This window comes from Trichocoleus sp. DQ-A2, assembly GCF_039961915.1.
GTDB lineage: Bacteria > Cyanobacteriota > Cyanobacteriia > Cyanobacteriales > FACHB-T130 > FACHB-T130.
This window is the reverse complement of record NZ_JAMPKD010000013.1, coordinates 1-57671: the sequence shown is the minus strand read 5'-3', so window position 1 is coordinate 57671 and position 57671 is coordinate 1. Positions and strand designations below refer to the sequence as shown.

Below are 57671 nucleotides of genomic sequence, written 5' to 3'. Positions count from 1 at the left end.
CTGGGGGCGCTCGGTTTGGGATTCCCACCAGTCTTTTACTGTGAAAATGAGCGCCTTTGTCATGTCAGTTTCGTGCAAGGCTTAACTCCACTCCGCAACTAATTCTGGTTGGGCGTAGGGGTGAATGTATGCGGCTTTTTCTTTTCGGGGTAACTGTCCTGATAGCACCAGATGCGCCATCGTGTCGCAAATCACTCGAGTTGCCATCAAAGATGTCATGTCGCTGATGTCGTAAGGGGGCGACACTTCCACCACCTCAAGTCCACAAACGGGTGCTTTCTGAACAATTTTGCCCAGCATATAAAGAGCCTCGCGGGGCAATAATCCGCCCGGTTCAGGCCAACCCGTTCCTGGGACAAAACCGGCATCAATGCAGTCAATATCAAAGCTGATATAAACGCAGTCGGTTCCGTCTAAAGCCCTTTCTAGAGCGAAGTTTACTGCTGCATCCAAACCCATTTCTGTGATGTCTGTAACCGTCAGAATATTTGTGGCTCGTTCTCGACAGACTTTTACACCTTGACGCGGCACTTGCCAGCCGCCGATTCCTAATTGCACGAGGTTTTTTGGATTGGCATTTTTGATGTTTGTGGCATGGAACCAAGGGCAGGTGTGCATGCGCTCATCAAGGTCTGTTTCCTGGGTATCGACGTGGCGATCGAAGTGAATAATCCCCAGTTTTTTATCCCCTAAATGGCGGCAAACTCCCCGCACTGTGGGATAGCCAATTGAATGATCGCCTCCCAAAATTATTGGGAAAGCACCGGAACTAAAGATGTGAGCAATTCCTTTAGAAATTTGGTCAAATGACTTTTCGTTATTTCCCGGAATTGTGAAAATATCTCCAACATCACACAGAGTTATTTGCTCTCGCAAATCAACCCCTAGTTCAAAGTTATAGGGGGTATACAAAGCTGAAATTCGCCGAATTCCTTGGGGACCGAACCGGGTTCCAGGCCGGTAGGTGGTGCCAGAATCGTGCGGTACGCCTACAATTGCAACATCGTATTCACCGACTTTTCGCACATCTTCTATATAAGGTGCTTTCAGGAAGGTGTTAATGCCTGCGTAGTGGGGAAGTTCGCCGCGAGAGAAGGTAGAAATAGAGCGATCGCGTATACTTTCTGCTGCCTCTAATCCAAACTCTAACCCTTTTGCCACCTCTTGTTGCCAGCCTGTCATTGGCAGATAGGTTTCTTTCTCTAAGGCGCGACTCGCTTCAGTAGACGGCGGCTGAAAATCCGAATTCGAGTTTTGAGAATTCATGTCAGTCATGTTTGGAAAAATGGGATGTTTCGTCAGTCTAAAAGCTCTATTTTTTCTCCCAAGTCAAAGAAGACTTGCAAAAACAATAGCCCGGGTAAGCCATAACAGATAAGCTTCTGCTATGTACCTCCCGGGCTTTTCTCCCGCCGTGTAACCAGTCCGTGTTTCAATTTCTAAAAACACTCCATGACTGATTCGCTTCTCTCGGACCAGCCGTTTAAATCTTTAGACGTAAACCGGAACCCTAGAAGCTATTAATTTTTTTTACCCGATAGCTATCAATATTTGTTGGATGAACTTTGAAAGCTTAAATGTATAGATATCAATAAATTTTAAGGGAGAATGTAATCAAAGTTACAATTTGGCGGATTCCCCCCTGGGGGGAATCCAGAGTCAAGCGATCGCTACCTAGACTCTTGCTTCCCATCCTACAGCCGGGATTGCGCTACTAAGAAGGCTTAAATCGCACTGGACGCCACAGCCAAACCTGGATGAAAACGACTCCAGGTTTGGCGCATCATCAGCGCCCAAGTTTTAGGACAATTTGTAGCTGCGCTTACCCCTGAGAGCGATTTCCCTACACTGGATCGCCCTACACGGGTCAGTCGTCGGAAAGCTTTAGTCTTCGTGATCTTCAAACGGATCGCTCAATTCCTTAGAAGGAGGCCCGAACGCAGTGTAGATGGTGAAACCAGTGATAGCGACGAGAAAGGTAGCGATAGAAATGCTAAGAACTGTTGCGGGTTCCATAGGTGAGATAATTTATGAGAGCAGTTCCTATACAATATTACAAAACGTTAAAAACTTCTGTCGAGATTGATCCTAGGAAAGCTATGGCACAACGGACTTGGTTAGGAGATGTCCTCAAACCCCTTAACTCTGAATATGGGAAAGTATCTCCGGGGTGGGGCACTACGCCATTGATGGGCGTCTTTATGGTGCTATTTTTGGTCTTTTTACTGATTATTCTGCAACTTTACAATTCCTCACTCCTCGTTGAGGGTGTTGATGTCGATTGGAAAAGCCTAGGGCGTTAATCGACTGCGATCGGGCGCGAAGTCCTTGGGCTTTACATAACGCCACGATTAAAAAACACTGATGCTTTCCCGGCTAGACCGGGTTTTTTTGTCGGTTCTATACTAAAGTTAACCTTTTGCACGAAAAATCCTATGAATATCTTTGGCATCGGTCTGCCGGAAATGGCGCTGATTATGGTTGTGGCTCTTTTGATTTTTGGTCCCAAAAAGTTGCCAGAAATTGGTCGCAGTATGGGCAAGGCAATTCGCGGCTTCCAGGAAGCATCCAGAGAATTTGAAACTGAGTTCAAGCAGGAAGCAGAGCAGATAGAACAAGCTGTCAAGACACTACCCCAGGCTGACTCAGAGAAAGTAGCAAACGGAAAGTCAGAGAATCCCGCAACTAGCTCATCGCAACACAGCTAAAACTGGCAATTCTCGTTGCCACGATAGCGATTCTCACTCTTAGTGGAATATACAGGAACCTCACCCCCAACCCCCTTTTATGAACCGAGAGGGGATATCGAACCCCTCCCCGTTCGCTGGGAGAGGGCAGGAGTGGGGTTAAACCGTAGTGCATCCAATAGAGAATTGCTATAGAACAGGAAAGGGGGTAGACGCTAATTGTCAGCGACTGGTAGAAAGCCATATTTCTGCAATATCTGCTGCCCTCTGTTACTAGTAACAAAGTTGATGAATTCTTTTGCCTGCTGGGAATTTTGACTTTGCTTGACAACCGCTATCCAATAGCGGATAGGTCGAGTTGATTCAAGGGAAATTCGGGCGATCGCCTTCACTTTCTTCGATATCGCCGCATCCGTTGCATAGACAAGGGCGGCGTCAACATTTCCCTGCTCCACATAAGTCAAAACTTGACGCACATTGTCACCAAAGACTAACTTTTTTTCTTTTTCCAGTTTGGTATAAAGATTTTCTTTTTCCAGAGCTATTTTTGCGTACTCTCCCGCTGGCACTGTAGCTGGATTACCGATTGCTAAACGTTTCAGACGACTATCCCTTAAGTCAGATAGTTTCTTCAGCCAAGGGGTTTGAGCAGTAGTTGCCACCAGGACTAATTGATTACGAGCAAACGTCTTGCGAGTTTGGGGAAGCAACAAATTCTGCGTTTCTAAAGCATCCATCGGTCGAGCTGCTGCACTCGCGAATACATCAATGGGGGCACCCCGTTCGATTTGCTTTTGCAAGAAACCAGAAGCGGCAAAATTAAAGTGAACGGTAAAGGTAGGAAGCTGAGCTTGAAAGGATGTGGCAATCTCTGTAAAAGCTTCGCTCAACGAAGCAGCAGCAGCAACAGTCAGCGTGGTAGATGTAGATTCAGATGCCTTTGGGGAAATAGCTGGGGCACTGCAAGCCCCCAGCAGAAGACTCATAACCAGACTTAGCAGGATGAGAGGGGGTAGGATAGCGAACCGATTGGCATTCTCCGGACACTTGCGTAGCATCAAAAAAGAACTCAAGCGTTTTTTCCCTAGCAAAAACTATGATTTGAGGCTTTGATGTTCTTGAACCATTCGTTTCAGCGCTCCGCTTTGCCATTGAGTTCGGGTTTACCCGGAACTTCAAATTTGTAACCGACGCCCCGAACCGTTTGAATTAACTCAGGCTGAGTAGAATCGATTTCTATCTTCTTGCGAATCTGCCCGATATGAACGTCAACAACCCGTGGGTCTCCAATGTAGTCAGAAGCCCAAACTTCCTTGATTAACTCGGCTCGACGCCAAACCCGACCGGGATGACTCGCCAAGAAATGCAACAAATTAAATTCTAAGGCGGTCAAGGGGACTGGTTGATCGCTCAGATTCACCTCTCGACGCACTGGATCGATCACCAGTTTGTCAAAGATGAGGCGTTGCTGTTCGGCGACTTTCAGGGGTCGATGGCGCTTTAAAAGCGCCCCGACGCGGACGCCTAACTCTCCTAAGCTAAAAGGCTTGGTAATGTAGTCATCCGCACCCTGGGAGAAGCCGTGGATTTTATCGTTTTCGTCGGCGCGACTCGTTAGCAGCAGTACTAATACGTCGGTGCGGCTTTGCAATTCTTTGCAGAGTTGATAGCCATTCGCGTCAGGCAAATTCACGTCCAGAATCACCAGGTTTGGGTTGAATTGATCAAACACGGCGCGGGCGGTCTTGCCGTCTTCAGCAGACTCCATTTGATAGTTTTGCTGACTTAAGAAGCGATAGATGAGATTCCGGATGGCCGGATCGTCATCCACGACAAGAATCTTGTGAGTTGCGGAAGCCAGGACCATAACTTTCCACTAAGAACTGGATTATGATTAACGGACAGCGGTATTTTAAGCAAACAGGTCGAGTCGGGGAAATAAGCGCTTTGGAAGGCGAAAAATCGCTTCCTTACCTTATTAATATTCCCAAGCTTAATGACGTAATGAGCATTTTAGACAATTATCGTCGCTCTCCCCAGTTAGTGAAAATATCTCGTAATCGTCAAGTCTCCACGATGGGGAGTCTGGCGGTTTGTTTTAAGTATTTTTTGTCTAAAAAAATTAAATTTGCCGAGCGAATCCGGATAAATCATCTGACGGTTAGCTGGTAAACGAATAAAAGTGTCTTTCGAGAGAAGCGCTTGTGTTCAAGGATCAAGCTAAACTAACTTGGAGGATAGGATGAATGTAGGCACTCAAGGCTAAGGGTCAACTGCGATTAGGCAGTGATTTCAAGGGCTTGAACGGCTTTGAACAAAGAACCAGTATGACAAAACTTCACGGGAAATGTATAGATACTTTGCCAAATGTAGTAATTTATGACCATTCCATCCTTCAAGAGCCGTAGCACCTTCTCCAATCAGCGTGAAAGTATTCCAATCGCGCTCTCATGGGGTCGGAGATCCTCTTTTCGCAACGGGAATTAGGGGGTTTTAGGTTACATAGGTTAGAACGGCTGGCTAACGATACTTTCTTCTAGCCTGAGGAACTGGCAGTGTAGATAGGGAGCTAGATTGCCAGAAACGATTGAGTCGATGAAGACTGCTAAAAATAATAGATCTCTGGGAGGTTTTGGATGAGCGAGCAAAATCCCTACGAAAAGCTTGGACTGTCAGAAGACGCAACTTTTGAGGAAATTCAGGAGACCCGCAAGCGCCTTCTTCAAGAGCATCATGGCGAGAAGGAGCTTCTGGAAGCGATGGAGACGGCCTACGATGCGATTTTAATGGAACGTCTGAGGATGCGCCAAGAGGGAAAAATTAAGGTTCCGGAACGGATTCGGTTCCCAGAGCGGGCGATCGCGCCTCCTCCCACTTTTACCCCTGTGCCGGTCAACCGTTCCCCAGCTTGGTTGCAAAATCTGATTGATACGCCTTCCTTACAGGAGGTGGCGTGGCCTAGCGGTTTGTTCTTGGCATTGAGCGCCATTACAGCCTATCCAGGCACCAATGATTCGATGCTGCCATTGAATATGGCGTTAGGGGCTGGATTAACTTTATTTTTGGTCAATCGCAAAGAGCGGAAATTTGGTCGCGCTTTCCTGCTGACGCTGCTGGGGTTGTTCGTTGGAATTGGATTGGGAACGCTGCTTGATAATGTGCTGATGACGCAAATTTCCAATATCGGATTGACGCCAGATAAATTCGTCACGGTGGTGACGTTTATTATTCTCTGGCTGGTTAGTAGCTTTCTGCGCTAAAGCTAAGAATTAAACATGAAAAATTAAGAGTTAATTAGAGAATTTTTAATTTTTCATTTTTTATGTTTAATTCTTCAGGGAGCGGCTGACTCAACACGAAATCCACGGCTTCACCAAGGTTGTTTACGATCAAGTCTGGCTGGTATTGCTCAAGCTGAGCGCGATCGCGTATCCCGCACAAAACCCCGATGACCTTAACGCCGTGGTTTTTTGCGGCAATTATATCAGCCTCGGTATCCCCGATCATCCACACATCAGAGGCGGGAGGCAGTTCCGCGATCGCACGTTCCATCAGCAGCGGTTTGTCGTCGATGTCACGAGTCTTCACGTAGTCGTTCGCCAGGTGGTAGCACCGATTTTCTGGGAAAAATCGCGCTAAGTCGTAGCGACCGAAAGCATAATCTAACTCTCGCTGACGGCGCATGGTTAGTACCACCAAATCGACGCCTGCTTGCTGTACTTTTTCTAAAGCGTCAACGGCTCCGGGTGCCAGGGCGTCATAAACTAGATAGGGCATCGTATGCACGGTTTGACGCCGCAGTGCCGCAAATGCTTGGGCTTGCTCTTCATCGAGACCGGAAAGGATGCCGATTTGTCGTTCTGGGACGCGCGATCGCTTCAAACCCCAAAACTCCTCCTTAGACATCTGACGCACTGACTGGTCTTCCCGCCGCGTCTGTTCCAAACAAAACTGGTAAACTTGGTAATATCGCTCCGAAACGTCCATAATTGGGCCGTCGAAGTCACTGATAATTCTTAACATTTTTAGACGCAGGGGTTAATCTATATGATTAAGATTAATCACAAATTACCCCTTTTTTACCTGCCTGCCGATAGGTTCCTCAATACAGGCTACCTCGCTTCATCTGCTCTCGTTCAATCGCTTCAAAAAGAGCGCGAAAGTTGCCTTCCCCAAAACCCCGTGCCTGTAAGCGGCGCTCAATTAACTCAAAGAAGAAAGTAGGTTGTTCAAAAATCGGTTGAGTGAAGATTTGCAGTAGCAACGCTTCGGGAGAGTTTTCCTCCCAATCCACCAAAATTTGTTGCACCGCAATTTCCTGAATTTCAGCCTCCGATAGCTGAAGTCCTTGCCGGTGAAGCAGTTGCGTGTAGTAGGTGCGGGGGACTTGCAGAAAGGGTAGACCGCGTTGACGGAGATAGGCGATCGCATTCACAATATTGGGCGTTTGCAAAGCAATATGCTGAACTCCTGGCCCCCGATTCACCTCCAAAAATTCCTGAATTTGGGAATTTGCAGATGTGGGTTGATTAATCGGTAACTTAACCCAACCATCCGGATGAAGCATCACCTTACTGTGCAGTCCCGAACGCTCGGTTTGAATCGCAAATGACTGCTGCGGTATAAACGCTAGCGTCTTTTCATACCAGGCAACTGCCCGATCCAAGTCCCCAGCAGCAACATTCAGCACGACATGATCGATACCGCCAAACGCGAAGCCGCTATTGCTACTGCCATCCAACAGCTCGGAATCATCATCAAATAAGACTTTCCCTCCATCCCAGTCAAGCTGGGGAAAAGTCGAAATAAAAGCTCTATTTTGGCGCTCAACAAGCCTAGGTTGCCTTTCTATCAAGGTATGACTCAAAGAACCCCAGGCGGCAATCTTGCCCCACTTCAGCAAGCCTTTTCCCTGTTGCTGTTCTTGGATGGGTTGCAACACCTTAGCGCCCCCATTGACCGCCTTCGTCATCACCGCTTCCACGTCTGGAACGCTAAAAGCGATGTCAGCAACGCCAGGAGGATGTTGGTGCAGAAACTGGGCAACGGGACTCGTCGATGCCAGGGGTGAAGACAGCAAAAAATAGACTGAGCCGCTTTTGATCACTTCCGTGCGAGTGTGGTTGCTTACCCCAACGGCTACTGCTTGAAAGCCCAGCAGTAGCACAAACCAGTCGCGCGACGCTTTGGCATCTTCAACATAGAAGTGAACATGGTCAATTTTCATGGTTTATCCAGTCTGAGCAGCTCTACCTGAGTGTAAATTTTGCCCTCTTCCTGGCATTTGCAGGTCATTCTTGAGAAAGAATCCCTCCTTTGATAAAGTGCTGAGTGCTTTAGGATCTGGGTTTCCCTGGCTTTGTCAACGACTGAGTGGGAGATGGAGAGAGTAGCACAGAGCCAGTAAAAAACAGCAGATTTTATACGTGGTGTACTCAGTTCGCGATGACGATTTAGAAAAACAGGTGGCTTTCTGGCTGAATATTAATTTCCATCGGCACCGCTTGCGGATCGGCGCTGAGCGCGAACAGAATTGCATCAGCAGCAGTTTCAGGGCTGAGCATCTTTTTGCGATCGACTTTTAGGCTGACATTATCCCAAAAAGGAGAATCAACGCCGCCAAAATAGAACAGGGTGAACTTGATGCCGAAGCGCTTCAGTTCATCTGCCATACACTTGCTGAAACCCACGACGCCAAATTTTGAGGCACAGTAAGCCGCTGCCATCGCCATTGAGTGCTTGCCTAGAATCCCTACTACATTGCAGATATGACCGCTTTTATGCTCCTTCATCGCCTCCGCTGCTGCCTGACAGGTGTAGAAGCTGCCTTTTAAGTTCACGTCGAGCATGGCGTCTAAATCTGCGGGTTCTAACTGGTTGTATTGCTTCAGGACGCCAGCGCCCGCCGCATTGACTAAAACATCAATTTGACCAAAGTGGGCGATCGCTTTTTCCATTAGCGTCTCCACTTGCTGCGGTTTAGTAATATCTGTCGGTACGGTTAAGACTTGGGGGAGTCCAGATGCCAAGTTTGCCAACCGACTGCTATCTCTTGCTGCCAGTACCAACCGCGCCCCCATCGGTGCCAGTTTGCGAGTTAAGACGGAACCAATGCCGCCAGTGGCACCAACGATGACAACGACTTTATCTTGCATATTCCTTTACATTTCTTTACATCTTCTCCCATCATACTGACCGCGATTGATTCTGCTCAAACCAGTGATTTCTCGTTTGCAGAGCGAGGAGACGCCTAAGAACGCTCTCAGGACGCTCTTGCTTCCAGCAATCACCGAGAAAGCCTAGGAAGAGGGTGGAACCCCTTAGCAGCACCTAAGCACGGTAGCAAGCCCATCCAGTAGGCATTTCCTGGTAGAGCCTCTCAAAGCAGAAACCGAGAAAATGGGCAGACTATCCAGAAAAAACCTTGACATTTCGTAAAAATCAAGGCTGTGATGGACAAAGTGTGTGAGAGTTCCTGCTTCAGGTTGAATAAATCATGGATTGGATAGTCAAAGCGACAGGGGAAATATTTACTGGCTTGTCCCAGCTATTTACAACTCCGGTTTTTGAAATCGGTAACACCCGTCTTTCCCTCGGTTCGATTGTCCAACTGATTATGTTAGCGATCGCTGTCTTTATTGCTTCTCGCGCTACCAGCGAGTGGATTAAGCGAAAAATTCTGGTGCGAGTGAAATTGGATCGAGGAACGCGAGAAGCGATCGCCGCCGTCATCGGCTACCTTTTAGCCGGTTTCGGATTTATGATTGTCCTGCAAACAGCAGGCATCAACCTGAGTTCTCTAACGGTATTCGCTGGAGTGATTGGGATTGGGTTAGGATTCGGGTTACAAAATTTATCCAGCAACTTTATCAGTGGATTGACGCTACTTTTTGAACAACCGATTAGAGCCGGAGACTTTATTGAAGTTGATGGTCTTTTAGGAACTGTAGAAAATATTTCTATTCGTTCTACAATTGTTCGGACGCTGGATGGCGTTTTTGTCATCGTTCCCAATGTTCGATTTGTAGAAAACCATATTATTAACTGGACTTATAAGGACCCCAAGTGTCGCATCCATATCCCAATTGGAGTTGCCTATGGGAGCGAACCCATCTTAGTCACAGAAGCACTTTTAGCGGCTGCTCGAATGGAACCAGGCGTTTTATCTTCTCCTGCTCCCAAAGTTTGGTTTAAAAATTTTGGGGAAAGTTCTTTAAATTTTGAGCTATTAGTTTGGATCGATCGACCGCAGGGTAGCGATCCCATCAAAAGTTCTTTAAACTTTGCGATTGAGAATGAATTTCGCGACCGGGGAATCTCCATTCCTTTTCCCCAGAGGGATATCCACATTCGCAATTTAGAAGAAATAACGCATCGGTTTCATAAAACCAGCGCGACAGATGTTCCTAATGGCAAAGTCAGTTCGCCCAATAACACCATCACACCCAACCCCAAAGTTCTTCCCAAATCCCCCGATAATTGGACGCTGCGCGATTTGTTGCGAAGAGTTACTTTCTTTGAGTCGTGTACGGATTTAGAACTGCGACAATTGATTGAGTACGGATATCGACAACTGTATCCAAACGGACAGGCTGTTTGTCAAGAAAATGACCCCGGCGATTCATTTTATATTATTCTGACTGGCTCAGTAGAAGTCTTTTCTCAAAAAGCAGAGAAATATATTGCCACGCTTCACAAAGGTGAATTTTTTGGAGAAATTTCTTTGTTACTAGGAACTCCCCGTTCGGCAACAGTTCGCACTTTGGAAGATTCCATTTTGTTTGTCGTAGACCGCAACGACTTACAGAAGCTTTTAGTCACGCATCAGGAGTTAGCCGATCAGATTGCCCAAAAGTTATCAGAACGACAACAGGCGTTACGAGATTTGGGAATACTGACAGAAGAAGTCTCCGAACAGACTCCTTTAATCCGAATCAGACAACGAATTCAAAGCCTTTTTGGCATCTAAGAATTAATTCGCTTGAGATAGGCAATGGATTAAGTTTTGATTTAGGAGTTCTGAGCGATCGCTACTTGATATCCTTTATTGGTTTTCTCTACCTTGAAGCAACTATAAGACTTTATAAATTGAGTAAAGCTACCTTCTGGATTAAATTGTTTGATAATTTCAGAGATTGGTTGATTGTATTGCTTATGAAATTCTCCTCCTAAAGTTTCTAGGGGAATATAGCTTTTTGGAGATTCAGCCGTTAAACTATTCAATATATTTAATAGCACTTGTTCCAGCTCAAGGCAAGAGTTAATTTTAGATAAGTAAGGGTGAGCGATCGCTACCTGATAACCTTGCCCATTTTTCTCAACTTTTAACTTAGAAGATGACTGTAAAAACTGGGTGAAATTAGTACCGGATTTTAGTTTTTTAAGTAATGCAGTCGGAGATTCACCATACACTTTACTGAATTCTCCACCCAGCGGTCCTATTAATATTTTTGCATCTAAAGATTGGGCTTGCATTGCCTGAATAATATTTAAAACTGCATTTTCTAGTTCTGCTAGAGAAGTAATAGTAGATAAAGCTTGAAGTTTATCGTCTGATTGCTGTTCAAGTTTAGAATTTTCTGGCGCTTTTTGGGGTTCAACTAAAGTCTGATTCCCGGCTTGAGTTTTATCAGTTTTTAACTCAGGCTCTTGTTTAGTCGTTTTGGTCACTTGACCGACTTTAAATAGAGTTATATATACCTCAGAAGTTTCGGGGAGTTGATGTACTACAAAATCTGAGGGTTTATCTATGAAAATATCTTTATCAGTCTTCCCGGGGCTATAAGTATCAACAACTTGATTGATAGTAATTTCGTACTTTTCGTAAAATAACTGAGCTAGGGCAGATAACTTTACCCACTGAATTTTAGCCCGTTCTTGTTCTTCTACGAGCAGCAATTTTAAATAACTAATACATTGCATTAACGGTGGAATAACTGGTAAGTCTTTAGGCGTATAAGTTTCAATTTCACCTGTTTTATAGTTAGATACCGTTATATTAGAACCGTGTCGAAAAACCCGATATACCGTTAATCCATATTTCTGAAGATGGTTGCAAAGATTTGTCATCACTGTATCTGATGAACAAACTAAGACTTCCTTAACTTTTGGGTAATGTTCGCGGATTGATAAGCCAACTGCTATCATTTTTCCATCAGCGTTATCTCTACCAGCAGGAACGTGAATTAAATCATAGCCGCGTTCATGCAATTCCGCATCTAATTTACCCATGCGCCGCCAATTTGCAAAGGCAATTTTAACCTGGATAAAGTAGGTGCAGACGGTTGTTAAAAACTTTTCTGTTTCGGTATCGATTTGTAAGTTTTCGGCATCCAAAAGCAAAATCGCGATATGTTGCTCTGGAATCAGCACTCGCGGCGCTTCTGCTGGATGTGAAAAGGCTGAGCCATTTCCAGGATCTATTTCAGATGCTGAATCGATTAAAATACGGAGTTTTTCTATTAATTTACTAGATATCGGCAATTCTAAACATTGAGGAGTTAAGATTAATTTCAGTAATTTTTGTATTGTTTTAATTAGTGCATCTTTATCGGGTGCTTTGTTAAGTTCTGTTTGCAGTTTTAATAGGAAAGAGGATTGATAAGGAGCATCACCCCAGGGAACATTCCGGTACTTTTCAGTTAATAATTTTGGCTGCTGTTGCTGAACAAAAATAATGGTTTGATAGATACAGAAACTAATTTCCTTAATGACAGTAGAATACATTTACCGACGTCACGCGAACGTTATCTGGCATAGTTTTTTTGGGTTATATTCAGGCTGCGTATCCCTGAAGTCTCTAGGGAGCGCTCTTAGGTTTAGGATTCCCCTCATAATAAAAGAAAGTGCTTTATACTTCTTAATCTTTACTATGGCAAGAGACTTGCGGGGATTCATCAAGCTACTGGAAGAACGAGGGCAGTTACGGAGAATCGATGCCCTAGTTGACCCAGATATGGAAATTGCTGAGATTTCCAACCGGATGTTACAACGCGGTGGTCCTGGGCTGCTATTTGAAAATGTAAAAGGATCGGCTTATCCGGTGGCGGTGAACCTGATGGGTACAGTTGAACGGATTTGCTGGGCGATGAATATGCAGCATCCGTTGGAGTTGGAGGAACTGGGCAAAAAGCTGAGTATGTTGCAACAGCCGAAGCCACCGAAGAAGATTTCTCAGGCGGTGGAATTTGGCAAGGTGCTATTTGATGTGCTGAAGGCGAAACCAGGGCGCGATTTTTTCCCAGCCTGTCAGCAAGTGGTTATCCAAGGCGATGATCTGGATCTGAACCAATTGCCGCTCATTCGCCCTTATTCGGGGGATGCTGGCAAGATTATTACGTTGGGTCTGGTAATTACCAAGGATTGTGAGACGGGTACGCCGAATGTGGGCGTTTACCGGCTGCAACTGCAATCTCGCAACACAATGACGGTGCATTGGCTATCGGTGCGGGGTGGTGCGAGACATCTGCGGAAGGCGGCGGAACAGGGGAAAAAGTTGGAGGTTGCGATCGCACTCGGTGTTGACCCTCTGATCATCATGGCTGCGGCAACGCCGATTCCAGTCGATTTATCAGAATGGCTGTTTGCAGGACTCTACGGCGGTTCTGGGGTGCAGTTGGCGAAGTGTAAGACGGTAGATTTAGAAGTGCCCGCCGACTCGGAATTTGTCCTAGAAGGCACGATTACGCCGGGGGAAGTGTTGTCAGATGGCCCTTTTGGCGATCACATGGGCTATTACGGCGGTGTCGAGGATTCGCCGTTGATTCGCTTCCAGTGCATGACGCACCGCAAAGATCCAATGTATATGACAACTTTTAGCGGTCGTCCGCCGAAAGAAGAAGCGATGATGGCGATCGCGCTTAACCGCATCTACACGCCGATTTTGCGGCAACAAGTGTCAGAAATTGTTGATTTCTTCCTCCCAATGGAGGCGTTGAGTTATAAAGCGGCGATTATTTCCATTGATAAGGCATATCCGGGTCAGGCGCGACGTGCAGCCTTAGCTTTTTGGAGTGCGCTACCTCAGTTTACTTACACCAAGTTTGTGATTGTCGTAGATAAAGACATTAACATCCGCGATCCGCGTCAAGTGGTGTGGGCAATTAGTTCTAAAGTTGACCCCGTGCGAGATGTTTTCATTCTGCCGAATACGCCTTTTGATACTTTGGATTTCGCCAGCGAAAAAATTGGTTTAGGCGGACGCATGGGAATTGATGCGACCACGAAAATTCCTCCTGAAACCGAACATGAATGGGGCGAACCTTTGGAATCCGATCCAGATGTGGCGGCGATGGTGGAACGACGCTGGGCAGAGTATGGTTTAGCTGACTTGCAATTAGGAGAAGTTGATCCGAAATTGTTTGGCTACGATATGAAGTAATTGTTTGGCACCAGCACCAATGCTGGTGTTAAATAATCGGGAAAATTATGGCTAAAAAGGCGAACAAGACAGCATCAAAGCTAACCGTAGGATTAGCGCTAGCTAGCATGAGCTGGGTTATCAATACTGGCACGGCTAATCTTAGCGTATTAGCGCAACCAGTTAATGAAAAAAAATGCGATATTTCGGCCGTCGTCATAGACAAAGATCCGCAAGGTTTAAATGTGCGTAGCGGCCCAAATAGTAATAGTCGAATCTTGGGAAAAATCCCCGCATACGAGTCAGTTGAAGTCATCGCTTCCTCTGGAAATTGGGTAAAAATTACGAATGCTTATAGAGAAATTGGCGGCTTTCAGGGAACTGGCTGGGTGTTTTTGCCCATGTTAGGCACGTCAACGAGGGGCTATGAAACGAATGGCGTTAATCTTTATGCTAGTCCCAGTCAGCAAAGCCGAAAAATTGCACGAGTTCCACGTAGAACCGATGTTAAATTAATAGGCTGTCAGGGACAATGGGCGCAGATTGAATATCGAGGTGTTAAGGGTTGGCTGAAAAGTGACGAGCAATGTGGTGTAGGCACAACCTGTTCTTAATTGTTTCGCGGGGTTCAATAGATTAGGTTTATGAGCTAGTGCGATCGCTATCAGACCCAGATGCAGCTTGGGCTGATAAATTGTTGCGATCGCAAGCTTTAGGGTAGTTCATTCGCTCACTTTGAGATTTTTGACGCTTTACTGGGAATACTAAGTTTGGATTCCTGGTAAGGTCAATCAAATTAGTATGAGCATGGACTGGACTACCCTGCTGCGATCGCAACAAGCCGACTTCCTCCCAAGGCTGAAAACTGTCTCTATGGCTAAACTACAGCCACTCCCTAAACTTGCGCTTTCGGTTTTCCTTGCATTAATTATCAGTCTGGTATGGGTTGTCATTCCTGGTGTCAGCATAAATAAAGCTTTAGCTGCTGAGGCTCCCCTAATCAATAAACTTGTCCCACCATCCTTGGAGAAAAATCCGCTCAGTTTTTTTGAAAAATTAGGAAATTTTATTACCTCTGGCAGTAGTTTTTTGTCTGATAACTCTGTTGTCAGGGCTTCTTTTGCACCTAACCTCGCTTTTTCACCTACTCTTGCACCTACATTTACACCTACCCTTGCACCTACTCTTGCACCTACGTTTGCGCCTAGTCTTTCTTTAATGAGGATTGATTCCTTCTTTACAGTTCAAGAGTTAAACTTGATTAACATTAATCTTGGTGACAAGGAAAATACCTCTTCTTCTATTTTGAAATTCTATAAAGACGGATTAAAGAAAGTCAGAGAGAAAGGGGATTATAAGAATGCTATTAAGGATTACAGCAATGCTTTAAGTAAAGGCGACTTTGCGGAAGGTTATGTTAGCAGAGGACGGGCCTATTCAAGATTAGGGGATGAGCAAAAAGCCCTTGAATATCAGCAGAGAGATATTGAAAAGCAGGAATTAGAGTTAAGCAACAAGCAAAAAAAACTTGGATATCAGCAACAAATTATTAAGTATCAGGAAAAATCGAATGAATATCAACAAAAAGCAATAGCAGATTATACTAAAGCATTGGCTGTAAATCCCAAGTTTCCTTTTGAGCCAGATGACGGCAAGTGGCAACCCGATCCAGACCGCTATGTTGAACCACTACTTGGACGAGCCGCTGTCTACATTAAATTGGGTAACTATCAGGCAGCACTTGATGACTTCAACGAAGCTATTAAGCACAATCCTGACTTTTACGATGCTTATTTAGGTCGGTCAACCATCTACCTTGGAATAGGAAATTATCAGAAAGCGATTGAAGATTTGAACGTGGCACTCGATCTCAATCTTGACTATCCATCTGCCTTTTTAAGGCGTGGTTCTATCTGGGGTGAATTGGGAGAACATGAAAAAGCGATTGAAGATTTTAATGAGGCGATTGAAAGCAAAGCGGAAGATGCCAGTACCTATTACGCTGATGCTTACTACAAACGGGGTCTTGCTAACTTAAATTTGGCAGAAAATCAGAATGCGATTGAAAATTTCACTAAGGCGATTAAGCTAGACTCTAAATACCGCGAAGCTTACTACAGCCGAGGAATCGCCTACGATAGGCAGGGAAAATATAACGAAGCAATTAACGATTACAGTCAGGCATTGCTAATTTACAATATCACAGGGCATTCAGGAGTGTTTGCTGCGGTTCGTTCAGTAGCTATTAGCCCTGATGGAACAACATTAGCTAGTGGCAGTGATGATGACAGTATTAAGCTGTGGAACCTAAATACCGGAAGAGAAATCAAAACAATTTCTGGACATTCTCTAAAGGTTCGTGCAGTCGCATTCAGTTCTGATGGGCAGCTTCTAGCCAGTGGGAGTAATGACAAAACCGTTAAATTGTGGAATGGACGTACTGGAAAAGAAATTCGCTCTTTATCTGGGCATTCAGACCGTGTTACTTCCGTTGCTATCAGTCCTGATAGACAGATTATTGCTAGTGGAAGTGATGACAAAACAATTAAATTATGGGACGTGAATACTGGAGAACAAATCCGCACGCTTTCTGGGCATTCAGATTATATTCAGTCCCTCGCTTTCAGTCCTGACGGGCAAATACTTGCCAGTGGAAGTTGCGATAAAACTATCAAACTCTGGGACGGAAAAACAGGAGAAGAAATTAGCTCCTTAGAGGGTCATCAAAGGTGTGTTCGTGCTGTTGCCTTTAGTCCTCAAGGTAATACCTTAGCTAGTGGTAGTGAAGACCATAACATCATGATATGGAACTGGCAAACAGGACAGCTAATTCGTTCTCTTAGCGGTCACACTGATCAGGTGACATCTGTGGCGTTCAGCCCTGATGGTCAAATCCTTGCTAGTGGGAGTGATGACAAAAACATTAAACTATGGGATATACAAACTGGACTAGAAATCGGCACCCTTTCTGGGCATCAATCTTATGTTGAGTCAGTTGGTTTCAGTCCTGATGGAAAAACTCTCGTTAGCGGTGGTGGTAGTTATGATAAAACTGTTAAGGTTTGGCAGGTACAATAGCGGTAAATTGAAGATACTGCTGAGTAAGCGATCTCATCCCCTTCACACTTGCGCGATCGCATTCCCATCACCAGCGCGCTCGCATCCCCACCAGATTCATGCGATCGCTCTCCTCTGCCACAATGAAGAAAACTTTTACACACAATATTCTTATGAGTACCCAAGTCACTCTTACCCTGCCAGATGGGGTTTACCGTAGAGCTGAGCGACTAGCACAACTGAGTAGCCGAGATGTCGCTGATGTCCTGGCAGATACAATTGAGCTTTCACTATCACCACTTGGTCTACAGTCGGAAGCAATTAAACCAATATCAGCTTTATCTGATGATGAAGTGATGGCTTTAGCGCAGCTTCAGATGGAACCGGATCAAGACCAAAGCCTGAGTAGACTGTTGGACAGACAACAAGATGGGACACTTACACAAACACAACGTTCCGAGTTACTAGCGCTGATGCAGGTTTACGAAGAAGGCTTGTTATAGAAAGCCCAAGCAATGAGTGAAGCAGTACGACGCGGCTTGATGGAACCTTGTCGAACGAGAGGGCTTTCGGGATGGTCAACACTTTCATGATTGTCAGTTTTACATCAGCAGTCAATCCCTGTGTGCCAACCAATTTCTAGCCGACACCATTGGACATTGGGGGATTGAAAACCGGCTCCATTGGGTTAGAGATGTTACCTTCGCTGAAGACTTTCCACCCCGACGCGGTGGCAATGCTCCGGTTAATTGGGCGATTTTACACAATTTTTTCATTACCATCGCCAGATTTCTTGGTTTCCGAACTATCCCTCAGGCGCAACGCGCTTTAGCCAATCAACTCTACCAAGTTTTTTCTCTTCTTGTATGAAACCACCCTGAAGGGAGGAGGGGCAGGGGTGGAGTTAAACTCCCTGTCTCCAGACGAGATTGATTGCGTCTGGAGACGATTCTCCGATTCATCCGCATCGTCTGGATAAATGGGCGATCGCTGCCACCAATGCTAATGGTTTCACTGGCTTCGCGACGTGTGTCTGAAAGCCAGCTTTGACAGCCCGCGAGCGATCTTCTTCTCTGGCATACGCTGTCAGAGCCAAAGCTGGAATTCCCTTTTGTTGTGCATCCAGCGCCCTAACTTTGCGGATAAAAGTATAGCCGTCCTCGTTCGGCATATCGATGTCGCTCACCAGGACATCCGGACGCCAATCCGAAGCATCGTCAGTTAAGACTGCCATTGCCTCTTTTGCGGATGCAACTGCCATCACTTCGCCTCCGTAGTGTTGCAAGATAACCGTCAGCAACTCACGGGCATCGGCTTCATCATCTACTACCAGCACTCGCAATCCGTTGAGTCCTGGAGGACACTCTGAGAGTCCTTCGTTGTCCCTGGTCCAGAATCCCTGCTCGATATCCTTTGGCTCGATGAGGACAGCGAGGATCGGCAGCTTCACTGTAAATGTCGCGCCTTTTCCTTCTCCCGGACTTTGGGCAGAGACGGTACCTCCGTGCAGTTCTATCAAGTGGCGGGCGACGGCTAACCCCAGTCCCAGTCCGCCGTATGACCGGGTGATGGAGCTATCAGCTTGACGGAAACGATCGAACACATAGGGGAGAAAGTCGGCAGCGATTCCCTGTCCGGTGTCGCTGACTTGAATCTCAACCCAAGAGTTGCTCCGCTCCAGCCGCACCTCGACTCGCCCCCGTTTGGGTGTAAACTTCACTGCATTCGACAGTAAATTCCATACAACTTGCTGCAAGCGGTCGGGATCGCCGCAGATTAGCCCTGCGGAGGAATCAAGAAAAGACTCCAATCGAATCGACTTGGCACTAGCCGCCGGTTGGATGGTCGCGATCGCAGCTTCAATGACGGAGGATAGCTCCAGCGGACGGACATAAAGGCGAAATTTCCCCTGAATAATCCGCGAAACATCCAGCAGATCCTCAATTAGCTGTGTTTGCAACCGAGCATTACGCTCAATTGTCTCCATTGCCCGCACAATAATCGCTTCGTCAAGCTTCCGAGTCCGAAGCAACTGAGTCCATCCCAGCATTGAGTTGAGGGGGGTGCGAAGCTCATGAGAGAGGGTTGCTAAGAACTCATCCTTCAGGCGGTTGGTTTCTTCAGCTGCCATTCTCGCCTGTTGTTCGTAAACGAGCAGTTTTTCGCGCTCTTGTTCGGCTTGCTTGCGCTCGGTAATGTCTATACAAGAGCCGATATAACCGACAAAGCTCCCGCCTGGAGTCAGCCGGGGAACGCCTCGATCGAAAACCCAGCGATACTCGCCATCAAAGCGCCTCAGGCGGTATTCCATTTCAAAATTTTCGCGGGCATCAAAGGCAGTGCGGTATGTTTCTACACACTGCTGAAGATCGTCAGGATGGAGGCTTTGCGTCCAACCCATGCCGATTGATTCTTCTAAAGTCCTGCCAGTAAAGTCGAGCCAGCCTTTATTAAAATAATTACAAGTTTTGTCGCAATCGCACATCCACAACATCACGGGAGCCATATCTGCCATCAGGCGAAATCGTTGTTCGCTTTCCCGCAGCGACTCCTGCGATCGCTGGCGCTCGGTAATGTCGCGGTAAGCGATCGCGATACCCGCTACACTCTTCACATCTAGTAAATTATTGGCGATCGCTTCAAAATCTCGCCAAGAGCCATCGACTTTCTGGATGCGAAACTGTGCGGTAATTTTGCTGGTTGGAGAGTTGCTAGTTGGAGAATTCAGTGCAGCTGCTAATAGTTTCTCTCCTTGGGGGCGATCGCTCGGATGAACAATTTCAATTGCTTTTTTCGAGAGCCAATTTTCCGGGTCGTAGCCCAAAATCGATTGAATGGAGGCACTGGTGTAGCGAATCGTGCCATCAGCTGCAACAATCACAAGAATGTCAGAGGCATTCTGCGCTAAAGCCCGGAACCGCTCTTCGCTTTCCCGCAGTGCCTCTGCTCTGGCAAGCTCAATTTTTAGCCGTCGATCGAAGACAGAACCCAGCAGCGCTAGCGCCAGCACGATCGTCGTGGCAATTCCAATTTCAACTGCCAGCCAAGAATTGTCCATCATCAGGGACAACTCCATCCCGGAGGGATTGGTTGATTGATAGCTTACCGCTGCCATCCCGGTATAGTGCATCCCTGCGATCGCGCATCCCATGACAATCGCGCTGCCGATCTTTCGCAAGTTCCCGGTTAATGTCGCCGCTGTACGCAGATGAAAAGCTAACCACAAGGCGAGCCAGGAAGCAGTAATAGCGATCGCCATCGAAACTGCTACCAGTCTAAGGTCATAGGTAACGGTCGCTTCTAACCGCATCCCCGCCATGCCCGTATAGTGCATCGCGGCAATGCCACAGCCCATGAAAATGCCACCCGCGAGTAATCTTCGCCAACCCATTTGTTCGCGGCTGACGACATACAAAGCGGCTGCGGAAGCGATCGCTGCGACTCCCATCGAAACCAAGACGGTGGGGAAATCGTAAGCCATTGAGATTGGCAGGCAATAGGCGAGCATTCCGATAAAATGCATCGACCAAATGCCACTTCCCATCGCGATCGCACCTCCTGCTAGCCACAGCTTCCGCCCACGTCCTTGAGCCGCCGTGACTCGTCCCGCTAAATCCAGCGCCGTGTAGGAAGCGGCGATCGCGATCGCCATCGAAAGCACAACCAGACGTAAATCGTAGGTTGCTATCATCTCTTGGGCTGCATCATTGATTCCCTTCATCTCTATACTGAACGCTGAGATTGTGGTGGCAATCGCAATCTCTCACGATCGGATTGCCTAATTCAAGTGTTTAAATTTTATCGGAGCAGCGGTTGAAAACTGTTTAACCTTCAGGAATAGCCTGAGTATATCTTCCTATGAGTTAATCTTATGGAAATCGAGGAGAAGGAACAGAGAACGAGGTAGAATGCCCCTGCACCCCTACCCTTTTTACTTGTCCTTTTTCACCTGCCTTTTTTACTTCTGGCGTTCGCCATTTTTGCCAAACCGAGTTTCTTGTAACGTTGTGCCAATGCCTTGAATGATGCCGCGTCCAATTAAGCCAATGCCTCTGCCGATTACTTGCGTGAGGACGTAAACAACACCGCTACCTAGGAAGGCAACCGTTGAGCGCAGACGTGGCGCGATCGCATCTCTAGTTTCTAGCGCTAGCGTACAAGCGAGTTGGGCACCCCTGAGTTGCTGTAATTCATCAGTGCGGGGGGCATAAATAGAGATTTTTTTGATTCCAATGCCACCCAGCGCTAGCAGAAGATATCGGCTTTCAAAAATTGCGGTTGGCTCACCCACATATCTTTCTAAACGATATTTCCACGATAAATTGTTCCGAAATCGAGCAATTTCCCGCGATGAAATTAACCGTCTATCGTAAAAAATCTGCTTAATTGCTTCCACATCTGCGAAATAGTTCAGCAGGGGTTGGACAACGCTATTGGCAATTTGAATTAATAAATTCTCCAAGATAACTTCTGCTCGATCCCGCGCTTCCGGTGTCCCAAAAGAGTAGGAAACATTATCAATCATCAGCGAAGTTTGAAAAAGCAAATAGTTGATGATTTCGGCAACCAGAGGAATTTTATCTAGAAAAGATTGTTGAATAATTGTTGCATCCTGTAACAATGTATTGACAATATCTACTTCAAGCTTTCCAACTTGAATTGTGCAATATTTGCCAAAAAAATCAGTGGTAGACGCTTGCCACAAATCCCGCAGAATCAGCGAGTGCTTCAGAGCGATCGCTTCCGGCTGTAGCTGGGAAAAGCGCAGTTCCTCTAAGACATCCTCGAATTTACGCAAGATCAGATAAAGCAATTCCCGTTTCTTTTCTTCCAGCAGAATATCAATTTCCAACGGAGAGCCAGTCAGATTTTTTAGCCCAAATTGAAGTTTATTTAAAGTAGCGTCTAGCAGGGGGCTGAGGATCGAGGATTCAGAAAGTGCTGAGGACTGAGTCGCGAGTGTTGAGTCTAACGAGGGATTATTTCTTCTCCTCGGTTCCGGGGTAGGGAGAGGAATCCCACTGCGGCGATCGCGACTTCCCGATCTAGGTGGGTTGAGGAGGTCATTCGGGTTTTCCCCAAGGGGGTCAGTAAAACCCGTCCCTGCCACCTGATTTCTTGCGCCGGTCGTCGCCACAGGTAACAGCTGTTTGACCAGCCAACGGGCTGTCCGCAATTCTCGTCGCCGTCCCGTTAGGATGAACCAGTCTAGTGTCGAAAGATTGGGGTTTTGTACTTGGTTTGTCACCTGGGCGATCGCGGTATCGATTTGCCGTAGTCCCGACTGACGGATTTGCCAGAGCAAGGATGAACGACTTTGTATGACATCTGAGGCTTCTATAGGCGCGTCGTTTTGCGTCTGTACGAGTTCTGACCAGTAAACTTCCCCAACGGCTACCTGACGAAGCGCTGGCACCAGAACCGAGAGATCGGTGCCTTTGGGGCAATAGCCCTCGACGCCTAGGGTTCTGGCTGCTTTCAGTTCCTCTGGCGTGAGTCGTTGGCTGAGAAGGAATATCGGTAATTTCGGGAATTGCGTCTTTAATTCCTGGCACAGCTGCAACCCGATCGATCCCCCCAAAGACAAGTTAGAGCGACCTAAGTTTAGTTCTAAAATCACCAGATTTGGAGCGTTGTCTGTACCAACTCCAGCTGCCAACGTCTGCAAAGCGTCAGCAACGCTATCCGCCTCGGCAACGACTTGCAGGTCGGGAAACGACGCCAAAGCGGTGCTAAGACCCAACCGAAAAATCGGGTCATCATCGATTAGCATCAACTTGAAGCGGCGAACAGTCCCAAGGGTATCCCCTACGCGATCGCTCATCAACAACCTCCTGCTTCACACCGCTTTCTCCCTGCTATAACAGATTACTCATTCCAGGGGCGATGCGAACAGAGCGCGATCGCGTGTCTTGGAAGCGAGGCTAACGCCTCGCGCAGAAAAAGTCAGTTCGCCACGCTTGTATTTTCCACAGAGCGCGATCGCTGCTATCTAACTATTTTTTTGTTTTTTGGAAATTTATCTTAAATCATCCTATTGAATCTTTCCCTCTGTTTAGTTCAAGCTAAAGAAAAAGTTGTAGATTTTAGAGCGGACAAGACCCACAAAATGCGATTAGAGCGGGCATTGCTCCCCCTGCTACTACAGAAACATCATCATCTAGTTCTTGTATTGAAAATCGAGCCGCTATTTCTATAGTCAGATATTTAGCACTTAGAAGCTCTAACTATAGAATTATGCTCAGACTCGACATCTCCTATAAGCTAACGAAGACATACAAAAGCTGGAAATCATTCAAAGCAAGAAGATTTGGATGAACCAAAAATAGGAGGCTTTCTAAGCCACAAACGGTGCATTTATTAGCATCTTGTGTTTTTGAAAGAGGAACTGACGCTGATGACAGCAAAATTTTTTAAGTCAACTATCAAATCCCTGAGCATTCTTTCTGCGGTTGCCTCGCTCCCGCTACTCTTGAACGGGATGAGTGCAAACGCTGCCGGGATTAGTGCTTCTCAGATTACCCCTGAGATAAATGAAGTGCCCATCGATATGCACGGTGGGAGCTATGAACAGCCAACAAGACAAGCGCAGCTGATTCCCGATCCCACCGGGCGTAATGAAGGGCCAACTGTGCCCGCTGAAAACATAGCACCTGCAAAATTTAATCCCCTTGCCCGCTATTCTCCCTCACCCGCGCCGATGCTAAAAAGCGGTAGTCAGGGAGCAGTAGTGACAGAAGTTCAGACAGTATTAAAAGATCGAGGACTCTATAAAGGCGGAATTGATGGCGTATATGGGTCGCAAACGCGCTCAGCCGTCATCGCCTTCCAGCAGTCGAGAAACTTAAGCCCGGATGGGATCGTTGGCCCTCGGACTTGGGAAGCGATGATTGCAGCTTAAAGCAGATACAGAACGATGGGCACGCTCCTGCTGGAGAGTGCCAATAAAAGAGAAAATGCTGAAAAAGTCAAGCAGCTAAACAAACAAAGGCTGCCTATGCAGCCTTTGTTTGTTTAACCCCAGGATGAGAGGCTGGGGGGAATTGTCCAAACCTTGGGAAACTTTACTGTCCCTTCTCGGTGAGGGAGATCGACAGCGTCAATAATTCCCCTCCGGCTCACTATTCGTTTGAGATTCAGAGGAACTGTCTTCGATAGACTGCTGAAGTTCAGCTGCCTTTTGTCTTTCTATTAAAATGGCTTCTCGTTCAGATGCCCAACGAGCGATCGCTCCTTGCGCTTCTCGATACAGTGCCCGACCGTAGCGAATCCTAGAAGCCTTATTAATTGCCGCAGTGAGCCGCCCATTAGCCGCTAAAGCGTTCGCCTCGTTAAGAATCGGCGTATCTTCAGCGATTTGAATTTGTGTTACCCAATCGCTCAGCGATGCCTGTGCCTCAGAGTACAAAGCACGTCCAGGAGCGATTTTGGAGGCAGCTGCAACCGCCGCCTGGAGATTTCCCTGCTGAGCCAAACCTTTCGCTAAATCTAGGATCGGTCGGTCTTCCATCGTTTGGATAGCTTTCGTCCATTGGGCGATATAGGTTTGTGCCTCTATCCGCAAAGGCTGACCCAGCTTAATCCGGCTTCCCTCCTCAACCGCCGCCCTCAAACTTTCTAGAGTTCCCGGTGTTGCCAGCTGTTTGGATCGGGCAAGGGCGATTCGGTCTTGAATTTGTTGAATTTGCTTCCGCCAGTGGGCAATTTGAGTTTGGGCTTCGATGCGTCCGGGTCGTTTGGGCGCGATCGCTTGGGCTTGGCTAATCGCAAATTCAAATGCCAACGGTTGATCGAAGCTGGCTATTGTTTCGGCAAATTGCATTTGCAGCCGATCTTGTAAATTAGATTGCCAAAGCGCCTCGGTCACTCGTGCTTGCTGGCGAAGCGGACTTTTTGGGGAAATCTGACGCAGCGCCGCTTGCGCCTCTAGGAAGCTGAGGATTTTATTTTCCTGAGCAACTGCATAAGAACGACTCAGTTGAATCCAATCTTGAGCTTCCTTATAAACTGAAGTCTTCGGAGGAATCAGCTGGGCGGCGGTAATAGCACGGTCAAACTCTTCCTTCTCGAAATGCTCGGCAGTTATTTTTAGCAACTCCTGGCTCCAGAGATTGATTTCGGCTTTTGCCTTTGATTTGACATAGGTGTTGGGGTTCACCTTTCCTGCCAGGGCGATCGCTGGCGCGTATCCCTCAGGTGTCTTGGCTTCGGCAAATGTCTGCGCCTCTTCTAGCTGTTGCCAAGCTTTTTTTTCCTGACTCATCCGATCGATCAGTTTATCCAGTTGTTTTTGATCCCAGTAGCGGTTATCGAGACGAGACAAAGCTTGTATTTGCAATGAAGCTTCAAACCACTTTTGTTCTTTTAAAGTTGCTAAGAATTTTTTGGTAATCTCCTCACCCTTCCGCCAATCCCCTTGCCATTGTTTCATCGCTGCTTGCACCTCTGGATACAGGGGGCTAGAGGAGGGAATTTGGCGGGCAATGGCGATCGCTCCCTTTAAATCTCCTTGGTCAATTCTCTGACGGGCGATCGCCAAGAGCGATCGCGACCAGTCTTCCATTAGCCGAGTCGCTTCTGGATACACCGGGTTATCGGGGGACAAGCTCTTGACGAACTTCATTGCCTCCACCAGCTGCTCTAACTTACCCGACTGAGCCGCCTGCTGGGCGCAAGTCAACCGATCCATTTCCGGAGCCAAAGGCGACATATTTTTACAGTTAACTTGGGGAGGAATCGTTGCCAGCAAGAAGAAAGCCGCGAGTGCCGTCCCACCCAACCCAAAGATGATACTTAGCCACAACAGCCACCACCGCGAAAATTTGTTTCGCCGTTTAAGCGGTGTCAGAGGCGGCTGCATCGCTGAGGCAGGGGCTTCAGTTTGCTCCGCATCCTCGTCCCGGAGCTTGGTGGCAGATGCGCTGGCATTCGAGACGACTCTAATTACCAGTTTGCGTCCCTGCCGTTGCCGCAATCGGTTTGCCGTGCGTACTTGAAATTCATGTAATTGTCTTTTCACTACCATCTCACTACCACTACCCTTGAGTCCTCGTTTTGCTGCTCCTGCTTGATGACATCGATCCGGAGCCGAATCGCCGTCAGCGTAAAGGGTCTAAAACTGATAATAAAAGCTTTAAGTTTGTGGGGGTAAAGCTTTTGTGCGTGAATTTAGAGATCGAGCTGATTTTTTGCACCCGTGCTTCGCTCTTACATAAGTTATCCTGAAATTCAACTCAATTAGGGATGATGAAAAACAGCTTTTACCCCATTCATCACGATTTGTCGGCACACCAGCCGCCTACACTCCCGATAACATGACTAATAAGTGGCATATTGAGTTATTTCCTAGAATTGAGGTGGGATGAGCCTTAGCATTCGGCATTGGCTGGCGGAGCGCAACATTGAACTGGCAACCTTGAGGCACCCAGGGACTCAGATTGCCGGGATTGCCTTTCGCATTGTCCGGGATATGGAACTCAAGAGCCTGACACCTTTTGATATTAGTGTCTTAGCGGAAGTCTTAGAACTACCTTTGAGAGCAGCTTGGGAAGTGGCAGGCGTAGCTTCCCAACTTTGTGTGGGGTTGCTGCGTATCCTGAGTCAAAAAAAGCCCCTGAAGCGCAACGAAGGAACCTGGCTAACTTTCCAAATTGCTTACCTGAACGCCTTACAAGGAATTTTAGAACAAGAATCTCAACTGAGAAGACCGTGGTTATCTCGTGCAGGCGTCCCAGGCGAGTCAGAAGACTTGTACGGGCAGGTGTGGGATGCGCCCCTTTCCGATCCCCAGTTGCAAGCCTTACTGAAAACTTTGCGTCCCGGACGCCTCACCGATAGTCAGGCAGAACAAGCGCTGAGTATGGTGGGCGACTCCTTTCTCGTGCAGCAGATGAATAGTACGGGCATTGCCTGGTTAATCGCCAATGGTGCCGAGGAAACAGAAGCCAAGCTAATCGCCCAACGCCTGGTTCATGGACTCCCAGGATATTTACTTGCCGCGATCGCTGAAAATGCCTTGCCGCTGGCACAATTACAGAAATTTGTCCAGCTAGGGAATTTATCAACTTGGCAGGATACTCCTGGCGCGGGAAACCCGGAGCGGAAGCGTTCTGGGTTCTCAACTACTTTGAATTTTGAGGCAAATCAAAACTCAGACTTAAACACGCCACAATTTTCGCTGAACCTCGAACGAGAACGCTATCGAGCCAGCCTTCTACAATCTTTGAGCGAACCGTTACTGGCAGAACCTTTTGCCCTAAAGGATTTATACGTCCCCTTGAAGGGAGTGCTGCTCGAAGAAAGCTCCACCCGGTTAGAGACGAAAAATCCCAAGTCAGATCCAACCACGACACCGCTTGCCGCTAACGCCGTACCTGCGAAACCCGTGGATTTAATGGAGTGGGTCACGGCTCAGCTAAATGATACGACCAGCATTGCGGCGATCGAGAGTCTTCCGGGCACGGGCAAGACCAGTTTTTGCCAAATATTGGCATCAACCGTTGCTCAGGAGCTTTACCCTAAATGGATGCCAGCGTTTATCCGACTCAAGGACGCTACCTTGGGGCAAACTTTGGAGCAAACCCTGAACTCTGCCTTCCCTTGGGGCAGATTTACAGATGCAGATGGTTGGCTTTCACCAATGCATCCTCCTTGCTTGTTGATTCTGGATGGCTTGGATGAATTGCCCCGCTCAAGCCACGCAGGGCGTCATTACCATGCCTTCCTGAACCAGCTGATGCAGTTTCAAGGGGAAGCAATGGCGTCTTTTGAGGGCACGCCCCGCCACAAGATTATTCTGACCAGCCGGACAACTGGGAGAGAAGGAGAATATTTCGATCTTGCCTCTACTCTGATACCTTTGCCCCACGATTTGCGGCGGCGGATTGCAATTCAGCCAATGGAACACGAGGAGTTCCGGGAGTGGTTCAAGCAGTGGTCGAAACTGCAATCGAAAGCGATCGCTCAAGGATATTTCGCCTTTGTCAAAGAAAGAGGTGGCTTTTCGACTCGTCCCGTCGGCACCCCAGGCGCTGCTAACGTACTCGCTGCCCTCGTCCGCAAGCCTTTGATGCTTTATCTACTGGGCATCTTGCATCGAGATGGACTGCTCAACGACACGATTTTTCACCTGACATTACCCCAAGCGAAGTTTGAAATTTACGACCGGATTTGCCGCTGGCTCTTGGCATACCCCGAAGCTGGCAGCGGTTCCATGCCTTTTGTGATTCGGGAAGGTCTGGCTCATGCTTACCGCAGCAATGATGCGATCGCTCATCTCCTGCAAAACCGACGCCCCCAAGACCTACGCCACCAGATGCAAGTGGCGGCACTGACCATTCTGCAAACAGGTCGCCATCAAGCCCCCCAATCCGCTGTAGAGGCAACCTTTACCAGAATGGCGACGGAGGCGCACAAACCGATAAACCCCCGCTTACAGCCGTCAGATGACACCCTGCCAGCCTTTTTCTTCCACACTCATCACTCAGCGATCGAGTTTTCTCACCGCAACCTGGGAGAATATCTCTGCGCTGAAGAAATTGCCGCTCAGATGCAAGCCCTCACCCAGCCAGTCCAAGATACCTACGGTGAATTCACCTTTGCGATCCACTCGCCGATCAATGTAGCCCAGTATCTTTATCAATTACTGGGTTATGGCGTATTGTCAGTTGAAATCGAAGACATGGTAATTGAGCGACTGCGGCGGATTTTTGAGCGCAACCCGGCTCAGTTTAGCTTCAATGTTTTGTTTGAACGCCTCTATCGGTTTTACCGCACCTACTGTCGAGGTCGCTGGCTAGATGAAGGAATTGCCCACCAGTGTCACACCCAGTTGCAGGCGTTGCACAACCCCTTAAAAATCTTGCAAATCGATGCCGCCGTTGGGCTGAATGTCTTCTTGTTGCTCAGCGCGATCGCAAAGCAGATGCGCGAAGCACATCTCGGTCATCGGGCAACGCAGATTTCTTTCTGGCCTTGCGGCAACCCCGACCTGCCATCTGAATTTGACGCCGAAGCACTGCTGACTTTAATCGGTCGCACTGTTGTCCTATCTCCCACCGCCTTTTGGCAGAGGGCGCGGCACAGCCTCAGTCAATTACAGCTACGCTCTGCCTGTTTGAATCATGCTCTGTTAGCAGAGGCTAACCTCTGGCAAACTAATCTGTTAGCGGCTGAGCTAGCAGGAGCCAATTTAGCAGGTGCCAACCTCCAGCAAGCTAATTTGTCTTGGGCGAATCTCTCCGGTGCTGACTTATCAGGAGCCAATCTTGCTGGAGCAAGGCTTGAAGGGGCAAACTTAACCGGCGCTAACCTGCAAAGAACCAATCTTACGTTAGCGAACATCACTCATGCCTGTCTGTTTCAAGCCCAGTTAGATGACCAGAACCACTACTTTGCCCGGAAAAATGGTGCCCTATTTTCCTTGGAAGAGTTCCAGGCATACATTCAAAGATTACCCCGTCTCAAACAGGCTGGAAGCGCTCAGGACAAAGGCAGTGCAGATTCTGAACCTACAGTGTTTCTGATAGAAAGTGCCGAAGGAGAACCGATGTTGCCAGAAGCACCTACGGAGGACGAAGACGATGAAACGGTGATTGCAGAAACTTCTTCTACCCTAGGGGAACCCTTAGCATTCCAAGAAGCTCCGAAGGTAGATTCCCAATACGATGATGAGACGGCGCTAGTAGAAAACCCTCAACGAAGCAATTAGCTGTTGAGGGTGTTAAAAACTCTAGAACCCTATGAAGTATTCGTTAGGTTTCGCTAACGCCCAATTCCACTTACTAGCGCTAGTGGGTTTATTTGTAAATGTTAGGTAAAGGAAATTTGGAGCAGCGATTTAATCTCCAGTTTTCCCACCCTCAGTTAGCCCACTTAATCAAACTAGACAGCCTGCTACAAGCGTTTTTCACTAAACTTTAATCAGCCTGTAGTTACGCAAAATTTTCCGTCCCTACAAACGGTTTAAAAAATTATTGATATAGCAGCAATCGGTGTTAAAAAGTGGATTCTACCGTCTACTGATTACCCGTTCTCCGCTTGAGACCCAGATTCCGGTAATTTGTACCCGTAGAAGTTAATGCAATATTCACTAATCCGAACCCCTGTTTGTTGTTCAATTTCTTTAAGCAGGGTTTCAGGCAGTTCTACATAAACATCTAAAATCTGATTGGTATCCAGACAGTTTACGTGGCTGTGAGCGTCGCTGATATTGCCGTACAAACGACCATCCGCACGCTCAATACACTCAATAATGCCTTGAACCGATAGCGCTTCTAAATTTTGATACACGGATGTATGACCGATGTCCTTACCTTGGTGGTTCAAGCGGTCATAAATTTCTCGCGCCGACAGGTGTTCTTTCGCTTGCCACAGCAATTCCAGAATGAAGCGGCGTTGACGGCTCACGCGCATACCCAGCGCTTGACACCGATTTAAGGCATCCTCTAACGAGCGAATAGGTTTAACCGCTGCCGCTTCTTTTTGCATACTTTAGACTTTGACACGCTTGCCTGCTAATCCAAACTCATTTCCACTTTAACCTAGCTATTCTCGGAATGTCCACCGTCCCAATATTCTAGGACAGCACTATCGAGTGCAGCCGATTAATTGATTCTATTGTTGCAGTAAATTTTCTTCTAGAAGCCGGGCGATCATGGCGGTTCTAGAAGTGACACCTAACTTGCCAAAAATCCGGCGTAAATAGGTAGCAACTGTCCAATGGGTAATGCCCAGCTGATTCCCAATACACTTGTTGGGAAGACCCTGTGCGACCAATCGGGCAATCCGCTGTTCTTGGGGACTGAGGCTAATCCCGCGTTCTGACTTGGGGCGACAACGCACCAAATAATAGTGGGTTCCGTCAACATCAGATTCAAAGATTACTTCATCCACCGTCTGCTCAGATTTTTGAATCCCTTTGGATGGACTAACAGAATCAACTTGTTCTACAAGGTGCTTGAGCATTTCTTGGGGGATCATTGCCTCTCCTTGTTCTTTGGTTTTCATTTAACGATCAGAACTCGTAATTTCACGCAAAGTATCAGGAGTAGATGCCCGATCTTTATCAAATCTTCACATAGCCTTGTGGAAAATACTTACTTCCTGACATAGTGCTGCTACAGGAAAATTGAGATGGATTTCGGAGATGGATGAATCCCCCAGATTTTTTGCTGAATGCATCGTATTTGTTCTATGCTGAAAAACCTGGAAGCGAAGCCTCAAGTTGCCTGTATTGTAAAGATTGCAAACCTGTACGCCGTATAGTTGCTGAAAGAATATAAGACTAAAGTGCGATTAAGTGAGATTAAGTGCGATCGCGCTGAGTGGATGTCGCCAAACAAAATGTCTGTTAACGCAGTTATAACAGCGTGGATAACAAAAAGCTAACGACATCTTACAGCTAAAGCTCCTTTCTACCCTGGTCAAAAAGGGAAATGACGGTGGAAAGGCTATCAAGAGACATCAAGCGAATTGTCGCTAGCCCGATACAAAGCGTGGGACAACTAATTTAGAGCTGGGACTGGCGTGAGATCGGAGCAAGGCTGCAACAATGTAGAGAGAAGCCAGCGCTAGCCAGCGCTATTGTCGGCATTCAAAGTGTGTCACCTTAACAATGGTTCAATGACGACAGCAATCGCGCTCAATTCTGACTTGATTCAAACTCTGGATCTGTCGCCGGTGCAGTCGGCGATCGAAAAGTTGCTCCAAGAGGGAGCGATCGCATCCTCGGAACAGCAACTGCGTTTTGAGATTGACTATCCCCGCGAACCGGAAGATCCACGAGAACTCTCCGAAATCCCAGAAGTCCGTCTATGGTTTATTCGCTTAGATGCCCAATATCCCTGGATGCCCTTTCTGCTGGATTGGAAATCCGGTGAACTCGCCCGCTACACTGCTATGCTCGTGCCACACCAGTTCAATCGGACAGAAGGGATTGAGTACAATCCCGAAGCCCTAGAGATTTTTGTAATGCAAAAAATCTTTGTCCTGACACAATGGATGAAGCAGATGGGAATCCCCAGTACCTCTCGTGTAAAGTCAATGGCTAAAATGCTCGGCTATGAGCTGGATGATGCCTTCTTTGAGTTAATCGGCTGATCTAGCCGTCCTAAATGCTTCGTGAAAGCGAGATTCCCGACTTCTCTAAGAAGTCGGGGATCTAAACCACTGGTATCTCACAACTAACATGGGATTACTATTGCTATAGATACATAGATAGCAGATCAGCCTAACTCCTAACTCCTCAGCCGTCTTTCACTCACTCCTCAGCCCTCAATCCTAAACTCCTAACTCCTCAGCCGTCTTTCACTCACTCCTCAGCCCTCAGCCCTCAGTCCTCAGTCCTAACTCCTAACTCCTCAGCCCTCAGTCCTCAGTCCTAACTCCTTTTTAAAGATAGCCTTCCAGCGTTTCAGGTTAAAATCAATTGCGGAAGACTCTAAAACATTGGGAGAGGTTCCGTTGCCTACACTTGGCGTCAATATCGATCACATTGCCACCATTCGGCAGGCACGACGGACAGTAGAACCAGATCCGGTGGCAGCCGCGGTGCTGGCAGAACTTGCCGGTGCCGATGGGATCACGGTGCATCTGCGGGAAGACCGGCGGCATATTCAAGACCGAGATGTGCGATTACTGCGGCAGACAGTGCGGACTCATTTAAATTTGGAGATGGCACCCACCGAAGAAATGGTCGCGATCGCTCTCGACATCAAACCCGATTACGTCACTCTCGTGCCCGAAAAACGCGAAGAAGTGACGACAGAAGGCGGATTGGATGTTTCCAGTCAAATCGACCGAATTGGGGAAATGGTGACAAAGTTGCAAGACACCGGAATCCCCGTCAGCTTGTTCATCGACGCCGATCCCGGTCAGATTATGGCAGCTGCGATTATTAAGGCGAAGTTCATTGAACTGCACACGGGTTGCTATGCCGAAGCAGCAGATGAAACCAGTCGAGAGAAGGAATTAGCCGTGTTAGCCAAAGGATGCGAGCAAGCGCGTGCTGCTGGCATCCGGATCAACGCCGGTCACGGTCTTACCTACTGGAACGTTTACCCTGTTGCTTGCCTTGAAGGGATGGAAGAACTCAATATTGGTCATACCATTATTAGTCGAGCAGCTCTTGTCGGAATAGAACGAGCCGTTCGAGAGATGAAACAAGCAATGTTCGGTCATTGGTAACAACTGAAGTGTCATGAGTGATGAGTCTTCAGTCACTCGCTAATGACTCATCACCGATTGCTAACAACCCATTACCCATTAACAACCTATTAAGATGCAAAATTACTACTACGTTCTGGCTAGCCAACGCTTTTTACTCGAAGAAGAACCCTTGGATGAAGTCCTCAAAGAGCGTACCCGTAACTACCACGAACAAGAAAAAGAAATTGATTTTTGGCTAGTCAAGCAACCGGCATTTTTAGAGGCACCGGAAATGGCAGCAATTAAGTCTCAGTGCCCTCAACCTTCTGTGGCAGTCATTTCTACGAATTCCCAATTTATTACCTGGTTAAAGCTGCGGTTAGAGTTTGTGCTGAGCGGGGAATTTCAGGCACCTTCCCAAAGTATCCCTAATCCACTTGCTTCCCTCGCATCCGTTTCCTGAGAAGGCAAAAGTAAACAGTTAAAAATTAAGGAAAAAAGCAAAAAGGAAAAACTGAAAACATGAAAAAAATCTTTCTTTTGCCTTTTGCCTTTTTTCTTTTGCCGGGTGCAGTTGCTTCTGCTCAATCGTCGCCTCCCACTTGCCAGCCGCCTCCCCAAGGCGAGTATTTGGTATTAGTGGGAAGCCAAACGAGGGAAAGTCAAGAGCAAATTCAACGAACGTTGCCTAACAACACAAGTACGTCAACTTGTAAATATCTTGAAGATACGATGACGCGGATTGGTGGCTTCAGGAGCGTGGAAGATGCCAACGGTTGGGCACGTTATCTGAATGAGATTGTTGGGCTATCGGCTTTCGTTCTCCGACCTCCAGAGGCACCGGCAAATCCAAATGCACCCACCTATAAACCGCAGGCACTCGGTGCTGGTTATGCGGTGTTGGTGGATTATTCAAGCAAACCGGAAGTAGCGGCTCAAGTACGGCAGATGTTGGGTCGCGATGTTGGCTTGGTTTCCTATGTCCAACGTCCTTATTTACTGGCGGTTTACACAACCAATTCAAATGAGGCAAATTCGGCTTTAAGAAGATTGAGCGATCGCGGTTTTTTGGTGATGCTAGTCGATAGCCGCCGAGTGACACTGCTCAGATCGTCAGTGGTGAGTAGATAGCCAATCGTAGCGGTCGGTCATTAGTCCTGGTCAATCGCGAATCACTAATGACCAATCGCTAATATGCTGGCCCTGCTAAGCAGGAGACGGCGATGCCGAGTGCTGAACCCACAATCACCTGAAACGGTGTATGTCCCAGTAACTCCTTGAGACGGTCTTCGTTAAACTTGTGATGTTCTTGAAATAGCTCATCGATAATTTGGTTCAGGATGCGAGCTTGCTTACCCGCAGCCTGACGGACGCCAGCGGCATCGTACATGACGATAACGGCAAAAATGGTGGCGAGCGCAAATTCAATGCTGTCCCATCCCACTGTTTGTCCAATGCCGGTTGCCAGCGCTGTTACCAATGCTGAATGAGCGCTTGGCATCCCGCCAGTGGTAACTAAGACGCGCACATTCACCTTGCCATGTTGGGCTAAGTCGATGATCAGCTTGGATGCTTGAGCAATTAAACAAGCTACGGTTGCAACCAGTAGCACATGGTTTTCTAGGATGTGGGCAAAGTCCTGCATTTTGTTTTGCGTTGGGTAAAAACGAGCAGCATTGCAAGTTAGGAGCGTTTAGGAGTGAGGGGCTTATTTTCTAGTGAGTGCGAGTAGTAATGAAATCTGCGATCGCAATCAGGGGATTAGCTTTTTCTCCAAAGGTTGCCAGTTCTCCTTTGGCGGCGTCAATCAGTTGCTGAGCCTTAACTTTTGATTCCTCAAGTCCCCAAAGCCTTGGGTAAGTTGCCTTTTGGGCTTGAATGTCCTTCCCAGCAGTTTTCCCCAACTCCTCCTGAGTCGCCGTGATATCCAAAATGTCATCCACAATCTGAAACGCCAACCCAATATTTTGGGCGTAGCGAGACATCCGTTGCAAGGTTTCCATTTCTGCTCCCGCTAAAATCGCGCCGCAGACCACACAAGCTTCTAGTAGCGCACCTGTTTTGTGGGTATGAATGAAAGTGAGCGTTTCTTCCTGAATATCCGGCTTTCCTTCAGATTCCAAGTCAACGACTTGACCGCCCACCAATCCCGCAGCACCAACTGCTTTGGCTAACTGAGCAATTACCTGCAACACTCGCGCTGCCGGTACATTCTGGGTATTTGAGGCAATGAACTCAAAGGCGTATGTCAGTAGACCATCCCCCGCCAGAATGGCAATATCTTCACCATAAACCTTATGGTTGGTCAATTTGCCCCGCCGGTAGTCGTCGTTATCCATCGCCGGTAAGTCGTCGTGAATCAAGGACATGGTATGAACCATCTCCAAGGCGCAAGCAGTGGGCATCGCCATTTCTAGGGTGCCTCCAGCCAGTTCGCAGCTGGCAAGGCAAAGAATCGGACGCAGGCGCTTGCCTCCAGCTAAAAGCGAGTAGCGCATCGCCTCATAAATTTTCTCTGGGTATGTGACTGGGAGGGAACTATCCAGAGCTGCTTCTACCAGAGCCTGTTGTTGAGTCAGGTAGGTTGAAAGGTCAAAGGTCGCTGATTTACCTTTGGGAGCATGAAGGTCATCTGTCGCTAACATCCCGTGATTCCTTGTAGCACAGTCGTTTCCGTAACAATTTTACGGGGCTTTGGGTCACAAAAAGTTACGAATTATGAGCGATCGGTGTTGAGTGATGGAATTCGTCCAGAATCCTCGCGCCTCAAACCGCCTTCATTCAAAACTAGAGATAGCGCTGGCTGTAGCTCCAGACTGTATTTTGCAGCAGCATCGCGACGGTCATTGCGCCAACCCCGCCGGGAACTGGGGTGATAAACTTCGCGACCTTTTGGACGGAATCAAAGTGGACATCTCCCACCAAACGGGATTTCCCGGCGTCGTCGGTGACGCGATTGATGCCAACATCGATTACGACAGCACCAGGTTTAACCATTTCGGCGGTAATCAGCGCTGGACGACCCACGGCTGCCAGCAGAATATCAGCGTTGCGGGTAATGGCTGGGAGATCGTGCGATCGCGAATGGGTGATGGTAACGGTGGCATCTGCGTCTAAGAGCATCAAAGCCAACGGCTTGCCCACGAGGATACTTCGCCCTACGACTACTGCCTGTTTTCCCTTCACATCAATCTGGTATTCCTGCAACAGGCGCATGACTCCGGCTGGCGTGCAGCTGCGTAAACCAGCTTCAGAGCGCACCAATCGCCCCAAGTTCAGCGGGTGCAGTCCGTCAGCGTCTTTATCTGGATCGATTTGATGCAGCAGGGAAACAGCGTCTAGGTGGTCGGGTAGGGGCAGCTGAACGAGAATTCCATCAACCCGCTCATCTTGATTCAGGTTTTGAATGACTTGCTCTAGTTCTGAAGCGGTTGTTTCCGCCGGGAAATGGGAACCATAGGAGGCAATCCCGACTTTGGCACAGGCGCGTTCTTTATTCCGCACGTAAGCAGCGCTGGCTGGATTATCGCCAACCATCAGCACTGCCAGTCCTGGAGGGCGTCCTGCCGTGGCTTGTATTTGCTGAATTTGCTCTTGTAGCTGTCCGTAAATTCGTTCAGCGAGGGCTTTACCGTCTAATAGTTGGGCGATTGATTCGTCCATTGTGGTGTCAGAAATGTGGGCAGGAATTCGTTCTTTGGGGATGAAACAGAGCGCATCTGTCATAGGATAGTTTCGCAGATTTCCCACCCTTACTGCCAAAGGATAATGAGAGAAAAGGAACGCGATCGCGTTTTTCCTTTTGCCTTGTAGCTGCATCTTAGGGGGATTTCCTTCGCCTTCTTTGCGTTTAATCTTATTTGAGACAGTCCTGCCCGACTGTAAATCTTTGGAAGATTCACTATATTTGTACCAGTCAGAGCCATCTGGATAGGGATAAGTATTAATACCGAAATAGTGAGAAACTTGAGATTTCCCCGATGCAAGATATGAGGTCAGTCAAAATCCGGGTATTGCAATTCAGCACCACCACACTACTTTTGGGTGGGTTGTTCGGCTGCGGTCATGTGGCTCAGTCTGGATTGGGTCTGTTTAACAACCGCAGTGTCCCGATCACCAGTATTAGCGATCTTCAACAGAGTTATGAGGGCAACCCGACGGTTTATCTGGAAGGCAAGGTAGCATCTCAAGCGCCTTTTGTGGGAAGCGGCGCTTATGAATTGCGAGATGCGACGGGAAAAATATGGGTTTTCACCAGCCAGAGTCTCCCCGATAGAGGAGATGAAGTTTTAATCAAGGGGAAAGTGCAGTATCAAAGCATTCCCTTAGCGGGGAAAGATTTAGGAGAAGTTTTTCTTCAGCAGCAGGAACAGCTAGAGCGGAAGCCAGCGAAGAAGGGAGCGCCTTTACTACCGGAAGGAACTTATGAACAATAAACCCATTGTTGAGGTAGCGATCGCAATCCTCTATCGCCAGGGCAAATTTCTCCTCCAGCTGCGCGACAACATCCCCGGTATTCTCTACCCCGGACACTGGGCATTTTTTGGCGGACACATCGAACCTGGGGAAACGCCAGACGAGGCTATCAAGCGGGAACTGCTGGAGGAAATCGGCTATACACCGCCCACGTTATCATTGTTTGGCTATTATCCCGATACCTATGTTCTTCGCCATGTCTATCAGGCACCGCTTCCCGTGGAACTCAACCATCTGGTGCTAGGAGAAGGCTGGGATATGGATTTATTAACGCCTGAAGAAATTCAACGCGGCGAGGGTTACTCTGAAAAAGCTGGGCAATTACGACCGTTAGGCCCTCCTCACCAAAAAATTTTACTGGATTTTATGGACAAGTTTCCTCAATTGACTGCGTAGCCAGAGGCATAACTTTTCACTTGTTATGAACCCCGATTTCAAAACCTCAACATGATGCAATCAGCAAACAAATTACCGCGATGGGTCGTTTTAGGATTGGCATTTCCCCTCGCCGTTCTCAATGGTTGGCTATTGCTACTCGTGTTGCAATATTTTCAACCTCTGGTTAACGTTTTTGTTGCTGCACTCTTGCTGGCTTTTGTATTAGAGTATCCTATCCGGTTTTTACAGCAACAAAAAGTTAAACGGAACAATGCGGTCGTCGCCGTTTCCCTGGTGGCATTGCTAATTTTGGTAGGTTTAGGACTTACCTTAGTTCCGATCATTTGGCAACAGCTCAACGAACTGGCGAATATCTTGCCTAGCTGGATTGATTCGGGGAGGCAACAACTCCAAGCTTTTCAAATTTGGTCTGAAACTCAGCAACTTCCAATTAACTTGGGTGGAATCGTTACTCAACTAACAGACCGATTATCCAGTCAACTTCAAAACGTAACGGGTAGAATTCTTAATTTTGCCTTTGATACGATTGGCAGTGCTGTCAATGTCCTGCTAACAGTGGTTCTAACTTTCTATCTAATATTAAATGGAGATCGTCTCTGGGACGGAATTTTTAAGTGGTTTCCGGCTAGCTTTAGTTCCCAAGTAAGACAAGCTCTCCGCGAAGATTTCCACAATTATTTTATCGGTCAGGCGACGTTCGCTGCTTGGAGCGGATGTGTGATCACGCTGGCATTTCTGGCTTTGCGAGTGCCGTTAGGATTATTGTTTGGAATTGCAATTGGTTTTTTGGCTCTTTTTCCCTTTGGTGCCGGAATCGGTATCAGCATTGTTAGTCTGCTAGTAGCATTACAAAATTTTTGGCTAGGGGTGGAAGTGTTAGCTGTAGCCGCCGCCATCGATCAAATCAATGCTAATTTCATCGCGCCTCGCATTTTAGGTGGTTTTACTGGCTTAAATCCTGTTTGGATTTTGCTTTCGCTGTTGATAGGCGCGAAGCTGGGAGGGCTATTGGGGTTATTAATTGCCGTACCTTTAGCGAGTTTTATCAAAAGTACCGCAGATAGCTTGCGCGACGGCAAATGGAACGAGATAGAGGAGATTGAATCTGAACCTACATCCTTAAATGTTTCGCCCGTCATAGCGTCTAAGAGCTTAGCGAGTGATGCCGGGAGTTGATGACTGTTTTAATTGGTACAAATGCCCCTTGAGAAGGCAAGACTAATAAATGTTTCTTGAATCAACGCCGATAGTTTGGCATAACGGAAAGTTAGTTGAACGGGAAAATGCTGCGCCTTCTATTGCTAGCCATTCTCTGCATTTAGGTATCGGCGTTTTTGATGGGATCATGGCTTATTGGAATCGCGATCGCTATTACATTCATCGCTTAGATGCACATTTAGACCGCCTTCGCAATGGTTCTACACATATTGGTTTGGGTTTTTCTTGGTCGAACGAAGACCTGAAAGCAGGTCTTTTGGCACTTTTAGAGGCAGTTCCGGCAACAAATTACTATATCCGACCGATTGTTTATCGTTCGGTGCCTCAACTGAACTTTAACGATACAATGCCGGTCGATGTGACCATCTTGGCAGTGACGATTCCTCGCGATGTTGATAAATCTTTGACTTGCCACATCTCCCCTTATGAACGGGTTTCTGGTAACGCAATTCCAGTGGCGTGGAAACTCTGTGGAACTTATGTAAACAGTTATTTAGCTCGTCGTGCTGCTGAAGTAGCTGGATTTAATGATGCGATTTTGCTTGACCAACAAGGCAGAATTACTGAAGCGGCGGTAGCTAATCTTTTTATTCTGCAAAAGGATACAGTAATTACGCCTGCGCTGACTCCCAATATTTTCCCTGGTATCACCCGCGCCACACTGCTTGATATTGCAGGGGAATTAGGAATTGAAGTGGTTGAACGGGATGTGCGACCAGAGGAATTAGGGAATTTTGACGGAGCTTTTCTCGCTGCGACGATGATGGAATTGAAGCCATTAGCAAGTATTCATCCTTATCAGTATGATTCGGCAAATCATCCTCTATTTAGACGCTTTTTGAAGGAATTTCGCGAAATCACGCACCAATAGGCATGATTTTTAGCATCTCGCAAACTTCCTTTTGTGGAGACACCATTAATTGCGCCTCTACATCCCCAAACGGTTGAAGACGTTAAGTGCAAGATTTCAGGTTAACAAACTGCAAACAACGGCAAGAGATACCTGCGGTAAAGTCATTAAAGACCACGGCATAGCACTGACTTTCCATGAACGTTCCTGACTCGGCATCTACCCCGACCGAACCCAAAATCCGTAACGCTGACTCTCGACTGGTGGATCGCAGCAAGCTGAGTAAGATGTACCACCATTATGTAGAAGTGAAGGATAAGTATCCTCATGCGCTGCTGCTGTACCGGGTGGGAGACTTCTTTGAAACCTTTTTTCAGGATGCGATCGCTGTATCGAGAGAATTAGAACTTGTCCTCACCAGCAAGCAAGCGGGAGAAATTGGTCGGGTGCCGATGACGGGAGTGCCGCACCATGCTTGGGAACGCTACACGACTCAGCTGGTGGAGAAGGGATATGCGGTGGTGATCTGCGATCAGGTAGAAGACTCCGCCGATACTGACCCTGGAAAGCTGGTGAAGCGGGAAGTGACGCGGATTCTCACCCCCGGTACGTTGCTGGAAGAAGGAATGCTGAATGCGCGTCGCAATAATTACCTGGCGGCGGTGGTGATTGCCGGGAATCATTGGGGTTTAGCTTATGCAGATATTTCTACTGGGGAATTTTTAACTACTCAATCGAGTGAATTAGAGCATTTGACGCAAGAATTGATGCGTTTGCAGCCTTCTGAAGTTTTGGTGCCAACGAATGCGCCAGATTTAGGCAGTTTGCTGCGACCGGGGGAGACTTCCGAGCATTTGCCCAGTTGTTTACCGCCATCTTTTTGTTATGCATTGCGAGCGCAAACTCCTTTTACTGCGGGTGAATCGAGACATCGATTATTGCAGCGGTTTAAAGTGCGAAGTCTGGAAGGACTCGGTTGCGAACACCTCCCCCTGGCTGTCCGCGCTGCGGGTGGTTTGCTGGAATATTTAGAAGACACCCAGAAAGAAAACCTCGTTCCTCTCCAGTTCCTCCGCACCTACACCCTCAGCGATTATCTAATTCTTGACCACCAAACCCGCCGCAATCTAGAAATTACGCAAACGGTGCGGGATGGCACCTTTCACGGTTCCCTGCTTTGGGCGTTGGATAGAACTAGCACAGCGATGGGGGGACGTGCCTTGCGGCGGTGGTTGCTGCAACCTCTACTGGATATAAAAGGCATTGCAGCGCGGCAAGATACGATTCAAGAATTAGTCGAAAATAGCTTCTTGCGGCAAGATTTGCGCCAATTGTTGCGGCAAATTTACGATTTAGAACGGCTAACGGGTCGCGCTGGTTCCGGCACGGCGAATGCGAAGGATTTAGTTGCTTTAGCGGATTCTCTGGCAAAATTGCCGGAATTAGCGGAACTGGTGGCGGATGCTTACTCTCCGTTTATGAGAGCTTTGCAGAAGGTGCCGCCGGAATTGGAACAACTGGCAAAGAGACTCAGCGCCCATTTGGTAGACGCGCCTCCCATCCATATCAAGGAAGGCGGTTTGATTCGCCCCAATGTGAATGTCCAGTTGGATGAAATGCGAAATCTTGCCCAAGAGGATCAGCAATGGGTAGCGAATTTGGAGGTGACGGAAAAGGCGCGAACGGGTATTTCCACGCTGAAGGTGGGCTTTAATAAGACATTTGGCTACTACATCAGCATCTCTCGCACCAAAGCCGACCAAGTTCCGGATAACTACATCCGCAAGCAAACGCTGACGAATGAGGAACGCTACATTACTCCGGAGTTGAAGGAGAGAGAAGCGCGGATTTTGACGGCGCGGGATGACTTAAATCGCCTGGAATATGAGATTTTTACTTCTTTAAGAGAAGAAGTGGGGCAATACGCAGAACAAATTCGCACGATTTCTCGTGCGGTGGCGGCGGCTGATGTGCTGTGTGGTTTGGCTGAGGTGGCGGTTTATCAGGGTTATTGCTGCCCTCAGATGGTGGAAGGTCGGGAAATTCGGATTATTGATGGGCGTCATCCGGTGGTTGAGCAGTCTTTGCCACCTGGGTTTTTTGTGCCGAATTCGACTGGGTTGGGGAGAAAGGGGGATACGAACCGCAAAGACGCGAAGAGCGCGAAGGAAGAAGGGGAAGAAGAGGGAAGACCGGATTTAGTGATTTTGACGGGTCCGAATGCGAGTGGGAAGAGTTGCTATTTGCGGCAGGTGGGGTTGATTCAGTTGATGGCACAAATTGGTAGTTTTGTGCCAGCCAGGGCGGCGACTTTGGGAATATGCGATCGCGTTTTTACCCGTGTCGGTGCGGTAGATGATTTGGCGACGGGTCAATCTACCTTTATGGTGGAGATGAACGAGACAGCAAATATTCTCAATCACGCAACGGCGAAGTCTCTGGTTCTGTTAGATGAGATTGGTCGGGGGACGGCTACGTTTGATGGTCTTTCGATTGCTTGGGCGGTGGCAGAGTATCTTGCCAGTGAAATTCGGTCGCGGACGATTTTTGCGACTCACTACCACGAATTGAACGAACTGGCTTCAATTTTGCCCAATGTGGCAAATTACCAGGTGACGGTGAAGGAGTTACCCGACCAGATTATCTTTTTGCATCAGGTGCAACCGGGAGGTGCTGACCGTTCCTATGGCATCGAAGCGGGTCGGCTGGCAGGTTTACCCGCGCCCGTGATTCAACGCGCCAAGCAGGTGATGAGCCAAATTGAAAAGCATAGCAAAATTGCTATCGGGCTGCGCCAAGGCGGGCAGGTAGAGGAATCATCTACCTTCTAGGGAGGAAATGCATACTTCTGTTTTTTTGACAAGATTATTTTCCCCATACTCAGTCCACTTGATAAATAATCAAGCGGGACTGAAATCAGTAAATCTTTATACAAAATTGCTAACAATTCAGTAGTTTCTGGGTTTCATTTAGGCACCTAGAGGGCGCACATTAGTATTAGGGATCGGGCACCGTAGTTCTACTAAAAAAAGATTAATTAGGGAACTTATTTGCAGGGTGTTAGTGTCTGAATTCCTATGAACCAGTACGCATTAGCACTTTTCGTAGCAACTCTAAACGAGTTAGCGTTCCGAAAGGTGGCATCTCCAAAAGGAGATTCACAGCATTAACGAGAAGGCTCGCTTCAAGAATTAGGGAAAAGCAATCTGCAAGTCAATTCATACTTAATTTGCCGGAATCTTTAACTTTTTCCGGAAATTATAAGCATCTGGGTGCATATTCTACCAATACAATTAATGCCCTTTGTAATAACAGCACCCCTGTCAATGTTTGCTATGGAAGAAGTTACTACCCCTGCCTCTCCCACAGAAACTATCGCTCAAAAGGTTAGCCAGCTAAGTCTAATTGTTCAGGCTTTGGTGTTGACGGGCATTTTATCTTTGACCGCTACACTAACGCTCCCCAATCGCAAAGTTACTATTTCAAATCCTCGTTCTGGGGTTAGTTTATTAACATCGGTTCAGAATGCGGTTTTGCAGGACGTGTCTCAACATTCAGGGTTGCCAAAGTCGGCGCTAAACATTGTCCAAACTCAACCGCAAACTTGGTCTGATGACTGCTTAGATATTAATAACTTGGAGGTGCTTTGCACCGAGATGCAAGTTCCTGGCTGGCAAGTCACGGTAGGGAATGGGCAACGCCGCTGGATTTATCGCACTAATGCCTCTGGCTCGATGGTGAAGCTGGCTCAAGGCGTCACACCCAATCAATAGAGCAGAAAGTAGGGAAGGTTACTGGCGATCGCTATCGAACGTATATAATTCGTGCATCTAGTTTCAGCGATCGCAATGCGTAATAGATACTTTTCGCACTGGATTGGTCGGGAAATGACCCCGCTAAAATGTAATTTCCTAAATTTGACTTGGCGATCAATGCATCGGGTACGCACTGACGCACTTGTTCCAGCGTGGCTTCACTTCCGGAGGGAACCACGACCACATAGTGATATTTAGGCAGGCGTCCCAGAACGATTAAATTGCCTTCCTGACGAGTATTAAAACCGGGTCTTTGCGATATATTCAGTAGCTCGGAACAGGGCGATGCTTGCACGCTTGACGCTTGCAAATTCCAAATAATCCAACTAACCGCAGCTAATATAATCAACTTACTGACTCTAGGAAAAGTTTGAAAATTAGCTGTTAGTTTGTTGTCAGCGATTGGTTGTGTAAAAGTGGGTTTAATCAAGATATATGCTAATCGCGAGTAGATGCACAAATCCTCTTCAAACGGTGAAGTTAAAAGAAATTTCACGCTGGGTGTGCCGCTTTAGGCTGAAATATTCAGTGGGGGTGCGATCGCTTTCGCTGGATCTGCCAAGTTGATCTTCTCTCCCTGGATGCAGTAAATAATTGTTGCCTGTTCTCGTCCCCGCAATTGAATGGCGCGGACAGCAGGCCCGTGATAGCGATCGCTTGCATAAGCAAATGTACTGCCACTGACAATCATTTGATAGGGGTTGTGAATTTTTACTTCTTTATTCATCGGTTCCAGTCTGGCGGCAACATTGACGGTATCCCCCAAGACTGAATAATTCAGGCGTCGGGAACCTCCCACACTTCCGGCAACCACTGGACCCGTGTGAATGCCAATCCCTATCTCAATCGTAGGCTTGTTAGCGTTGTGGAAGCGCTGGTTGAGCTTTTTGAGTCGTTCCTGCATCGCAATTCCTGCCGCGATCGCATTTAGGGCGTCCTGTTGAATTTCTTCCGGCGTGGTGTGCGAAAACGGAATCCCGAAAACCGCCATAATTGCATCCCCAATATATTTGTCGATCACACCGCCACGATCCATGATGCAATCTGTCATGGCGTCTAGGAACAGGTTCAGCCACTCGATTAATTCCCCCGGCGGTAGTTTCTCGGAAATACTGGTAAAACCCCGGATATCGGCAAATAAAACCGTGACCATCATTTCTTGGGCTTGCAGCTTCCCTTTGTGGAAGATTTCGTCTTTCCGGTGCCAAATGAGGTCAGCCATTTCTGGCGCAACGTGCTTGGCAAACAAACTCATCAGCTGCTGCTTTTCATATTGTTCTCGCAGCTGAACGCCGATCCCAGCAGCGATCGCGGTTCCCACAGGTGCGACGATGGGCAACCACCAGCCATCGTCGATGAAGGCACTCAGGGCAAAGATTACCCAACCACTTGGTAACAAAATAGCGATCGCCATTCGCGCCCACACTCCCTGTTTTAACAACAGCCAGCTAGTAATCGGGGCAATCCCCAACAACAAGAGCATCACTGCCGTTTTAGGCACCGTTTGCAGCAGCTTGTCGTTCAGCAAGTTATCAATTAACGCCGCATGGAGATAAACTCCAGCGGTCGGGGGATTTTGATTGTAAGGCGATCGCAAGCGATCGATAGCGGTTGCCGTGACACCGACTAAAACAAACTTGTTGGCGAAGGCTTTCGCGTCAACTTTGCCTTCCATGATTGAGGCATAAGAATAGGTGGAGACATTTTGGGTTGGCCCAGGCCAGTTAATCCAGACATCTTTACGCCTCTGAACCTCAGCCAGATGAGGCAGGGATACCGCCTCTGGTGCCTCTAGCAGCATTGCTAAACCGAGAGCGGGTTTGGTGCCAAAAAAGAGGGCTGCCTGTCGGCTAATGCCGTCTGCGTCGGGATTGTGCCAAATTTGACCTTCCCCAAGTGCCGCTTTTTTTAATTCGGGTAATATTTCCAGAGGTTGCCCTCGATTGTCCCAAGCCGTTGCCAAGATGACATTGCCAGATTTAGCAATCGCTTTGGCAAATTCCTTATCGCCTTTGCCAGGGTCAACAAATAACACATCAAAACCAATGACTGCTGGAGATGAGGGTTTTAGCTTTTGCAACAATTGGGCATAGCGATCGCGCGACCAAGGAAATTTCCCGTATTTCTTTAAACTCGCATCGTCAATCGCAATCACCGCGACCCGACGATCCCAATTCGTCTGCGGTAAGATACTGGCGCTACGAGCTTGAAACAGCGCACTGTATACAAGCTGTTCCAGGGGTTGCCATGCCCCTATCTGCCATAACCCGACAGACAATAAACCGACCATTGCGCCCGGAACGATTGATTGACTGCTAGAAATAAAACGCTGATTTTTTTTAAACCAATTTTTGATTAACACGTTGATTCCATCAAAAACATCAACCATCGCGATTGCTTGCCTGGAAACATACGGACTTTTCCCAAGCGTTCCGCACGCTCACCGGATGGTAAATGCCCCTGATGGAATACTGAATTTATAGCAATTCTCTGTTCTTGGATGCAGTACGGTTTAACCCCACCCCTGTCCTTCCCCTTGAACGAGGCTACCGTGTATACACAAGTCTTCTTGAACTTGCAAGTCCCGTTTTGATCCCCCCAACCCCCCTTGAAAAGGGGGGCGAATTAAGTCAAAGTCCCCCTTTTTAAGGGGGATTTAGGGGGATCAATCAACGTTTTGCCAATTAATCAAAGATGTGTATACACCGTAGGGGTTGGGGGTGAGGTTACGAGTGTGTATATATGCACTAAGAGTGAGAACTGCTACAAGCTTGATTCAGACAAAACGCGATTGCATCACGAGATACGCGATCGCATCACGAGATACGCGATCGCGTCACAGTATTGGCGCTTTCAAGTTCTTTGACGACTTCTCCAGTAACTCATGCCCTTGAGAATTTTCACCTCACTCGTGCGGAGGATTTTGCCAATTGATTCGCGTTCCCAAGCTCAGATTGAGAACGCGAATTCGTGGGTTGCTGCCTCGTCTTTTCCGACTAAAAAGGAGAGGAAAAGGCTATCCGATAAAAATTATTGATTCACAGGATTCTCCGATGTCCCCGCACTATTCGGAATTTCCAATTCATAAACTTGTTGATTGCCCAAAGGATTCCGCACGACTAATCTCAGCTGCCGATTAGACGGGATTGGCACCACCGTATCGAGTTGTCCCTCGCCTCCCGTATCCACAATCTGATTATTCACTAACACTAAATTGATTGGGTCTACCGTTCCAGTGACTCTAACTTGACCATCGCCTGTCACCGATAGAACCTGTAATTTCAGTCTCGTGTCACCCGTTGTCACCTTGGGAATCGTTGGAGCCTGTCCCGGAACAATTAAAGCAGAATACCCCGGCTCTACCAACACAGTTTTCCCTCGCGCACTAAAGGCTACTTTGCCTCGGATAGTTGAAAGCCCAGTTTTCCCATTGGAACCGACGGTGACGCCAAATTCTGTGCCTCTCGTCCCAGCAACGCCCCCAGGCGTCTCCACTTCAAAGCTAGAGTTAGGGTTAGTAAAAGATCGCACTTTGGCGCTGACCTGTCCCTTATCCATATAAAGGCGCGTTTGTTTGCTACCATCCTTACTTGTCTTTAAAGTCTTGACTTGCACGTTGGTGTTTTCGGAAACCTGAACCGTACCGATGCCATCTTCCATCGCCAAAACAGCACTGGCGTCGAAGTTGGTGCTGAGACTACCGGATGCCTGCAAGCGATCGCCAACTTTCACTGGCTTTCCTTGAGTTGTTACCGTACCGTTCGTTTCTTTGACTTCTATCGAGCGTGGACTAACCGCAGCTCGAACACTTTCGGAGATAAACGATAAGGAAGTAAGGACTAAGCTACCGGCTAACAGGGATAATCCTAGTAGGGTGACTGGAAAAACAGGGAACTTCATAGAGAATCGGGAGCCATAACGGGTGAACGCAAAGACGATTTAAGGACTACTGAAAGAAAAAAAGGTTTCTACAGCAACTTTGGTATGATTCTTCGCTTGCAACAATTTCAAATCAGGATTCTGACAGCTTCTCGCCGTTCCTGGCGGCAGTTTTTTTTGAGTTGCCTCTTGACACTGGTTGTTTCTTTCAGCTGCCTGCTGGGGACGCCATCAGCTTTAGCGGGTATCAACGACGACAACTTTGACGGGAATGTTTTTCTCCTCTATGGCGGCAATGCCTCGCTGGTTCCCCCGCGAGTGGCATTGGCAGATTCTCTTAAAGGAGGTAAACCGGCATTGTTGGTGTTCTACGTGGACGACAGTAGCGATTGCAAGCAACACGCAATCGTCGTTTCGCAGCTTCAAGCTTTTTATGGTCGAGCCGCTGATTTCATCCCCATCGACGTAGATTCGATTCCAGTACAATCCAACTTTACACCTACGGAACCGGGCTACTACTACGAAGGCCTCGTCCCCCAAACAGTCTTGCTAAACCAGAAGGGCGAAGTTGTCCTCAACCAAAAGGGTACGGTGGCGTTTGAGAAAGTAGACGATGTTTTCCGTGAAGTGTTTAACTTGTTACCTCGCTCAGAATCGGTGGAGCTGAAGCGGCGACTCGTGAATGAGTTTAATACGGAGTTAGCGAAGTAAGTGGAGTTTTGTGGGTGGAGCATCTTGACTGTTTCAATTTCCGACAGGCGCGATCGCTCAACTCACAAGACAAAATCCTTGACAAATTTAGCAAAGTGTTCGTTTGCTCTCACTTCTTCAGTTTCTTCAGTAGCAAGAAACTCGATTCCTGCTCAAAAGGGGTGATTCAAAGTTTTGTGCAAATACTAAACTTCTATCTTGAGCTGTAATCTAAATCATATTAAATCTCTAGCTATAGATTGAGTTAGGTGCTGTTTTGAACAAATAACCTGAGTATCAAATAGCAGCAATCTTAACCATGAATTCTTCGATTTTTTCTCAAGCCTGTCTTTTACCGTCTGCAATCATTGACTTATCTGCCAAAGTTGCTGAATCAGGTCAGATAACAATTACAGACCGTTGCGTACTCAGAACAGCACTGCTTGAAAATTCTCTCAGCGAAGATGAACAACTTTTGCTGAACCGAATGCTTTATGCGGTTCATCGGGGACGTCTGGCGCTGGTTAATGAATTTTAGCTTCTGAATGTAAATCTTGATTATTCGGTACCTTTTTTAATCGTAATTACTGCGACTCTCTCTGAAATTATTGACTTTTGAAAAAGAAAATTATTCCTTATCTCCATTGGTCTATTCGCTACCAAGTAGTAGGAATTAAAAATCGACGATTGCACTAATGATTAGGGTCATCTACTACCATAAGCCGGTCTTTGGTAGCGCCTGTTAGCGAGTTGTTCGCGACTTTGGCGACCAATTTGACCATTCACTAGAGGCAAAGACTTTTGCGGGTAGTTCATTCAGTACTTCGGCTGGAGCATATACCTGATACAGGTCAATACAGCAGCCGCACCCTTCATTATTGGACAAGTATCGGATTTTGCCTTTCCACTTTTTAATCCATTCCTTGACTAACTCTTGTTCGGGTGTTTTAGCATCAACACAAATGCTGGCTTTCGGCATTGAGATTTTCTCCAGTCAGAGGAATAGATAATACTGAACTGATAAAGCTTTAAGAAGTAAAAGTTCTACACAAAATCGGTCGTTATTTTTTGCTGTTTCATTGGGTCTGCCTTTATCTAGCAATCCTAAATGATTTCTGAATGCGAGATCCCCGACTTCGAGAGAGAAATCGGGGATCTAAACCGTTGGAATTTAACAGAAGGATTACTATCTGCTAACCGGATGCGATCGCTCTCATCTGGCTGTCGTTCCTTGTCCAGTTGAAAAGCTCGCCTTTTCCCAATTTTAGGGTTAGCAGCGGGAACAAAATTAGACGATTTGCGATCGTATTTATTTATCTAGCTTAATCCGGTATCCGCGCGATCGCTATGCCAGAGATTTTCCAGTTGTCTTAAGGTGGTTCTCTGAACTCGACCTTGGCTTGTTTCGAGGAAAATTTCTCTGGCGAAATTTAACCGATCTCACCCAATTGGGTTATTCCATCGTAGGAAGTTGAGACCCGGAAAATAGAGCGAATATATGCCACAAAGAAAAATATTCTCTGACTTTTAAATTTCCTTGAGGGGAAAATTATGAAAATTGGAATGCACACCACAGCACGCTCTCTCAAGTCTGCTGCTACGGTTACTGTATTATCTGCACTGATAATTGCTCCAGTCGTCCTATCAGCAAATCCTGCGGCTGCTGAGCCTGACAGAGGACGGAGGGAGCAAACCTGTTTTTTGGGGATTTGTTGGGATCGAGGAGAGTCGTCAAGGCAAGACGATTATGACCGAGATGATGACTATCGACGCGATCGGCGTAACGACGATTATGACTATCGACGCGATCGCCGGAATGGTGATTATGACTATCGACGCGATCGCCGGGATGGCAGTTATGACTATCGACGCGATCGCCGGGATGGCAGTTATGACTATCGCCGCAATCGGTCAAACGTCTCCAATAACATTAATAGAATTTATCGAAATGTGTTAGGTCGTAATGCCGATCGTGAAGGACTGAGGATGTATAGACAACGGGTAGAATCCGGTTGGTCACTGGAGAAAGTCCGTCGTGACATTGCTGACAGTTCAGAAGCAGAACAAGCGATTAACCGACTTTATCAAGGTGAGCTAGGTCGTAATGCCGATCGTGAAGGACTGAGAACGTACAAAAGACGTTTAGCAGACGGTTGGTCGCTCGATCGAATCCGTCAGGATATTTCCAGAAGTAGAGAAGCCAGATCGAGAAGAGGTCAATAAACTTTTCTCCTTGCTGTATTCCTTACAGTAAGTTTCAACTTAAAGGCGCATCCACAGGTGCGCCTTTAGACAAGCGAGAAATTATGCTGGTGATTACCTACATAGGTTGTAGTTGACAAAGCAATAAGCCAAACCACTGATTCGGATCGCTCCAAATTTGGAGTGTTTTTAACCCTCTTGTCTGAAGTTCCTGTTGCATGGCGTCGAGGTTAAATTTGCGGGAAATTTCCGTGAGGATGGTCTCGCCGCTTTCAAATTCAATCGTTAAATTGAGGGCGTTAAGTGTGACAGTTTGCGATCGCATACTCCGCAGATGCATCTCAATTTGATGCTCGGATTCGTTATAAAACGCCCAGTGTTCAAACTGAGAAGGGTCAAAATTGCCATCAAAGCGCCGATTCAGGTGGTGTAGGATATTCAGATTAAACGCTGCCGTCACGCCTTGGCTATCGTTATAGGCTGCATCCAACAAATGTTTTGGTTTTTGCCGGTCTATTCCGAGTAAGAAATACTCACCCACTTGAAGCGCATCGGCAATTTGGGAGAAGAAGCGATCGCATTCTTGAGAATTTAAATTACCCAAGGTGCTGCCCAAAAAACAGATCGTTCGGCTAGGCAATTGAGTTGGTGCTAGTCGTGTCAATGCCAATTCATAAGTGCTGGCTAAAGCGTGAACCTGGAGGGAGGGATAATCAACTAGCAATTCCCTGGCACTACTTTCTAAAATGCCAGCACTCACGTCAATTGGCAGATAGCGCAGTGGGTAGCCGATTTCTTGGTAGGCATCTAGCAGAATCCGGGTTTTTGTTGAGCTACCGCTTCCCAGTTCTACCAGTTCGCTTTCCCCCGTCAACTGAGCAATTTCACCCGCGCACTTTTGTAAAATAGCTGTTTCTGTGCGCGTTAGATAATATTCAGGTAACTCACAAATTTGCTCAAATAGTTGGGAGCCTTTGTCATCGTAGAAATAGCGCGGCGTCAGAGATTTGGGAGTCTCACTTAAACCCTTCACAACATCAGTTCCGTCAATTTCTTGATTTTGTAACTGTGCCGTGGCGCTGAGTAGATGCTCTATCTGCAAGTGTTTTTCTATCGTAGATTGGGAAGCAGTTTTACCGCTTGCAGTTTTAGAAATTGTCATTTATCCTCCGTTTGTGTGGGCGCGAACAGCCGAATCATTGCGGCATCCGCTTTTACGCGATCGCGAGGGTCAAAATAGTTGGCTATAACCGTCAGCTAGTGAAACACAAAGCTATATTGAATAAAATCATGCCTGAGCTAGATGTATTTAGACTCAGGCTACTTGTTATACATTTTCCTGATAAATCGGCAGCTTATTTCAGTAAATAAAAAATCGGGCTGTGTTGATACATGATTGAAACGCCATGTACTACTATTTCTTAGCTCCTAATTTAGCGGGGGTTGGGGGAATCGAGTCAAGCAAATTCGGTCAGATTCCCCTAGCTCCTATCAATTAGAGGGAGAAATACCGATTGGATGCAGTACGGTTTAACCCCACCCAGCTCTTCCCCATTTACCCAGAGAAGTTCAATATTCTCCCCTCTCCGTTCAAGAGGGGCTGAGGGTGAGGTTCCGAGTGTGTCTATTGCACTTGAATTAAAACCGCTATAGATATAGCTACTTCGCACAGCGAAATCCAGACAAAATCTGACGGACGCTCGGATAATACCAGTTGCGGAAGCTAGAGCGCAAAGCGGCGGGACGAGTCGCCCAGCTACCACCTCTCAATACCTGATGCTCTCCATCAAAATAAGTCTTGGAATAACCAACGTAAGGGTAACTGACAAAACCGTCATAGCCATCAAAGCAGGTAGAAGTCCACTCCCAGACATTGCCGAGCATATCGTAGCAACCATAGGCACTCTGCCCAGAGGGATAAGCATTTACGGGTGTGGTTTGCCCTGCCGAGTTGTCGTGGTTACATCGCAGGGCATCTGGCTCCGCCTCGCCCCAGGGATATGTGCGGCGACACAGTGCGATCGCATCCCAACTGGCTGCTTTTTCCCACTCTGCCTCGGTTGGCAGTCGCTTCCCCACAAATCGGGCATACGCTTGTGCCTCGTACCCGGAAACGCCGCAGACTGGATGATTATCCCAAGCTGTGTCAGGTGCCCAGTATAGGGGCTGATTCACGGGATTTTCTTGCAGCCATTTCCACCCAGCTTCTGTCCACCATCGGGCATTTTGATATCCTCCCGCTTCCATAAACGCCCGGTACTGCCCGCAGGTAACGGGATAACGATCAATCGAGTATGTATCCAAGTAAACTCGGTGGACTGGGCGCTCGTTGTCTAAAGCTTCGATGGATTCGTTGCCCATCTCGAACTCACCCGCCGCAATTTCAACCATCTCCTCTAAGATGGGGTGATTGCACGTTTCCGGTAGGTTAGCACGATTTCCTACGTGGAATTGGGCGTCTCGACGCTGTAATTGCAGCACGAAAGAGATAGTTTCACTATGCTGGCTCTCATGCTGAATTAACCAGCGCCAAAGGCGTTCTTGCTCATCTAAAGGTGCAACTTCCAGGTAATCGAATACCTGTTCTCTAACTGTGTGCAGATAGCAGCGAATTTCAGTGAGCAGGGGTAAATAAACCCGTTGCATTTTGGGTAAGCCATCCGCCGCAAATAAGCGTTGATAACCAGCGATCGCATTTTGTCCCCCCTTAGAAACGGGAAGTTCTAGCGTTTTACCCGCAGTACGAACCAGCAGCCACAAAGCCTCGGTGTAAGCAATGTGCCCTAAATGCCAGCCAATCGGGCTAAAGTCGGGATGCACCTGACGACAGAAGGTGTCGTAGTTGATGCCTTCAAACAGTGCTAAAGTACCGGCACGGCAGCGCTGCATCGATTGTTTGATTTGTTGCCGCCGCTCATCAAGGGTACTCGCTCTGGCTACTTCAGAGTTGATGGATTTGAACTTCAAGGTCTTCTCCCACACTAATCATGCTTTGTTCGGGGAACCCGATCCAGTTGCCAGTAAACAATGGTTCAGATGCGATCGCTACTGCTTCTGGAAAGATAGGATCGTCCCGCAGCCAATACAGTGAGGGAACATTTGTTCCCTGAGCAAAGCGCGAGGCAACCATCCGATGTCCATCTGTGACAATTATGTTGGCAGAGATTGGTGTGTGGTAAGCATCCGCTAACTCGGTTAAAGTCATCAACGTTTTGTACAGTGCTTTTTCCAAGCTCATCCCAGGGTTAGATGCCAATTCATTCAGGAATAAGGCAAACATATGCTCGGAGTCTGTCGTGCCGTCAATAGATTGGTAAATTTCATCGCTCAGTCGGCTCCGAATCGGTTTATACAGTGTCTTGCGGAAGTTTTTGATCGCACCGTTGTGAGTGAATACCAGACGCTCGGAACGAAACGGCTGGCAGTTACTCAAATCTACTGACTGACCAGTAGTAGCGCTGCGAACATTGGCAAGGACGCATCCCGACTCAATATAACGGCTGAGGTTGGAGACATTCGTATCACCCCAAATGGGCAGCAAATTTTTGTAGATAAAGGGGTCGGTCTCTTTTTGGGCGTGATACCAGCCAATTCCAAAACCATCGGCACTAACGACACCAGAGGTCATCTCGCGGGGTTCATAGCTTTGGACAATCAGCGAGTGTTCCGGTTTGGACAAAAGGCAGTCCAGTAGAATAGGCGAACCGAGGTAGCCAAGTATACGGCACATTTTCTAGGGTTTGCTCCTACATTAATGGTTGAGATTAAGCTCCAAACCTTAAAAAAGGCTGAGATTTGGGGTGAATTGGCGATAGGAAATTGCTGAGAAACCGATGAGTTTGACGTTCGTTAGATGAACGTCGTTCCAGATGAAAAGCTTATTTTTGTTGAACCATCAGTCGTCCAAGAGAATCCGCAGCCAAAAGTAGCAACTTATACTGCAAATGCAAGAGCGATCGCTTTCATATTTTTGACAATACTTCATATTGTAGACACGCCATCTTTGGCTATGGCAGCGTAGAGGAGAATACCAGTCCAAAGGGGGAGCAATAATTGTCAGAGAGTTTAGCCTTTAACCCCAATCTGATTTTGCCCGTTGGAACCCAGATAGTGACTCGTGTTGAGATTCAAGATGCTGCGGGTGAAATTGCGCGATCGCGCGGCACCGTCGGCGTTATTATCAAATCACCCATTGACAACTCCCACGCCTATCGCGTGCAGTTTCCAGACGGGGGAGAAGCGTCTCTACGGCGCTCAGAACTCACCATCCACTCATCTTGGCAGCAAGAAGGTCTGCAACTACCAGGAGCCGTTCTTGCCGATTTTGACCTTTACGAGTGTGTCATTTACCGCTGTATCGTCGGTTCAAGAGCCTACGGTTTAGATAATGCCAACTCTGATATTGACCGACGCGGCATTTACTTACCACCCGCCGATATCCAGTGGTCGCTCTACGGAATTCCGGAGCAGCTAGAAAATAAAGAGAACGAGGAGTGTTACTGGGAACTCCAGAAATTTTTGACATTGGCACTAAAAGCAAATCCGAATGTCTTAGAGTGCCTCTACACACCAGGTGTAGAAATGGTGATGCCCCTGGCTGAAGAATTGTTAGGAATTCGGTCTATTTTTCTCTCTCAGTTAGTTTACCAGACATATAACGGATATGTGATGTCACAGTTCAAAAAACTTGAACAAGATATCCGTACAAAGGGGGAATTTAAATGGAAGCACGCGATGCATCTAATCCGCCTGTTGTTGTCGGGCATCACCGTGCTGCAAGAGGGTTTTGTCCCAGTTCGCGTCGAAGAACACCGACAACAACTGCTGGATATCCGCAACGGAGAGATGCCTTGGGAGGAAGTTAACGCTTGGCGGCTCAGCTTGCATCGCCACTTTGATGACGCCTTTGCCACAACATCGCTGTCAGAACGTCCGGATTATGAGAAGGCAAATGCTTTTTTGGTTAAAGCGCGTCGAAGTATGGTTTAGAAATTGAATTTCAAAGATGTTAAAGACGTCAAAAAAAAAGAGGAAATTCAGATGATACCTAATGCAGTGATGGTAATTTTTCCCTATCGTCATGAAGACTATTGGGTATTTGACTATGAGCCAGCCGGACTTATCCGCGAACCCTTTGTCAGCGGGATGCCTGCAATCATTGACAGTCTGGTTCAAGATATTCCCAATGCTGCTCAAGGTTTTAAACTCTTGTTTTCTCCAATCGCTTTTTCAGAGTATCAGGCAGAACTGGTTTGGGTGAGAGAACAGTACGGCGGTAACTGGTATCGCTGGGAAGCCAAAAATTTAGAAGGCTGGCTAAGTCCAGCATTGTTTAAATATTTCCCTGTAACGCTACATAAAATCTATTGCAAGGCTGAACCAATGTCTAACGCAATGATGGTGATTTTCCCCTATCGCTACGAACACACTTGGGTGTTTGATGATGAGCGTGTCGGACTTGTACGAGAGCCTTTTGTCAGCGGGATTCCTGAGATGATCGATCTTCTGGTTAAAGAGATTCCCAATGCTGAGAAAGGTTTTAAGCTTTTGTTCTCAGGAAACCCATTTCCCGGATATCAGGCGGAACTAACTTTGGTAAGAGAAGAGTATGGTGGCAATTGGTATCGCTGGGAGTTAAATAACAAGGAAGGATGGTTATGTCCCGCTTTATTTAAATACTTCAATGAAGCACCGAGGAAACTCTACTGCAAAGCGGAAAAGCTTCACGAGCAAGCGAATGGGTAATCAAAAAGAGGTTCCTAGGAGAGAGCAACGAATCATGAACCATTAGTAGGTTGGATTGGACGGCAGTGAAGCTCAACTAATGTTTAAATGACATATTGCATATCTTTTCTCAATGCGATCGCTCTTTCTTCTGTAAAGCCTGAAACCTTAACTCAGCTAAAAAACACCCTTAAACTACGATTTGAGTAGTTTAAGGGTGTATTTACCCGGATTTTGTAGCAGTTGATTCATACTATAAGCTTACTTCTTAACTATCGGCAATACCCATTAATAAATTATGGTAATAGCACAGCCACTACTCCCAGTCATTTCTGAGCAACCTTATCCGCTTTTGTTCGCAACAATCAGCGGCGCACATCTGTATGGCTTTCCATCTCCCGATTCTGATTATGACTTGCGCGGGTCACACATTCTGCCAGTGTCGGAGGTAGTTGGATTAGAGATTGGGCGTGAAACGATTGAAATTTCAGAAGTACGGGACAAGCTGGAAATTGACCTTGTAACTCACGATGTCAAAAAGTTCTTTTCGCTACTTCTTAAAAAGAACGGTTATGTATTAGAGCAGCTATATTCACCGCTAATTCTCCACACGACGCCAGAACATGAAGAATTAAAAGAGATTGCCAAAGGTTGCATCACCCGCCACCACTCTCACCATTATCTCGGCTTTGCAAATACGCAATGGCGGCTTTTTGAGAAAGAAAATCCGCATCGTGTTAAGCCGTTACTTTATGTTTATCGAGTGCTATTAACTGGCATTCATTTAATGCGAACGGGTGTTATAGAAGCTAATTTGGTTCATTTAAATGATATTTTTAAATTGCCTTATATTCCCGACTTGATTGAGCGCAAGTTAGCAGGAGCCGAAAAATCTGTTTTGGAAGATGCTGATATAGCATTTCATCAAAGGGAATTTGAGCGTTTGTGCGGCGAATTAGAGAAAGCTAGTCAAAGTAGTCACCTGCCCGAATCCCCATCTAGTAAAGATGCGCTGAACGATTTACTGGTGCGGTTGCGCCTAGCGTCTTTTACTAACGGGACTTAAACAGATTTCAAGCCCAAATAAAACCCAAAGCAGCTTTATAGGCTGAGAATACATCTCGATTAGCGTTCACCCACTCCATAAAACGGAAAGACATCGCTGTCCG

Annotated in this window: 54 protein-coding genes, 1 pseudogene and 1 riboswitch (1 of these 56 running past the window's edge); of the genes and pseudogenes, 30 read left to right on the top strand and 25 right to left on the bottom strand. The window is 47.2% G+C overall.

Going from position 1 to position 57671, the window contains the following annotated elements; translation table 11 throughout:
* The 3 genes from hypA to psbN all read right to left on the bottom strand — a co-directional run.
* Positions 1–78 carry the beginning of a hydrogenase maturation nickel metallochaperone HypA gene (hypA, locus tag NC997_RS14885; protein WP_199306142.1) on the bottom strand. 309 nt of this gene lie to the left of the window's left edge, so 78 of the gene's 387 nt are visible here — the first part of the coding sequence; the start codon lies at positions 76–78; the stop codon falls past the left edge of the window.
* Between the two features lie 3 nt (positions 79–81).
* Positions 82–1275 (bottom strand): agmatinase, encoded by a 1194-nt coding sequence (gene speB, locus NC997_RS14880; protein ID WP_190526805.1) that lies wholly within the window; start codon positions 1273–1275, stop codon positions 82–84.
* A gap of 116 nt (positions 1276–1391) precedes the next feature.
* Positions 1392–1525: riboswitch (guanidine-I (ykkC/yxkD leader) on the bottom strand.
* A gap of 359 nt (positions 1526–1884) precedes the next feature.
* A complete protein-coding gene (psbN, locus tag NC997_RS14875) occupies positions 1885–2016 on the bottom strand; it encodes a photosystem II reaction center protein PsbN (protein ID WP_190411418.1) in 132 nt (43 codons plus the stop codon).
* A gap of 83 nt (positions 2017–2099) precedes the next feature.
* On the opposite strand from psbN, the gene psbH reads away from it, so the two are divergent.
* Both psbH and NC997_RS14865 read left to right on the top strand, forming a co-directional pair.
* The gene (gene psbH, locus NC997_RS14870; protein ID WP_190411417.1) at positions 2100–2303 is read left to right on the top strand and encodes a photosystem II reaction center protein PsbH; all 204 of its coding nucleotides are present in this window, start codon (positions 2100–2102) and stop codon (positions 2301–2303) included.
* Positions 2304–2435: 132 nt separating this feature from the next.
* Positions 2436–2708 (top strand): TatA/E family twin arginine-targeting protein translocase, encoded by a 273-nt coding sequence (locus NC997_RS14865; protein ID WP_190411416.1) that lies wholly within the window; start codon positions 2436–2438, stop codon positions 2706–2708.
* Positions 2709–2902: 194 nt separating this feature from the next.
* Here the strand turns inward: NC997_RS14865 and modA are convergent, their stop codons facing one another.
* Together modA and NC997_RS14855 are read right to left on the bottom strand one after the other, a co-directional pair.
* Positions 2903–3760: a molybdate ABC transporter substrate-binding protein gene (gene modA, locus NC997_RS14860; RefSeq protein ID WP_242031344.1), complete on the bottom strand. Its 858-nt coding sequence runs from the start codon at positions 3758–3760 to the stop codon at positions 2903–2905.
* Between the two features lie 59 nt (positions 3761–3819).
* The gene (locus NC997_RS14855; RefSeq protein ID WP_190411414.1) at positions 3820–4554 is read right to left on the bottom strand and encodes a response regulator transcription factor; all 735 of its coding nucleotides are present in this window, start codon (positions 4552–4554) and stop codon (positions 3820–3822) included.
* Positions 4555–4577: 23 nt separating this feature from the next.
* Here NC997_RS14855 and NC997_RS14850 point away from each other — a divergent pair, with 23 nt between their 5' ends.
* Positions 4578–4859 carry a hypothetical protein gene (locus NC997_RS14850; protein ID WP_190411413.1) on the top strand — a complete coding sequence of 94 codons (282 nt, stop codon included), beginning with the start codon at positions 4578–4580 and terminating at the stop codon, positions 4857–4859.
* A 464-nt stretch (positions 4860–5323) separates the two neighbouring features.
* Complete coding sequence (locus NC997_RS14845) at positions 5324–5947, top strand: CPP1-like family protein (RefSeq protein WP_190411412.1); 624 nt, start codon at positions 5324–5326, stop codon at positions 5945–5947.
* A 34-nt stretch (positions 5948–5981) separates the two neighbouring features.
* Here NC997_RS14845 and NC997_RS14840 read toward each other — a convergent pair whose 3' ends face one another.
* From NC997_RS14840 to NC997_RS14830, 3 genes are all read right to left on the bottom strand, one after another.
* Positions 5982–6710, bottom strand: coding sequence for an HAD family hydrolase (locus NC997_RS14840; protein WP_190526803.1), 729 nt, complete (start codon positions 6708–6710; stop codon positions 5982–5984).
* Positions 6711–6789: 79 nt separating this feature from the next.
* A complete protein-coding gene (hppD, locus tag NC997_RS14835; protein ID WP_190526801.1) occupies positions 6790–7914 on the bottom strand; it encodes a 4-hydroxyphenylpyruvate dioxygenase in 1125 nt (374 codons plus the stop codon).
* Between the two features lie 226 nt (positions 7915–8140).
* Positions 8141–8842: an SDR family oxidoreductase gene (locus NC997_RS14830; protein ID WP_190411409.1), complete on the bottom strand. Its 702-nt coding sequence runs from the start codon at positions 8840–8842 to the stop codon at positions 8141–8143.
* 341 nt (positions 8843–9183) lie between these two features.
* Between NC997_RS14830 and NC997_RS14825 the strand changes: the two genes are divergently transcribed.
* Positions 9184–10656 (top strand): cyclic nucleotide-binding domain-containing protein, encoded by a 1473-nt coding sequence (locus NC997_RS14825; RefSeq protein WP_190526799.1) that lies wholly within the window; start codon positions 9184–9186, stop codon positions 10654–10656.
* A 41-nt stretch (positions 10657–10697) separates the two neighbouring features.
* Here NC997_RS14825 and NC997_RS14820 read toward each other — a convergent pair whose 3' ends face one another.
* Entirely contained in the window at positions 10698–12413 is a 1716-nt protein-coding gene (locus NC997_RS14820) for an NYN domain-containing protein (protein WP_190526797.1), read from the bottom strand.
* A gap of 145 nt (positions 12414–12558) precedes the next feature.
* Here NC997_RS14820 and NC997_RS14815 point away from each other — a divergent pair, with 145 nt between their 5' ends.
* The gene (locus NC997_RS14815) at positions 12559–14067 is read left to right on the top strand and encodes a UbiD family decarboxylase (RefSeq protein ID WP_190526795.1); all 1509 of its coding nucleotides are present in this window, start codon (positions 12559–12561) and stop codon (positions 14065–14067) included.
* A gap of 47 nt (positions 14068–14114) precedes the next feature.
* Positions 14115–14660, top strand: a complete 546-nt coding sequence (locus NC997_RS14810; RefSeq protein ID WP_190526792.1) for an SH3 domain-containing protein — start codon at positions 14115–14117, stop codon at positions 14658–14660.
* 28 nt (positions 14661–14688) lie between these two features.
* On the opposite strand, the gene NC997_RS14805 is transcribed toward NC997_RS14810, so the two are convergent.
* Positions 14689–14886, bottom strand: a complete 198-nt coding sequence (locus NC997_RS14805; RefSeq protein ID WP_206753355.1) for a hypothetical protein — start codon at positions 14884–14886, stop codon at positions 14689–14691.
* Positions 14887–14919: 33 nt separating this feature from the next.
* Here NC997_RS14805 and NC997_RS14800 point away from each other — a divergent pair, with 33 nt between their 5' ends.
* From NC997_RS14800 to NC997_RS14790, 3 genes and pseudogenes are all read left to right on the top strand, one after another.
* The gene (locus tag NC997_RS14800) at positions 14920–17124 is read left to right on the top strand and encodes a tetratricopeptide repeat protein (RefSeq protein ID WP_190526788.1); all 2205 of its coding nucleotides are present in this window, start codon (positions 14920–14922) and stop codon (positions 17122–17124) included.
* Between the two features lie 152 nt (positions 17125–17276).
* Positions 17277–17606: a hypothetical protein gene (locus tag NC997_RS14795; RefSeq protein ID WP_190526786.1), complete on the top strand. Its 330-nt coding sequence runs from the start codon at positions 17277–17279 to the stop codon at positions 17604–17606.
* Positions 17607–17760: 154 nt separating this feature from the next.
* Positions 17761–17871: pseudogene (locus NC997_RS14790) on the top strand (ISAs1 family transposase); the annotation flags it as partial.
* Between the two features lie 190 nt (positions 17872–18061).
* Here the strand turns inward: NC997_RS14790 and NC997_RS14785 are convergent.
* Together NC997_RS14785 and NC997_RS14780 are read right to left on the bottom strand one after the other, a co-directional pair.
* Positions 18062–20824 (bottom strand): MHYT domain-containing protein, encoded by a 2763-nt coding sequence (locus NC997_RS14785; RefSeq protein WP_190526784.1) that lies wholly within the window; start codon positions 20822–20824, stop codon positions 18062–18064.
* Between the two features lie 237 nt (positions 20825–21061).
* On the bottom strand, positions 21062–22927 hold the full coding sequence (locus NC997_RS14780; RefSeq protein ID WP_190526782.1) for a DUF3685 domain-containing protein: 1866 nt from the start codon (positions 22925–22927) through the stop codon (positions 21062–21064).
* Between the two features lie 573 nt (positions 22928–23500).
* Between NC997_RS14780 and NC997_RS14775 the strand changes: the two genes are divergently transcribed.
* A complete protein-coding gene (locus NC997_RS14775) occupies positions 23501–24004 on the top strand; it encodes a peptidoglycan-binding domain-containing protein (RefSeq protein ID WP_199306141.1) in 504 nt (167 codons plus the stop codon).
* A 198-nt stretch (positions 24005–24202) separates the two neighbouring features.
* Here the strand turns inward: NC997_RS14775 and NC997_RS14770 are convergent, their stop codons facing one another.
* A complete protein-coding gene (locus NC997_RS14770) occupies positions 24203–26122 on the bottom strand; it encodes a hypothetical protein (protein WP_190526780.1) in 1920 nt (639 codons plus the stop codon).
* Between the two features lie 342 nt (positions 26123–26464).
* Between NC997_RS14770 and NC997_RS14765 the strand changes: the two genes are divergently transcribed.
* Positions 26465–29812 carry a pentapeptide repeat-containing protein gene (locus NC997_RS14765; RefSeq protein WP_190526778.1) on the top strand — a complete coding sequence of 1116 codons (3348 nt, stop codon included), beginning with the start codon at positions 26465–26467 and terminating at the stop codon, positions 29810–29812.
* Positions 29813–30126: 314 nt separating this feature from the next.
* Here the strand turns inward: NC997_RS14765 and NC997_RS14760 are convergent, their stop codons facing one another.
* Both NC997_RS14760 and NC997_RS14755 read right to left on the bottom strand, forming a co-directional pair.
* Complete coding sequence (locus tag NC997_RS14760; RefSeq protein ID WP_190411365.1) at positions 30127–30591, bottom strand: Fur family transcriptional regulator; 465 nt, start codon at positions 30589–30591, stop codon at positions 30127–30129.
* 126 nt (positions 30592–30717) lie between these two features.
* A complete protein-coding gene (locus NC997_RS14755; RefSeq protein ID WP_242028996.1) occupies positions 30718–31110 on the bottom strand; it encodes a helix-turn-helix transcriptional regulator in 393 nt (130 codons plus the stop codon).
* Positions 31111–31725: 615 nt separating this feature from the next.
* Between NC997_RS14755 and NC997_RS14750 the strand changes: the two genes are divergently transcribed.
* The 4 genes from NC997_RS14750 to NC997_RS14735 all read left to right on the top strand — a co-directional run bounded on the left by NC997_RS14750 (position 31726) and on the right by NC997_RS14735 (position 34380).
* Complete coding sequence (locus tag NC997_RS14750) at positions 31726–32202, top strand: CRR6 family NdhI maturation factor (RefSeq protein ID WP_190411366.1); 477 nt, start codon at positions 31726–31728, stop codon at positions 32200–32202.
* Positions 32203–32565: 363 nt separating this feature from the next.
* A complete protein-coding gene (locus NC997_RS14745) occupies positions 32566–33288 on the top strand; it encodes a pyridoxine 5'-phosphate synthase (RefSeq protein ID WP_190526776.1) in 723 nt (240 codons plus the stop codon).
* A gap of 94 nt (positions 33289–33382) precedes the next feature.
* Positions 33383–33712, top strand: a complete 330-nt coding sequence (locus NC997_RS14740; RefSeq protein WP_190436491.1) for an MgPME-cyclase complex family protein — start codon at positions 33383–33385, stop codon at positions 33710–33712.
* Between the two features lie 59 nt (positions 33713–33771).
* Positions 33772–34380: a hypothetical protein gene (locus NC997_RS14735; RefSeq protein ID WP_190428919.1), complete on the top strand. Its 609-nt coding sequence runs from the start codon at positions 33772–33774 to the stop codon at positions 34378–34380.
* 58 nt (positions 34381–34438) lie between these two features.
* Here NC997_RS14735 and NC997_RS14730 read toward each other — a convergent pair whose 3' ends face one another.
* The 3 genes from NC997_RS14730 to folD form a co-directional block, all read right to left on the bottom strand.
* Entirely contained in the window at positions 34439–34894 is a 456-nt protein-coding gene (locus NC997_RS14730) for a divergent PAP2 family protein (RefSeq protein WP_190411370.1), read from the bottom strand.
* 70 nt (positions 34895–34964) lie between these two features.
* Positions 34965–35894, bottom strand: a complete 930-nt coding sequence (gene crtE, locus NC997_RS14725) for a geranylgeranyl diphosphate synthase CrtE (RefSeq protein WP_190526775.1) — start codon at positions 35892–35894, stop codon at positions 34965–34967.
* A gap of 142 nt (positions 35895–36036) precedes the next feature.
* Entirely contained in the window at positions 36037–36912 is an 876-nt protein-coding gene (gene folD / locus NC997_RS14720; protein WP_190526958.1) for a bifunctional methylenetetrahydrofolate dehydrogenase/methenyltetrahydrofolate cyclohydrolase FolD, read from the bottom strand.
* A 326-nt stretch (positions 36913–37238) separates the two neighbouring features.
* Between folD and NC997_RS14715 the strand changes: the two genes are divergently transcribed.
* The 6 genes from NC997_RS14715 (at position 37239) to NC997_RS14690 (ending at position 43965) form a co-directional block, all read left to right on the top strand.
* Positions 37239–37685: a hypothetical protein gene (locus NC997_RS14715; protein ID WP_190526956.1), complete on the top strand. Its 447-nt coding sequence runs from the start codon at positions 37239–37241 to the stop codon at positions 37683–37685.
* The gene (locus tag NC997_RS14710) at positions 37675–38121 is read left to right on the top strand and encodes an NUDIX hydrolase (protein WP_190526773.1); all 447 of its coding nucleotides are present in this window, start codon (positions 37675–37677) and stop codon (positions 38119–38121) included. Before NC997_RS14715 ends, NC997_RS14710 begins: the two co-directional genes overlap by 11 nt.
* A gap of 54 nt (positions 38122–38175) precedes the next feature.
* Positions 38176–39300 (top strand): AI-2E family transporter, encoded by a 1125-nt coding sequence (locus NC997_RS14705; RefSeq protein ID WP_190526954.1) that lies wholly within the window; start codon positions 38176–38178, stop codon positions 39298–39300.
* A 49-nt stretch (positions 39301–39349) separates the two neighbouring features.
* The gene (locus tag NC997_RS14700; protein ID WP_190526771.1) at positions 39350–40213 is read left to right on the top strand and encodes an aminotransferase class IV; all 864 of its coding nucleotides are present in this window, start codon (positions 39350–39352) and stop codon (positions 40211–40213) included.
* A gap of 176 nt (positions 40214–40389) precedes the next feature.
* A complete protein-coding gene (mutS, locus tag NC997_RS14695; RefSeq protein ID WP_190526769.1) occupies positions 40390–43023 on the top strand; it encodes a DNA mismatch repair protein MutS in 2634 nt (877 codons plus the stop codon).
* A 504-nt stretch (positions 43024–43527) separates the two neighbouring features.
* A complete protein-coding gene (locus NC997_RS14690) occupies positions 43528–43965 on the top strand; it encodes a hypothetical protein (protein WP_190526767.1) in 438 nt (145 codons plus the stop codon).
* A gap of 31 nt (positions 43966–43996) precedes the next feature.
* Here the strand turns inward: NC997_RS14690 and NC997_RS14685 are convergent, their stop codons facing one another.
* The 3 genes from NC997_RS14685 to NC997_RS14675 form a co-directional block, all read right to left on the bottom strand.
* Entirely contained in the window at positions 43997–44503 is a 507-nt protein-coding gene (locus tag NC997_RS14685) for a hypothetical protein (RefSeq protein WP_190526765.1), read from the bottom strand.
* Positions 44504–44518: 15 nt separating this feature from the next.
* Positions 44519–46396 carry an adenylate/guanylate cyclase domain-containing protein gene (locus NC997_RS14680; protein WP_199306140.1) on the bottom strand — a complete coding sequence of 626 codons (1878 nt, stop codon included), beginning with the start codon at positions 46394–46396 and terminating at the stop codon, positions 44519–44521.
* Positions 46397–47037: 641 nt separating this feature from the next.
* Positions 47038–47907, bottom strand: coding sequence for a FecR family protein (locus tag NC997_RS14675; protein ID WP_190526763.1), 870 nt, complete (start codon positions 47905–47907; stop codon positions 47038–47040).
* An 84-nt stretch (positions 47908–47991) separates the two neighbouring features.
* On the opposite strand from NC997_RS14675, the gene NC997_RS14670 reads away from it, so the two are divergent.
* On the top strand, positions 47992–48597 hold the full coding sequence (locus tag NC997_RS14670) for a thylakoid membrane photosystem I accumulation factor (RefSeq protein ID WP_190411379.1): 606 nt from the start codon (positions 47992–47994) through the stop codon (positions 48595–48597).
* 298 nt (positions 48598–48895) lie between these two features.
* Positions 48896–49114 (top strand): hypothetical protein, encoded by a 219-nt coding sequence (locus NC997_RS14665; RefSeq protein WP_190526761.1) that lies wholly within the window; start codon positions 48896–48898, stop codon positions 49112–49114.
* Positions 49115–49318: 204 nt separating this feature from the next.
* Here the strand turns inward: NC997_RS14665 and NC997_RS14660 are convergent, their stop codons facing one another.
* The gene (locus tag NC997_RS14660; RefSeq protein ID WP_190526758.1) at positions 49319–49555 is read right to left on the bottom strand and encodes a hypothetical protein; all 237 of its coding nucleotides are present in this window, start codon (positions 49553–49555) and stop codon (positions 49319–49321) included.
* 129 nt (positions 49556–49684) lie between these two features.
* On the opposite strand from NC997_RS14660, the gene NC997_RS14655 reads away from it, so the two are divergent.
* The gene (locus tag NC997_RS14655) at positions 49685–49819 is read left to right on the top strand and encodes a hypothetical protein (protein WP_277881806.1); all 135 of its coding nucleotides are present in this window, start codon (positions 49685–49687) and stop codon (positions 49817–49819) included.
* 308 nt (positions 49820–50127) lie between these two features.
* The gene (locus tag NC997_RS14650) at positions 50128–50799 is read left to right on the top strand and encodes a DUF4214 domain-containing protein (RefSeq protein ID WP_190526756.1); all 672 of its coding nucleotides are present in this window, start codon (positions 50128–50130) and stop codon (positions 50797–50799) included.
* Positions 50800–50896: 97 nt separating this feature from the next.
* On the opposite strand, the gene egtD is transcribed toward NC997_RS14650, so the two are convergent.
* The 3 genes from egtD to egtC form a co-directional block, all read right to left on the bottom strand.
* A complete protein-coding gene (gene egtD, locus NC997_RS14645) occupies positions 50897–51940 on the bottom strand; it encodes an L-histidine N(alpha)-methyltransferase (RefSeq protein ID WP_190526753.1) in 1044 nt (347 codons plus the stop codon).
* Positions 51941–52437: 497 nt separating this feature from the next.
* Positions 52438–53730 carry an ergothioneine biosynthesis protein EgtB gene (locus tag NC997_RS14640; RefSeq protein WP_347276094.1) on the bottom strand — a complete coding sequence of 431 codons (1293 nt, stop codon included), beginning with the start codon at positions 53728–53730 and terminating at the stop codon, positions 52438–52440.
* The gene (gene egtC, locus NC997_RS14635) at positions 53720–54508 is read right to left on the bottom strand and encodes an ergothioneine biosynthesis protein EgtC (RefSeq protein WP_190526751.1); all 789 of its coding nucleotides are present in this window, start codon (positions 54506–54508) and stop codon (positions 53720–53722) included. The genes NC997_RS14640 and egtC overlap by 11 nt, the downstream gene beginning before the upstream one ends.
* Positions 54509–54631: 123 nt before the next feature.
* On the opposite strand from egtC, the gene NC997_RS14630 reads away from it, so the two are divergent.
* The 4 genes from NC997_RS14630 to NC997_RS14615 all read left to right on the top strand — a co-directional run bounded on the left by NC997_RS14630 (position 54632) and on the right by NC997_RS14615 (position 57568).
* Complete coding sequence (locus tag NC997_RS14630; protein WP_190526749.1) at positions 54632–54799, top strand: hypothetical protein; 168 nt, start codon at positions 54632–54634, stop codon at positions 54797–54799.
* A 32-nt stretch (positions 54800–54831) separates the two neighbouring features.
* Complete coding sequence (locus NC997_RS14625) at positions 54832–55767, top strand: nucleotidyltransferase domain-containing protein (RefSeq protein WP_190526747.1); 936 nt, start codon at positions 54832–54834, stop codon at positions 55765–55767.
* A gap of 393 nt (positions 55768–56160) precedes the next feature.
* Positions 56161–56523 carry a DUF6717 family protein gene (locus NC997_RS14620; protein WP_190526948.1) on the top strand — a complete coding sequence of 121 codons (363 nt, stop codon included), beginning with the start codon at positions 56161–56163 and terminating at the stop codon, positions 56521–56523.
* Between the two features lie 277 nt (positions 56524–56800).
* Entirely contained in the window at positions 56801–57568 is a 768-nt protein-coding gene (locus tag NC997_RS14615; RefSeq protein WP_190526746.1) for a nucleotidyltransferase domain-containing protein, read from the top strand.
* Positions 57569–57671 lie beyond the last annotated feature (103 nt).

What these genes read in the sequence shown, in the direction of transcription:
- speB (WP_190526805.1), bottom strand. Translation starts at nt 1,275, where the DNA reads ATGACTGACATGAATTCTCAAAACTCGAATTCGGATTTTCAGCCGCCG.
- psbN (WP_190411418.1), bottom strand. Translation starts at nt 2,016, where the DNA reads ATGGAACCCGCAACAGTTCTTAGCATTTCTATCGCTACCTTTCTCGTC.
- psbH (WP_190411417.1), top strand. Translation starts at nt 2,100, where the DNA reads ATGGCACAACGGACTTGGTTAGGAGATGTCCTCAAACCCCTTAACTCT.
- NC997_RS14865 (WP_190411416.1), top strand. Translation starts at nt 2,436, where the DNA reads ATGAATATCTTTGGCATCGGTCTGCCGGAAATGGCGCTGATTATGGTT.
- NC997_RS14855 (WP_190411414.1), bottom strand. Translation starts at nt 4,554, where the DNA reads ATGGTCCTGGCTTCCGCAACTCACAAGATTCTTGTCGTGGATGACGAT.
- NC997_RS14850 (WP_190411413.1), top strand. Translation starts at nt 4,578, where the DNA reads ATGATTAACGGACAGCGGTATTTTAAGCAAACAGGTCGAGTCGGGGAA.
- NC997_RS14845 (WP_190411412.1), top strand. Translation starts at nt 5,324, where the DNA reads ATGAGCGAGCAAAATCCCTACGAAAAGCTTGGACTGTCAGAAGACGCA.
- NC997_RS14840 (WP_190526803.1), bottom strand. Translation starts at nt 6,710, where the DNA reads ATGTTAAGAATTATCAGTGACTTCGACGGCCCAATTATGGACGTTTCG.
- hppD (WP_190526801.1), bottom strand. Translation starts at nt 7,914, where the DNA reads ATGAAAATTGACCATGTTCACTTCTATGTTGAAGATGCCAAAGCGTCG.
- NC997_RS14830 (WP_190411409.1), bottom strand. Translation starts at nt 8,842, where the DNA reads ATGCAAGATAAAGTCGTTGTCATCGTTGGTGCCACTGGCGGCATTGGT.
- NC997_RS14825 (WP_190526799.1), top strand. Translation starts at nt 9,184, where the DNA reads ATGGATTGGATAGTCAAAGCGACAGGGGAAATATTTACTGGCTTGTCC.
- NC997_RS14820 (WP_190526797.1), bottom strand. Translation starts at nt 12,413, where the DNA reads ATGTATTCTACTGTCATTAAGGAAATTAGTTTCTGTATCTATCAAACC.
- NC997_RS14815 (WP_190526795.1), top strand. Translation starts at nt 12,559, where the DNA reads ATGGCAAGAGACTTGCGGGGATTCATCAAGCTACTGGAAGAACGAGGG.
- NC997_RS14810 (WP_190526792.1), top strand. Translation starts at nt 14,115, where the DNA reads ATGGCTAAAAAGGCGAACAAGACAGCATCAAAGCTAACCGTAGGATTA.
- NC997_RS14800 (WP_190526788.1), top strand. Translation starts at nt 14,920, where the DNA reads ATGGCTAAACTACAGCCACTCCCTAAACTTGCGCTTTCGGTTTTCCTT.
- NC997_RS14795 (WP_190526786.1), top strand. Translation starts at nt 17,277, where the DNA reads ATGAGTACCCAAGTCACTCTTACCCTGCCAGATGGGGTTTACCGTAGA.
- NC997_RS14785 (WP_190526784.1), bottom strand. Translation starts at nt 20,824, where the DNA reads ATGAAGGGAATCAATGATGCAGCCCAAGAGATGATAGCAACCTACGAT.
- NC997_RS14780 (WP_190526782.1), bottom strand. Translation starts at nt 22,927, where the DNA reads ATGAGCGATCGCGTAGGGGATACCCTTGGGACTGTTCGCCGCTTCAAG.
- NC997_RS14775 (WP_199306141.1), top strand. Translation starts at nt 23,501, where the DNA reads ATGACAGCAAAATTTTTTAAGTCAACTATCAAATCCCTGAGCATTCTT.
- NC997_RS14765 (WP_190526778.1), top strand. Translation starts at nt 26,465, where the DNA reads ATGAGCCTTAGCATTCGGCATTGGCTGGCGGAGCGCAACATTGAACTG.
- NC997_RS14760 (WP_190411365.1), bottom strand. Translation starts at nt 30,591, where the DNA reads ATGCAAAAAGAAGCGGCAGCGGTTAAACCTATTCGCTCGTTAGAGGAT.
- NC997_RS14755 (WP_242028996.1), bottom strand. Translation starts at nt 31,110, where the DNA reads ATGAAAACCAAAGAACAAGGAGAGGCAATGATCCCCCAAGAAATGCTC.
- NC997_RS14750 (WP_190411366.1), top strand. Translation starts at nt 31,726, where the DNA reads ATGACGACAGCAATCGCGCTCAATTCTGACTTGATTCAAACTCTGGAT.
- NC997_RS14740 (WP_190436491.1), top strand. Translation starts at nt 33,383, where the DNA reads ATGCAAAATTACTACTACGTTCTGGCTAGCCAACGCTTTTTACTCGAA.
- NC997_RS14735 (WP_190428919.1), top strand. Translation starts at nt 33,772, where the DNA reads ATGAAAAAAATCTTTCTTTTGCCTTTTGCCTTTTTTCTTTTGCCGGGT.
- NC997_RS14730 (WP_190411370.1), bottom strand. Translation starts at nt 34,894, where the DNA reads ATGCAGGACTTTGCCCACATCCTAGAAAACCATGTGCTACTGGTTGCA.
- crtE (WP_190526775.1), bottom strand. Translation starts at nt 35,894, where the DNA reads ATGTTAGCGACAGATGACCTTCATGCTCCCAAAGGTAAATCAGCGACC.
- folD (WP_190526958.1), bottom strand. Translation starts at nt 36,912, where the DNA reads ATGGACGAATCAATCGCCCAACTATTAGACGGTAAAGCCCTCGCTGAA.
- NC997_RS14715 (WP_190526956.1), top strand. Translation starts at nt 37,239, where the DNA reads ATGAGGTCAGTCAAAATCCGGGTATTGCAATTCAGCACCACCACACTA.
- NC997_RS14710 (WP_190526773.1), top strand. Translation starts at nt 37,675, where the DNA reads ATGAACAATAAACCCATTGTTGAGGTAGCGATCGCAATCCTCTATCGC.
- NC997_RS14705 (WP_190526954.1), top strand. Translation starts at nt 38,176, where the DNA reads ATGCAATCAGCAAACAAATTACCGCGATGGGTCGTTTTAGGATTGGCA.
- NC997_RS14700 (WP_190526771.1), top strand. Translation starts at nt 39,350, where the DNA reads ATGTTTCTTGAATCAACGCCGATAGTTTGGCATAACGGAAAGTTAGTT.
- mutS (WP_190526769.1), top strand. Translation starts at nt 40,390, where the DNA reads ATGAACGTTCCTGACTCGGCATCTACCCCGACCGAACCCAAAATCCGT.
- NC997_RS14690 (WP_190526767.1), top strand. Translation starts at nt 43,528, where the DNA reads ATGGAAGAAGTTACTACCCCTGCCTCTCCCACAGAAACTATCGCTCAA.
- NC997_RS14680 (WP_199306140.1), bottom strand. Translation starts at nt 46,396, where the DNA reads ATGGTTGATGTTTTTGATGGAATCAACGTGTTAATCAAAAATTGGTTT.
- NC997_RS14675 (WP_190526763.1), bottom strand. Translation starts at nt 47,907, where the DNA reads ATGAAGTTCCCTGTTTTTCCAGTCACCCTACTAGGATTATCCCTGTTA.
- NC997_RS14670 (WP_190411379.1), top strand. Translation starts at nt 47,992, where the DNA reads ATGATTCTTCGCTTGCAACAATTTCAAATCAGGATTCTGACAGCTTCT.
- NC997_RS14665 (WP_190526761.1), top strand. Translation starts at nt 48,896, where the DNA reads ATGAATTCTTCGATTTTTTCTCAAGCCTGTCTTTTACCGTCTGCAATC.
- NC997_RS14660 (WP_190526758.1), bottom strand. Translation starts at nt 49,555, where the DNA reads ATGCCGAAAGCCAGCATTTGTGTTGATGCTAAAACACCCGAACAAGAG.
- NC997_RS14655 (WP_277881806.1), top strand. Translation starts at nt 49,685, where the DNA reads ATGATTTCTGAATGCGAGATCCCCGACTTCGAGAGAGAAATCGGGGAT.
- NC997_RS14650 (WP_190526756.1), top strand. Translation starts at nt 50,128, where the DNA reads ATGAAAATTGGAATGCACACCACAGCACGCTCTCTCAAGTCTGCTGCT.
- egtD (WP_190526753.1), bottom strand. Translation starts at nt 51,940, where the DNA reads ATGACAATTTCTAAAACTGCAAGCGGTAAAACTGCTTCCCAATCTACG.
- egtC (WP_190526751.1), bottom strand. Translation starts at nt 54,508, where the DNA reads ATGTGCCGTATACTTGGCTACCTCGGTTCGCCTATTCTACTGGACTGC.
- NC997_RS14630 (WP_190526749.1), top strand. Translation starts at nt 54,632, where the DNA reads ATGAACGTCGTTCCAGATGAAAAGCTTATTTTTGTTGAACCATCAGTC.
- NC997_RS14620 (WP_190526948.1), top strand. Translation starts at nt 56,161, where the DNA reads ATGTCTAACGCAATGATGGTGATTTTCCCCTATCGCTACGAACACACT.
- NC997_RS14615 (WP_190526746.1), top strand. Translation starts at nt 56,801, where the DNA reads ATGGTAATAGCACAGCCACTACTCCCAGTCATTTCTGAGCAACCTTAT.